The 56,898-nt window shown below is 71.5% G+C and carries 52 protein-coding genes, 1 rRNA gene and 1 pseudogene; 38 read left to right on the top strand and 16 right to left on the bottom strand.

Features of this window, described 5'->3' with window-relative positions; translation table 11 throughout:
- Positions 1-196 precede the first annotated feature (196 nt).
- The 3 genes and pseudogenes from rrf to H9Y04_RS46205 all read left to right on the top strand — a co-directional run bounded on the left by rrf (position 197) and on the right by H9Y04_RS46205 (position 2,589).
- Positions 197-313: ribosomal RNA gene (gene rrf, locus H9Y04_RS22080) — 5S ribosomal RNA — on the top strand.
- A 164-nt stretch (positions 314-477) separates the two neighbouring features.
- Positions 478-1,194: pseudogene (locus H9Y04_RS48685) on the top strand (hypothetical protein); the annotation flags it as partial.
- 510 nt (positions 1,195-1,704) lie between these two features.
- Positions 1,705-2,589: a tetratricopeptide repeat protein gene (locus H9Y04_RS46205; protein ID WP_236071276.1), complete on the top strand. Its 885-nt coding sequence runs from the start codon at positions 1,705-1,707 to the stop codon at positions 2,587-2,589.
- Positions 2,590-2,678: 89 nt separating this feature from the next.
- Here H9Y04_RS46205 and H9Y04_RS22090 read toward each other — a convergent pair whose 3' ends face one another.
- Entirely contained in the window at positions 2,679-3,965 is a 1,287-nt protein-coding gene (locus H9Y04_RS22090) for a DUF1015 family protein (protein WP_187815722.1), read from the bottom strand.
- A gap of 73 nt (positions 3,966-4,038) precedes the next feature.
- Here H9Y04_RS22090 and H9Y04_RS22095 point away from each other — a divergent pair, with 73 nt between their 5' ends.
- The gene (locus tag H9Y04_RS22095) at positions 4,039-5,067 is read left to right on the top strand and encodes an HAD hydrolase-like protein (RefSeq protein ID WP_187815723.1); all 1,029 of its coding nucleotides are present in this window, start codon (positions 4,039-4,041) and stop codon (positions 5,065-5,067) included.
- Positions 5,068-5,121: 54 nt separating this feature from the next.
- Here the strand turns inward: H9Y04_RS22095 and H9Y04_RS22100 are convergent, their stop codons facing one another.
- Genes H9Y04_RS22100 through H9Y04_RS22110 form a run of 3 tightly spaced genes read right to left on the bottom strand, consistent with a single transcriptional unit; the run spans position 5,122 to position 8,050 of the window.
- Entirely contained in the window at positions 5,122-5,919 is a 798-nt protein-coding gene (locus H9Y04_RS22100; protein WP_187815724.1) for a siderophore-interacting protein, read from the bottom strand.
- 38 nt (positions 5,920-5,957) lie between these two features.
- Entirely contained in the window at positions 5,958-7,004 is a 1,047-nt protein-coding gene (locus H9Y04_RS22105; RefSeq protein WP_187815725.1) for an ABC transporter substrate-binding protein, read from the bottom strand.
- On the bottom strand, positions 7,004-8,050 hold the full coding sequence (locus H9Y04_RS22110) for an ABC transporter substrate-binding protein (protein WP_187815726.1): 1,047 nt from the start codon (positions 8,048-8,050) through the stop codon (positions 7,004-7,006). Before H9Y04_RS22110 ends, H9Y04_RS22105 begins: the two co-directional genes overlap by 1 nt.
- A 53-nt stretch (positions 8,051-8,103) precedes the next feature.
- On the opposite strand from H9Y04_RS22110, the gene H9Y04_RS22115 reads away from it, so the two are divergent.
- From H9Y04_RS22115 to H9Y04_RS22125, 3 genes are read left to right on the top strand one after another with little or no spacing between them, the layout of a single operon-like run.
- Positions 8,104-9,159 (top strand): FecCD family ABC transporter permease, encoded by a 1,056-nt coding sequence (locus H9Y04_RS22115; RefSeq protein WP_187815727.1) that lies wholly within the window; start codon positions 8,104-8,106, stop codon positions 9,157-9,159.
- Between the two features lie 23 nt (positions 9,160-9,182).
- A complete protein-coding gene (locus tag H9Y04_RS22120; RefSeq protein ID WP_187816149.1) occupies positions 9,183-10,259 on the top strand; it encodes a FecCD family ABC transporter permease in 1,077 nt (358 codons plus the stop codon).
- 56 nt (positions 10,260-10,315) lie between these two features.
- Positions 10,316-11,176: an ABC transporter ATP-binding protein gene (locus tag H9Y04_RS22125; RefSeq protein WP_187816150.1), complete on the top strand. Its 861-nt coding sequence runs from the start codon at positions 10,316-10,318 to the stop codon at positions 11,174-11,176.
- 62 nt (positions 11,177-11,238) lie between these two features.
- On the opposite strand, the gene H9Y04_RS22130 is transcribed toward H9Y04_RS22125, so the two are convergent.
- Complete coding sequence (locus tag H9Y04_RS22130; protein WP_187815728.1) at positions 11,239-11,586, bottom strand: SCP2 sterol-binding domain-containing protein; 348 nt, start codon at positions 11,584-11,586, stop codon at positions 11,239-11,241.
- Positions 11,587-11,662: 76 nt separating this feature from the next.
- On the opposite strand from H9Y04_RS22130, the gene H9Y04_RS22135 reads away from it, so the two are divergent.
- The 3 genes from H9Y04_RS22135 to H9Y04_RS22145 are packed head-to-tail and all read left to right on the top strand — an operon-like array spanning position 11,663 to position 13,741.
- Entirely contained in the window at positions 11,663-11,989 is a 327-nt protein-coding gene (locus H9Y04_RS22135) for a hypothetical protein (RefSeq protein ID WP_236071242.1), read from the top strand.
- A gap of 7 nt (positions 11,990-11,996) precedes the next feature.
- Complete coding sequence (locus H9Y04_RS22140) at positions 11,997-12,812, top strand: TlyA family RNA methyltransferase (protein ID WP_187815729.1); 816 nt, start codon at positions 11,997-11,999, stop codon at positions 12,810-12,812.
- Positions 12,809-13,741 carry an NAD kinase gene (locus H9Y04_RS22145; RefSeq protein WP_187815730.1) on the top strand — a complete coding sequence of 311 codons (933 nt, stop codon included), beginning with the start codon at positions 12,809-12,811 and terminating at the stop codon, positions 13,739-13,741. Before H9Y04_RS22140 ends, H9Y04_RS22145 begins: the two co-directional genes overlap by 4 nt.
- A 41-nt stretch (positions 13,742-13,782) precedes the next feature.
- Here the strand turns inward: H9Y04_RS22145 and H9Y04_RS22150 are convergent, their stop codons facing one another.
- On the bottom strand, positions 13,783-15,132 hold the full coding sequence (locus tag H9Y04_RS22150; protein ID WP_187815731.1) for an FtsX-like permease family protein: 1,350 nt from the start codon (positions 15,130-15,132) through the stop codon (positions 13,783-13,785).
- A 287-nt stretch (positions 15,133-15,419) separates the two neighbouring features.
- On the opposite strand from H9Y04_RS22150, the gene recN reads away from it, so the two are divergent.
- Both recN and H9Y04_RS22160 read left to right on the top strand, forming a co-directional pair.
- Positions 15,420-17,138, top strand: coding sequence for a DNA repair protein RecN (recN, locus tag H9Y04_RS22155; protein WP_187816152.1), 1,719 nt, complete (start codon positions 15,420-15,422; stop codon positions 17,136-17,138).
- Positions 17,139-17,362: 224 nt separating this feature from the next.
- Positions 17,363-18,514, top strand: a complete 1,152-nt coding sequence (locus H9Y04_RS22160; RefSeq protein ID WP_187815732.1) for a glycosyltransferase family 4 protein — start codon at positions 17,363-17,365, stop codon at positions 18,512-18,514.
- A 178-nt stretch (positions 18,515-18,692) separates the two neighbouring features.
- Here H9Y04_RS22160 and H9Y04_RS22165 read toward each other — a convergent pair whose 3' ends face one another.
- Positions 18,693-20,363 carry a PucR family transcriptional regulator gene (locus tag H9Y04_RS22165; protein WP_187815733.1) on the bottom strand — a complete coding sequence of 557 codons (1,671 nt, stop codon included), beginning with the start codon at positions 20,361-20,363 and terminating at the stop codon, positions 18,693-18,695.
- 160 nt (positions 20,364-20,523) lie between these two features.
- Here H9Y04_RS22165 and H9Y04_RS22170 point away from each other — a divergent pair, with 160 nt between their 5' ends.
- The 4 genes from H9Y04_RS22170 to H9Y04_RS22185 are packed head-to-tail and all read left to right on the top strand — an operon-like array spanning position 20,524 to position 24,841.
- Positions 20,524-22,080, top strand: a complete 1,557-nt coding sequence (locus H9Y04_RS22170) for an APC family permease (protein WP_187815734.1) — start codon at positions 20,524-20,526, stop codon at positions 22,078-22,080.
- 35 nt (positions 22,081-22,115) lie between these two features.
- Positions 22,116-23,777 (top strand): flavin monoamine oxidase family protein, encoded by a 1,662-nt coding sequence (locus tag H9Y04_RS22175; protein WP_187815735.1) that lies wholly within the window; start codon positions 22,116-22,118, stop codon positions 23,775-23,777.
- Positions 23,778-23,805: 28 nt separating this feature from the next.
- Positions 23,806-24,351: an RNA polymerase sigma factor gene (locus H9Y04_RS22180; protein ID WP_308801066.1), complete on the top strand. Its 546-nt coding sequence runs from the start codon at positions 23,806-23,808 to the stop codon at positions 24,349-24,351.
- 28 nt (positions 24,352-24,379) lie between these two features.
- Positions 24,380-24,841, top strand: coding sequence for a hypothetical protein (locus H9Y04_RS22185; protein WP_187815736.1), 462 nt, complete (start codon positions 24,380-24,382; stop codon positions 24,839-24,841).
- Here H9Y04_RS22185 and H9Y04_RS22190 read toward each other — a convergent pair whose 3' ends face one another.
- Positions 24,842-25,699, bottom strand: a complete 858-nt coding sequence (locus H9Y04_RS22190) for an alpha/beta fold hydrolase (RefSeq protein WP_187815737.1) — start codon at positions 25,697-25,699, stop codon at positions 24,842-24,844.
- Positions 25,700-25,844: 145 nt separating this feature from the next.
- Positions 25,845-27,647 (bottom strand): glycoside hydrolase family 15 protein, encoded by a 1,803-nt coding sequence (locus H9Y04_RS22195; protein ID WP_187815738.1) that lies wholly within the window; start codon positions 27,645-27,647, stop codon positions 25,845-25,847.
- Positions 27,648-28,117: 470 nt separating this feature from the next.
- Here H9Y04_RS22195 and pyrG point away from each other — a divergent pair, with 470 nt between their 5' ends.
- From pyrG to H9Y04_RS22275, 16 genes are all read left to right on the top strand, one after another.
- Positions 28,118-29,767 carry a CTP synthase gene (pyrG, locus tag H9Y04_RS22200; RefSeq protein WP_187815739.1) on the top strand — a complete coding sequence of 550 codons (1,650 nt, stop codon included), beginning with the start codon at positions 28,118-28,120 and terminating at the stop codon, positions 29,765-29,767.
- An 88-nt stretch (positions 29,768-29,855) separates the two neighbouring features.
- Positions 29,856-30,482: an NUDIX domain-containing protein gene (locus tag H9Y04_RS22205; protein ID WP_187815740.1), complete on the top strand. Its 627-nt coding sequence runs from the start codon at positions 29,856-29,858 to the stop codon at positions 30,480-30,482.
- A gap of 182 nt (positions 30,483-30,664) precedes the next feature.
- Positions 30,665-32,695: a tetratricopeptide repeat protein gene (locus H9Y04_RS22210; RefSeq protein ID WP_438818131.1), complete on the top strand. Its 2,031-nt coding sequence runs from the start codon at positions 30,665-30,667 to the stop codon at positions 32,693-32,695.
- A gap of 236 nt (positions 32,696-32,931) precedes the next feature.
- Complete coding sequence (ald, locus tag H9Y04_RS22215; RefSeq protein ID WP_187815742.1) at positions 32,932-34,047, top strand: alanine dehydrogenase; 1,116 nt, start codon at positions 32,932-32,934, stop codon at positions 34,045-34,047.
- 401 nt (positions 34,048-34,448) lie between these two features.
- The gene (locus tag H9Y04_RS22220) at positions 34,449-35,594 is read left to right on the top strand and encodes a ParA family protein (protein WP_187815743.1); all 1,146 of its coding nucleotides are present in this window, start codon (positions 34,449-34,451) and stop codon (positions 35,592-35,594) included.
- Entirely contained in the window at positions 35,579-36,118 is a 540-nt protein-coding gene (locus H9Y04_RS22225) for a hypothetical protein (protein ID WP_187815744.1), read from the top strand. Before H9Y04_RS22220 ends, H9Y04_RS22225 begins: the two co-directional genes overlap by 16 nt.
- A 715-nt stretch (positions 36,119-36,833) precedes the next feature.
- Complete coding sequence (locus H9Y04_RS46210) at positions 36,834-38,000, top strand: segregation and condensation protein A (protein ID WP_438818138.1); 1,167 nt, start codon at positions 36,834-36,836, stop codon at positions 37,998-38,000.
- On the top strand, positions 37,997-38,644 hold the full coding sequence (scpB, locus tag H9Y04_RS22235) for an SMC-Scp complex subunit ScpB (protein ID WP_187815745.1): 648 nt from the start codon (positions 37,997-37,999) through the stop codon (positions 38,642-38,644). The genes H9Y04_RS46210 and scpB overlap by 4 nt, the downstream gene beginning before the upstream one ends.
- Entirely contained in the window at positions 38,644-39,906 is a 1,263-nt protein-coding gene (locus H9Y04_RS22240) for a pseudouridine synthase (protein WP_187815746.1), read from the top strand. The genes scpB and H9Y04_RS22240 overlap by 1 nt, the downstream gene beginning before the upstream one ends.
- Positions 39,907-40,087: 181 nt before the next feature.
- Positions 40,088-41,047 (top strand): sigma-70 family RNA polymerase sigma factor, encoded by a 960-nt coding sequence (locus H9Y04_RS22245; protein ID WP_187815747.1) that lies wholly within the window; start codon positions 40,088-40,090, stop codon positions 41,045-41,047.
- A gap of 105 nt (positions 41,048-41,152) precedes the next feature.
- Positions 41,153-42,607 (top strand): MFS transporter, encoded by a 1,455-nt coding sequence (locus H9Y04_RS22250; protein ID WP_187815748.1) that lies wholly within the window; start codon positions 41,153-41,155, stop codon positions 42,605-42,607.
- Positions 42,608-42,656: 49 nt separating this feature from the next.
- Positions 42,657-43,301 (top strand): nicotinamide riboside transporter PnuC, encoded by a 645-nt coding sequence (gene pnuC / locus H9Y04_RS22255; protein WP_187815749.1) that lies wholly within the window; start codon positions 42,657-42,659, stop codon positions 43,299-43,301.
- Positions 43,298-44,371 (top strand): AAA family ATPase, encoded by a 1,074-nt coding sequence (locus H9Y04_RS22260; protein ID WP_308801067.1) that lies wholly within the window; start codon positions 43,298-43,300, stop codon positions 44,369-44,371. The genes pnuC and H9Y04_RS22260 overlap by 4 nt, the downstream gene beginning before the upstream one ends.
- Positions 44,368-45,138, top strand: a complete 771-nt coding sequence (locus H9Y04_RS22265) for an NUDIX hydrolase (protein WP_187815750.1) — start codon at positions 44,368-44,370, stop codon at positions 45,136-45,138. The genes H9Y04_RS22260 and H9Y04_RS22265 overlap by 4 nt, the downstream gene beginning before the upstream one ends.
- Positions 45,135-46,148: an ADP-ribosylglycohydrolase family protein gene (locus tag H9Y04_RS22270; RefSeq protein ID WP_187815751.1), complete on the top strand. Its 1,014-nt coding sequence runs from the start codon at positions 45,135-45,137 to the stop codon at positions 46,146-46,148. Before H9Y04_RS22265 ends, H9Y04_RS22270 begins: the two co-directional genes overlap by 4 nt.
- The gene (locus H9Y04_RS22275) at positions 46,141-46,911 is read left to right on the top strand and encodes a nucleotidyltransferase domain-containing protein (protein WP_187815752.1); all 771 of its coding nucleotides are present in this window, start codon (positions 46,141-46,143) and stop codon (positions 46,909-46,911) included. The genes H9Y04_RS22270 and H9Y04_RS22275 overlap by 8 nt, the downstream gene beginning before the upstream one ends.
- 31 nt (positions 46,912-46,942) lie before the next feature.
- Here the strand turns inward: H9Y04_RS22275 and H9Y04_RS22280 are convergent, their stop codons facing one another.
- From H9Y04_RS22280 to H9Y04_RS22300, 5 genes are all read right to left on the bottom strand, one after another.
- Complete coding sequence (locus H9Y04_RS22280; RefSeq protein WP_187815753.1) at positions 46,943-47,530, bottom strand: GNAT family N-acetyltransferase; 588 nt, start codon at positions 47,528-47,530, stop codon at positions 46,943-46,945.
- 32 nt (positions 47,531-47,562) lie between these two features.
- Entirely contained in the window at positions 47,563-48,255 is a 693-nt protein-coding gene (locus H9Y04_RS22285; RefSeq protein WP_187815754.1) for a nucleotidyltransferase domain-containing protein, read from the bottom strand.
- 9 nt (positions 48,256-48,264) lie between these two features.
- Complete coding sequence (locus H9Y04_RS22290) at positions 48,265-48,723, bottom strand: Rieske (2Fe-2S) protein (protein ID WP_187815755.1); 459 nt, start codon at positions 48,721-48,723, stop codon at positions 48,265-48,267.
- 76 nt (positions 48,724-48,799) lie between these two features.
- The gene (locus tag H9Y04_RS22295) at positions 48,800-49,390 is read right to left on the bottom strand and encodes a DUF6529 family protein (protein ID WP_187815756.1); all 591 of its coding nucleotides are present in this window, start codon (positions 49,388-49,390) and stop codon (positions 48,800-48,802) included.
- 56 nt (positions 49,391-49,446) lie between these two features.
- Positions 49,447-50,118 carry a hypothetical protein gene (locus tag H9Y04_RS22300; protein WP_187815757.1) on the bottom strand — a complete coding sequence of 224 codons (672 nt, stop codon included), beginning with the start codon at positions 50,116-50,118 and terminating at the stop codon, positions 49,447-49,449.
- A 203-nt stretch (positions 50,119-50,321) separates the two neighbouring features.
- Between H9Y04_RS22300 and H9Y04_RS22305 the strand changes: the two genes are divergently transcribed.
- The 6 genes from H9Y04_RS22305 to der all read left to right on the top strand — a co-directional run bounded on the left by H9Y04_RS22305 (position 50,322) and on the right by der (position 55,492).
- Positions 50,322-50,744 carry a YidB family protein gene (locus H9Y04_RS22305; protein ID WP_187815758.1) on the top strand — a complete coding sequence of 141 codons (423 nt, stop codon included), beginning with the start codon at positions 50,322-50,324 and terminating at the stop codon, positions 50,742-50,744.
- A gap of 172 nt (positions 50,745-50,916) precedes the next feature.
- Entirely contained in the window at positions 50,917-51,279 is a 363-nt protein-coding gene (gene aroH / locus H9Y04_RS22310; RefSeq protein ID WP_187815759.1) for a chorismate mutase, read from the top strand.
- Positions 51,276-52,361, top strand: coding sequence for a prephenate dehydrogenase (locus H9Y04_RS22315; protein WP_187815760.1), 1,086 nt, complete (start codon positions 51,276-51,278; stop codon positions 52,359-52,361). Before aroH ends, H9Y04_RS22315 begins: the two co-directional genes overlap by 4 nt.
- Before the next feature lie 212 nt (positions 52,362-52,573).
- Positions 52,574-53,248 (top strand): (d)CMP kinase, encoded by a 675-nt coding sequence (cmk, locus tag H9Y04_RS22320; protein ID WP_187815761.1) that lies wholly within the window; start codon positions 52,574-52,576, stop codon positions 53,246-53,248.
- A gap of 65 nt (positions 53,249-53,313) precedes the next feature.
- Entirely contained in the window at positions 53,314-53,901 is a 588-nt protein-coding gene (locus H9Y04_RS22325; protein ID WP_187816156.1) for a lysophospholipid acyltransferase family protein, read from the top strand.
- 109 nt (positions 53,902-54,010) lie between these two features.
- Complete coding sequence (der, locus tag H9Y04_RS22330) at positions 54,011-55,492, top strand: ribosome biogenesis GTPase Der (protein ID WP_187815762.1); 1,482 nt, start codon at positions 54,011-54,013, stop codon at positions 55,490-55,492.
- Positions 55,493-55,600: 108 nt separating this feature from the next.
- Here der and H9Y04_RS22335 read toward each other — a convergent pair whose 3' ends face one another.
- Together H9Y04_RS22335 and H9Y04_RS22340 are read right to left on the bottom strand one after the other, a co-directional pair.
- The gene (locus H9Y04_RS22335; protein WP_187815763.1) at positions 55,601-55,867 is read right to left on the bottom strand and encodes a hypothetical protein; all 267 of its coding nucleotides are present in this window, start codon (positions 55,865-55,867) and stop codon (positions 55,601-55,603) included.
- A gap of 113 nt (positions 55,868-55,980) precedes the next feature.
- The gene (locus H9Y04_RS22340) at positions 55,981-56,748 is read right to left on the bottom strand and encodes a DUF8842 C-terminal domain-containing protein (RefSeq protein ID WP_187815764.1); all 768 of its coding nucleotides are present in this window, start codon (positions 56,746-56,748) and stop codon (positions 55,981-55,983) included.
- Between the last annotated feature and the right edge of the window lie 150 nt (positions 56,749-56,898).

Raw genomic sequence — 56,898 nt, forward strand, 5'->3', positions numbered from 1 at the left:
GAAGCCCTGTAAAGGGTGGAGCTGACCGGTACTAATAGGCCGAGGGCTTGTCCTCAGTTGCTCGCGTCCACTGTGTTAGTTCTGAAGTAACGAACAGCTGTTGCCGGCTGAACAGTTCCTCAATTGAAGAGTGTGCTTGTTCGCTGCCCTGTTCAGGCTCCGGAATTCTTGAATTCCTGGAGCCACTTGAAAGGGTTTCGGTGGTCATAGCGTGAGGGAAACGCCCGGTTACATTCCGAACCCGGAAGCTAAGCCTCACAGCGCCGATGGTACTGCAGGGGGGACCCTGTGGGAGAGTAGGACGCCGCCGAACAATTATTGGAGGACCCGTGGTCCCAGCGTTCACGCTGGGGACCACGGGTCCTTTTCTTTTTCTGCCGAAGCGCGGCCGGTTGGCGGTTGCGCAAGAATGACTTGCGGTACCTAGGACAGGAGTCACCGATGTCGAGCAACTCTCCCGAGGATCGTCCGGAGCGCGAGCCGCGTCGCCGGGACGACGACCGGGGCGGATACCGCGGCGGTCGTGATGACCGCGGCCCGCGCAGGGACAACGACCGCGGTGGTTCCGGCCGGCGTGACGACCGCCCCAGCGGTCCCCGTCGGGATGACCGCGGTGGTGACCGGGGTGGGTTCCGTCGCGATGACCGTTCCGGCGGTCCGCGCAGGGACAACGACCGCGGAGGCTTTCGCCGCGACGACCGGCCCTCGGGTGGCGGCTACGGTGGCCCCCGCCGTGACGACGACCGTGGTGGCCGTCCTTCCGGTGGCGGATTCGAGCGTCGCGACGACCGCGGCGGGCGTCCGTCCGGTGGCGGTTTCCGTCGTGACGACCGTGGTGGCCGCCCCTCGGGTGGTGGCTACGGCGGTCCGCGTCGTGATGACGACCGTGGTGGCTACCGCGGGCGTGACGACCGTTCCGGCGGTCCGCGCCGTGATGACGACCGTGGCGGGTTCCGCCGCGACAACGACCGGCGGGACGACCGCGGCCCCCGTCGCGACGACGACCGCGGTCCGCGCCGTGACGACCGCGGCGGCGACCGCGGTGGGTTCCGCCGTGACGACCGTCCCTCGTTCCGTCGCGATGACGACCGTGGCCCGCGCCGGGATGACCGTCGTGACGACCGTGGTGGCCGCCCCTCGGGTGGTGGCTACGGCGGTCCGCGTCGCGATGACGACCGTGGTGGGTACCGCGGCCGCGACGACCGCGGGGGCGATCGTGGCGGGTTTCGGCGTGACGACCGTGGCGGCCGTCCTTCCGGTGGTGGCTTCGAGCGCCGCGACGACCGCGGTGGACGCCCCGGTGGTGGCTTCGAGCGCCGTGACGACCGCGGCCCCCGTCGTGATGACGACCGCGGTGGGTACCGCGGGCGTGACGACCGGCGTGATGACCGTGGTGGCCGTCCCTCCGGTGGTGGCTACGGCGGTCCGCGCCGTGATGACGACCGTGGTGGCTACCGCGGCCGCGACGACCGCGGCGGGCGTCCCGGTGGTGGCTACGGCCGCCGCGACGACGGCGACCGCGGTGGGTACCGCGGGCGTGACGACCGCGGTGGATACCGTGGCCGCGACGACCGGGACCGCGAGCCGATCAAGCGGCTGCCGATTCCCGAGGACGTCACCGGCTACGAGGTCGACCCGGACGTACGTCAGGAACTGCAGAGTCTTCCCAAGGGGCTCGCGGACGACGTCGCCAAGAACCTGGTGATGGTCGCCAAGCTGATCGACGAGGACCCCGAGCAGGCCTACGGGTACTCGCGCGTCGCGCTGCGGCTCGCGTCCCGTGTCGCCGCCGTACGGGAAGCCGCCGGCTTCGCCGCGTACGCGAACGAGAAGTACTCCGAGGCGCTCGCCGAGTTCCGTGCCGCGCGCCGTATGACGGGCTCGGCCGAGCTGTGGCCCGTCATGGCGGACTGCGAGCGCGGTCTGGGTCGGCCCGAGAAGGCGCTCGACATGGCCGGTGAGCCCGAGGTGCAGCGGCTCGACAAGGCCGGCCAGGTCGAGATGCGTCTGGTCGCTGCCGGTGCGCGCCGCGACATGGGACAGCTCGACGCGGCCATCGTGACGCTGCAGAGCCCCGAGCTCGCCTCGAACTCCGTACAGCCCTGGACCGCGCGACTGCGCTATGCCTACGCGGACGCGCTGCTCGAGGCCGGGCGTGAGGGCGAGGCGCGTGAGTGGTTCGCCAAGACGGTCGAGGCCGACAAGGAGCACACCACGAACGCCTCCGACCGGCTCGCGGAGCTGGACGGTGTCGAGTTCGTGGACGCCTTCGACGAGGACGAGGATGTCGAGGACGGCGAGGGCGAGCAGCTCGTCGCGGAGGCTCGCATCGACGGGTCCGACGTCGAGTCCGACGAGGACGACGACGAGGACGACGAAAACGAGGACGAGGACGCGGACGTCGCGGAGGCCGAGAAGGCCGACGGCACCGAGTACTACGACCCCGATGACGAGGAGTACGAGGGCGACGACGAGGACGAGGCGGACGGCGACGTAGCCGCCAAGCCCGCGCTCGACCGGCCGCTCTTCGTGGCCCCCGAGGCCTCGGCCGACGACGAGGCGCAGGAGCCCGGGTCCGACAAGGCCTGAGGCGCCCAGGACAAGTGAAGGGGCGGGGACCGGAAACGGTCACCGCCCCTTTCGTCGTTTCCAGGGAGCGTCTGCAGAGAGCCGGACGCTCAGTGGGCGAGGCTCCGCAACACGAGCCCCGTGGCCGGCTTCGGGCCGAACGAGGTCGACTTGCGCGGCATCGTCACGCCCTCGCGCGCCAACTCCCGTACGACGTCCTCGCGTACGGGATGCATGAGGACCGCCGTACCGCCGTCGCGCTCCGCCTTGTCGACCGTCGCCGCCGTGTCGTGGATGTACGCGATGTGCGCGGGGTCGTCCGGGACCCGCCAGACATGGTCGAGGAGCGTGGCGTGCAGGACCGTCGCGTCGAGCCGGCGCCAGGCCTCGGGGCGGTCGGCGCGGACCGTGCGGGCCAGGAGCTCGGGCGAGGGGCGGTCGATCAGGTGGTACGTGCCGTCGCCGGTCAGGAGGAAGGCGTTGGACTCGGCCGCAGCGGCCGCGAGGGCCTCCATGGCGCGTGGCAGCGGGCCGTCGACCGTCCGTACGCGGAAGGAGCCCTGCACCGCGTCGAGCGCGTCCGCGAGCGGCAGCCGGTGCAGGAGGCGGTGGATGGCGCGGACGCGCAGGGGGTAGCGGGCCGTGTCCACCAGGAGCACCAGGCCGTGGTCCCAGGGCGTGCCCTGCGGGTGCTCGGCGCGCAGCCGCAGATACGTGGCCCAGCGGTGGTGGCCGTCGGCGATGAGGGCCTGCTGCCGGCTCAAGTCCTGCTGCACCTCGGCCAGTTCGGCGGGGTCGGTGACCGACCACAGGCGGTGGCTGAAGCCGTCCTCCGTGGTCGTGGAGAGCAGCGGGGGGCGCTCGGCCGTCCGCTCGATCACCGCGGTCGCGCCGATCCGGGTGCCCTCGCTGCGGTAACTGAGCAGCAGCGGCTCGAAGTTGGCGGCCGCGGCGCGCATCAGGGCCGCACGGTCGGCGACCACGTCCGGCATCACGTCCTCGTGCGGTAGCACGATGCCCTCGGAGGCCTCGGAGAGCTGCAGGGCGCCGATGAGACCGCGCTGGAGCAGGTCGCCGTTGCGCTGCTCGTAGACGTAGAGCGCCGGTTCCGGGTCCGGGGCGAGGATGCCCTCGGCCAGCCAGCGCTGCAGGGTGTCGGCGGCCTGCTGGTGGCGGTCCGCGGGCGTGGCGGTCTGCGGCAGGATCAGCCGGACGATGTTGTGGGGGTCGGCCGATTCCAGGTGGTAGAGCCCATCGGGCCGTACGACCACGTCGTACGGCGGGGACGTGACCGCGGCCAGGCTGCCGATCCGCTCGGGGTCGTAGCGCAGACCCCGAAACGGTGCCAGGTGCAGCCCCTGCGGCCCAGCGCTGCCCCTCTGACCTGTGGTGTTCATTGAGGCATCGTAGTTGTGTCCGAGCAGTGCGAGATGATCGGGGCAGATGCACCGATCGAGGAGCGATGACCCCATGGAGCACCAGACCGTCAGGACCAGCCCGGCCGGCAGCGCGCGGCCGCTGAGCGCGGCGTACGACACGGCGCTGCTCGACCTCGACGGGGTGGTGTACGCGGGCGGTGCGGCGATCACGCACGCCGTCGAGTCGCTGCTGACCGCGCGCGAAGGCGGGATGCGGCTCGCGTATGTCACCAACAATGCGCTGCGGCCGCCGGAGGTCGTGGCCGAGCACATCACGGAGCTGGGGGTGCCGACCGAGGCCTCCGAGGTGATCAACTCGGCGCAGGCGGTGGCCCGGCTGATCGCCGAGCAGCACCCGGAGGGTTCGAAGGTCCTGGTCATCGGTGGGGAAGGGCTGCGGATCGCGCTGCGCGAGCGGGGGCTCGTACCGGTGGAGTCGGCGGAGGACGAGCCGGCGGCCGTGGTGCAGGGGTACGGGGGGCCGGATCTGCAGTGGAGCCGTTTCGCGGAGGCGAGCTACGCCATCGCGCGCGGGGTGCCCTGGTATGCGTCCAACACCGATCTGACCATCCCGAGCGGGCGGGGCATCGCGCCCGGCAATGGTGCGGCCGTCGAGGTCGTACGGATCGCCACGGGTGCCGAGCCGCAGGTGGCGGGCAAGCCGCTGCCCCCGATGCACCGCGAGACGATCCTGCGCACCGGTGCCGAGCACCCGCTGGTCGTGGGCGACCGGCTCGACACGGATATCGAAGGTGCCTACAACGGGCAGGTGGACTCGCTGCTCGTCCTGACCGGTGTGACCGACGGTGCGCAGCTGCTCGCGGCGCGGCCCGAGCACCGGCCCACGTATGTCGACGCCGATCTGCGCGGGATGCTCACCGGGCAGCCCGAGGTCGTGGCCGAGGGCGACGGGTTCCGCTGCGGCGGGTGGACGGCGCGGGCGGGGGAGAGCCTCGAACTCGACGGTGAGGGCGAGCCGTTGGACGGTCTGCGGGCGCTGTGCGCCGCCGCGTGGACGCACGCGGGCGCCGGGGTGTGCGAGCTGGACTCGGGCAAGGTGCTGGCGCGGCTGGGGCTGTGAGCAGACGTCGAGAGGGTACGCCGGCTGTCCGGCGTACCCCTCGACGTCAGCGCGTCAGGCGTCCTCGCCCGAGGTCAGCAGATCGTCCTCGGTCGCGCCGCGGCGCCAGTAGCCCGTGAACTTCACGCGGGTGCGGTCGATACCGCGCTCCTGGACGAGGTGGCGGCGCAGCGCCCGTACGGTGGCGGATTCGCCGGCGATCCAGGCGTACGGGGTGCCGTCGGGCAGATCCGCCGCGCGGACCGCGTCCACCGTGTCCGAGGTGAGCCACTCGATCTTCGCGTCCGCCGCGGTGGCCAGTTCCTGGCGGTCGGCCAAGTCGCGGACCTGAAGCCACACCCGTACGGGCAGACCCGCCGGCAGGGACTCGAGGATGCCGGCGATGGCGGGCAGCGCCGACTCGTCGCCCGTGAGAAGGAGCCAGTCGGTGTCCTCGGGCGGGCGGAAGTCGTACGCGCCGTTCTCCTCGTCCACCGGGGCGAGGACCGAGACGCGGTCGCCCGGCTCCGCGCGCTGGGCCCAGCGCGAGGCCGGGGCCTCGGTGCCGTGCAGGGCGAAGTCGACGAGGAGTTCGTCCGGGGTGAGGGCGCGCGTGGTGTACGTGCGCATGACGCCGCGGACGGTGGGGTCGAGCTCGCGCCAGGCCGCGTACCAGTTGTCGCCCTGCTCCGTGGGCACGACCGGAGCGTCCTGGCCCGGGTGCGGCAGGAACAGCTTGATGCGCTGGTCCCGCCCGGCCGACGCCATCCGCCCGAGGTCCGGGCCGCCGAAGGCGACGCGGATCATCGACGGAGTGAGCTGTTCCTTGCGTACGACATGGGTGTCGAAGAACTGGTACGGGGCGTCGGACACGGGCGGGTTCCTCCGGGTGGTTCTGGCGGACGCGAAGGTCAGCCCTTGAGCTGCTTGGCGTTCTCGACGGCCTCGGCGAGCGCCTCGAGGACCGGTGCGTAACCGGCGTAGCTGTAGCGCTCCTCCATCGACCACGGGATCACCTGGCCGGCTTCGACCGCGGGCAGCCGGGTCCACGTCGGCTTCTTGGCGAGCTCGGCGGTCGGCAGGGTCTGGCTGCGGTTGTCGAGGAGGATCAGGTCCGCGTGGTACTTCTCGGTGTTCTCCCAGCTGAAGAACTCCCAGAAGCCCCACTCGTCGACCTTCTTGCCCTCGACGATCTCGACGCCGAGGTCCTTGAAGTAGTTGAGGTCGCAGTAGGAGTCGGGGACGGCCACGTAGAACTGGTCCTTGTCGGCGGTGACCGCCATGACCTTCAGGCCCTTGTTCTTCTTCGCCGCCTCGCGCAGCCGCGACTCGGCCTTGTCGAAGCGCGCCTTGGCGTCCTTGACGGCCTGGGCCTCCAGGTCGGCGCCGAGCGACTTCGCCAGTGCCGTGTAGCGCTTGAGCGGGTCGAGCAGGGTGCGGCGGGCGCCGTCGATGCCGACGGTCGGGGCGAGCGCCTCGATCTTCTTGGTGGACTCCTCGGGGACAAACCAGAGCAGCGGCGCCGGGAACATGTTGCTGATCAGCAGATCGGGCTGCAGGGACGCGTACTTCTCGACGTTGAACTGGCCCCAGTCCTCGCCGAGGCTGGTCAGCTTCGCTACGTCGAGGTCGCCGGCCTGCGGGTTGGGCTTGCCGTCGACCGGCTTGCTGGGGCCGAAGATGCCGACGCACTCGATGCCGTAGTCGTGCAGCGCGGCGGCGGTGGAGACAAAGGCGACGATCTTGTTCGGGGTGTGGTCGACCTTGGCCGTCTTGCCGCGGTCGTCCTTGAACGACCAGGGCTTGTCCTTGCCCTTGTCGGTGCTCGCGGCGGGCTTCTTGTCGTCGCCGCAGGCCGTCAGGAAGGCGCCGAGTCCGAAGGCCGCGCCCGCGGAGAGCAGGCCGCGGCGGGAGAGTCCGCCCTTGTTCAGGTGCGAGGGGCGGTTCTTGGCAGGCATCAGGCGACCTTCTTGGCGTCTTGGAGGGCGGTGGCGAGGGATTCGAGGAGCGGGGCGATACCGGCGTGGCTGAACTGCGGCTCGTTGAACCAGGCCACGGTCTGGCCGGCCTTGGCGGCCGGGAGCTTGGACCAGGTGGGCATGGACTTCATCAGGTCTTCGGGCTGCAGATTGCCGGTGCGCTTGTCGACGAGGATCAGATCGGCCTCGTACTTGCCGGCGTTCTCCCAGCTCAGCTCCTCGAAGAAGCCGGCCTGGCCGATCTTCTCCGGTGTCACGAAGTCGACGCCGAGCTCGCGGTAGTGGCGCAGGTCCGTGAAGTCCTCGGGGGTGCCGACGTACAGCTGGTCCTTGGTCGCGGAGACCGCCATGACCTTCAGCTTCTTGGCCTTCGCGGTCTTTGCGGCCTGGCGTACGGACTCGGACGCGGCCTCGAAGCGGGCCTTGGCGTCGGTGACCTTCTTGGCCTTGAGGTCCGCGCCGAGCGAGGCGGCGAGCTCGCCGAAGCGGTCGATCACGCCGGTCAGCGAGGTCATGCCGGTGAGGATGCCCACGGAGGGGGCCACGGCCGCGATCTTCTCGGCCGACTCCTCGGGTACGTACCAGAGCGTCGGCGAGACGTTCATCGTGGAGACGAGGAGGCCGGGCTCCAGGGCCGCGTACTTCTCGACGCTGAACTCGCCCCAGACGTTGCCGATGATCTCGACCTTGTCGACGTCGATCCGGCCGGCCTGCACATCGGGCTTGCCGTTCTCGAGCTTCGTGGGGCCGAACACCCCCACGCACTCGACGCCGAAGTCGTACAGGGCGGAGGCGGCGCCGATGTAGGCCACCACGTTCTTGGGGGTCCCGTCCGTCCGCACGGTCTTGCCGCGGTCGTCCTTGAAGGACCAACCGGCCTTCTTCTCCGGGGACTTGGCGTCCTTCGAGTCGCCGCATGCGGCAAGGAGCGTGCCCAGGCCGAGGGCGGCGCCGGTGGCGAGGAGGCCGCGGCGCGATATGGACGGGCGAGCGGCGGGGGAAACGCGGGTACGGGACGGCGACATTTCCTTGTGCTCTCTCGTCGAAGGCCAGTGCGAGGGTAGGCTAACCTAACTGGGTGTTGGTCGACAGTCCCCCTCAGCCCCAGACACAGCCGCCACCAGCCGATACGGTGCCGGCGCGGCGCCAGGCGATTCGCGCGGCCGGTCTGCTCGTCTCCTGCGGCGTACTGCTGCTCGTCGTCGTGGCGAGCATCGCGATAGGCGCCAAGCAGATACCCGTCGGCGACGTCTGGCACGGCCTGTTCGGCAACACGGGCACCGACAACGACGTCGTCATCCGTGACCTCCGCCTGCCGCGCACCCTGCTCGGACTGCTCGCGGGCGCGGCCCTGGGCCTCGCCGGCGCGGTGATGCAGGCACTCACGCGCAACCCGCTCGCCGACCCCGGACTGCTCGGCATCAACGCCGGAGCCTCCGCCGCCGTCGTCTCGGCGATCAGCTTCTTCGGGGTCACCTCGCTGACCGGCTACGTCTGGTTCGCCTTCGCCGGCGCTGCCGTCGTCATGGTCCTCGTGTACGTGCTCGGCGGGGTGCGCGCCGCCACCCCCGTACGGCTCGCGCTCGCCGGTACGGCGGCCACCGCCGCGCTCTACGGCTACATCAACGCCGTGCAGATCATGGACACCGCGGCCCTCGACAAGATGCGCTTCTGGACGGTCGGTTCGCTGGCCTCCGCCTCGATGGGCACGGTCGGCCAGGTGCTGCCGTTCATCGGCGTCGGCATCGTCCTCGCACTCATGGTGGCCCGGCCGCTCAACGCGATGGGCATGGGCGACGACACGGCCAAGGCGCTCGGCGCCCACGTCAACCGCACCCGCGCGATCGCGATGCTGGCCGTGACCCTGCTCTGCGGTGCGGCCACCGCGGCCTGCGGGCCCATCGTCTTCGTCGGCCTGATGGTGCCGCACATCGTGCGCAGTTTCACCGGCCCCGACCAGCGCTGGATCCTGCCGTACGCCACGGTCCTCTCGCCCGTGCTGCTGCTCGGCGCGGACGTCATCGGCCGCGTGGTCACGCGCCCGGCCGAGCTCCAGGTCGGCATCGTGACCGCGCTCATCGGCGGCCCGCTGTTCATCTTTCTCGTACGACGCCGGAGGATGGCGCAGCTGTGAAGGATTCCCTGGCGAAAGACGCCCTGGCGGAACAGGACGCGAAGAAGGACAGGTCGAGGACCGGCGCCCCGGTGCGGGCGCTGCGCACGGCCGGCGGTCTCTCCGTCCGCTTCGAACTGCGCCCGCTGATCGTGGTGGCCGCGCTGCTCGTCGTCGCGTTCGTCGCCAGTGTGGTGCTCATCGGCACCGGCGACTTCCGGATCCCCGTGCCGGATGTGCTGAACACGCTGATGGGCAACGGCACCGCCGCGCACGAGTTCATCATCAACGACCTGCGCCTGCCCCGGGTCGTCGTCGGCCTCCTGGTCGGCGCCGCGCTCGGTCTGTCCGGTGCGCTGTTCCAGTCGGTGACGCGCAACCCGCTCGGCAGCCCCGACATCATCGGCTTCGGGCAGGGCTCCACGGTGGGCGCGCTCGTCGTGATCGTCCTGTTCCAGGGCAGCGCCGAAGCCGTGGCGCTCGGATCGCTGGCCGGCGGTCTGGTCACCGGCGTGCTGATCTATCTGCTCGCCTGGAAGCGCGGTATCCACGGTTACCGGCTCGTCCTCGTCGGCATCGGCGCCGCGGCCGTGCTCACCGCGGCGAACGGCTATCTGCTCACCAAGGCGCAGATCGTGGACGCGGCCCGCGCGGTCGTGTGGATCACCGGCTCGCTGAACGGGCGCGGCTGGGAGCAGGTCGGCCCGCTGTTCTGGTTCTGCCTGATCCTGATGCCGCTCGTGCTCGCGTACGCACGTCCGCTGCGCATGCTCGAAATGGGCGACGACGTGGCGTACGCCCTGGGTGTGCGGGTGGAACGGACCCGGCTCGTCCTGATGACCGCGGCCGTGCTCCTGACCGCGGCGGCGACGGCGGCCGCCGGCCCCGTGGCCTTCGTGTCGCTCACCGCGCCGCAGCTCGCGCGGCGCCTGACCCGCTCGCCGGGACCCAACCTGATGGCCTCGATGGTCATGGGCGCCACCCTCCTGATCGCCGCCGATCTGGGCGCGCAGCGGGTGTTCGGCGCCGACCAGCTGCCCGTCGGTGTCGTGACCGGTGTGCTCGGCGGCGGATATCTGCTGTGGCTGCTCGCCGCTGAGCGGAAGGCGGGGCGGGTGTGAGCATCCTGAAGAAGACCACCGGTGCGGGCATCGGTGAGAAGACCACTGGCAAGAACGTGACGGACGCTGCCGCGCACACCACCGAGAACCAGGAGCGTGCTCCCTTGAACCGCCTGTCCGCGGACAACGTCACCCTCGGCTACGACCAGCGGGTCATCGCCGAACAGCTGTCGGTCGAGATCCCCGACCACTCCTTCACGGTGATCGTGGGCCCCAACGCCTGCGGCAAGTCCACGCTCCTGCGCGCTCTGTCGCGGATGCTGAAGCCCTCGCAGGGCCGGGTGCTGCTCGACGGGCAGACCATCCACTCGATGCCGGCCAAGAAGGTCGCCCGTACGCTCGGTCTGCTGCCGCAGTCCTCGATCGCACCCGACGGGATCACGGTCGCCGACCTCGTGGGCCGCGGCCGCTACCCGCACCAGGGCCTGCTGCGCCAGTGGTCGGCCGAGGACGAGCGGATCGTCCAGGAGTCGATGGCCTCGACCGGCGTCGCCGAACTGGGGGACCGCTACGTCGACGAGCTCTCCGGCGGTCAGCGCCAGCGCGTGTGGATCGCCATGGCCCTCGCCCAGCAGACCCCGCTGCTGCTGCTCGACGAGCCCACCACGTTCCTCGACATCCAGCACCAGATCGACGTCCTCGACCTCTGCGCCGATCTGCACGAGGAGCAGGGCCGCACCCTGGTGGCCGTCCTGCACGACCTCAACCACGCCGCCCGCTACGCCACGCACCTGATCGCGATGCGCGACGGCAAGGTGATCGCCGAGGGTGCGCCCGCCGAGATCGTGACGGCCGAGCTCGTGGAGCAGGTCTTCGGGCTGCCCTGCCAGATCATCGACGACCCGGAGACGGGGACGCCGCTGGTGGTTCCGGCGGCGCGCAAGGGCCGGGCGCGGAAAGAGGACGCGGTCGTCTGACGGGTGCTGCTCGTACGGCGAAGGCGCTTCCTGTACGGGTACGAGGCGTCGTCCCCGTACCGCTAGAGCAGCTTGCGCAGCTGGAGCAGATCGCGGAAGCCGGCCTCCAGCTTGACCCGGCCCGAGCCCCAGGCCTTCGCGAAGTTGAGGTCCCCGTCCACCATCGCGACCAGGTCGTCGCCCGTCATCGCCAGACGGATCTGCGCCTTCTCGCGCGGGGCACCCTGCTGCGTGTCCCGCACCTCGATCCGGCCGTCCTTGAGGCGGCCGGTGAAGGTGATGTCCAGGTCCTTGATGTGGCAGCTGAGGGAACGGTCGAGCGCGGCCGCGCTGCGGACGTCGCCGTCGGCTGAGGCCAGATTGTCGCTGAGTCTGTCGAGCGCGCCACGGCACTCTTCGATCGTCGCCATCGTGATCGACGGTACCGCAGGGCGCCTCGAAGCCCTTCGCGTCCCAGGTCGAGGCCCTACGCGGTAGCGTCATGGCATGAGCTACCCGATGCCGGGGCCCGCGAGCGAGGTCCCCTCGGACGACGAACAGGTCCCTTCCGTGGAGCCCGCGCCGCAGGCGCAGGCGCCCGACGCCGACGCACCCCGCCCGCTCGGGGTGCCGCGCGCCGCGACCGGGCACGCCGAGGTGGATGCCCAGCTGGAGCGTCTCGCCGATGTGGACCACCTCGCCACCGACGGACATCTCGAGGTGTACGAGGATGTGCACGCGGGGCTGCGCGACACACTGACCGCGCTCGACACCCGGCAGGGCCCGCCCGTACCCGGCGGCGTCCCGGCACGACCGTACGACCACAGGAGCTGAACCGAACGTGGCAGGAGTGGCACGCCGCCGCCTCGACGCCGAACTCGTCCGCCGCAAGCTGGCCCGCTCGCGCGAGCACGCCAGCCAGCTGATCGCCGCGGGCCGCGTCACCGTCGGCCGCAATGTCGCGACCAAGCCCGCCACCCAGGTGGAGACGGCGGCGGCCATCGTGGTCGCCGCCGACGACAGCGATCCCGAGTACGTCTCGCGCGGCGGGCACAAACTCGCGGGCGCCTTCGAGGCGTTCGTTCCGCAGGGCCTCGTCGTCAAGGGCCGCCGCGCCCTGGACGCCGGCGCGTCCACGGGCGGATTCACGGATGTGCTCCTGCGTGCCGGCGCGGCCCATGTCCTTGCGGTCGACGTCGGCTACGGGCAGCTCGCCTGGTCGCTGCAGAGCGACGCGCGCGTCACCGTCAAGGACCGTACGAACGTACGGGAGTTGACGGTCGAGGCCCTGGACGGCGAGCCGGTCGACCTCGTCGTCGGCGACCTCTCCTTCATCCCGCTCGGTCTGGTGCTGCCCGCGCTCACGCGGTGCGCGGCGCCCGGTGCCGATCTGGTCCTGATGGTCAAGCCGCAGTTCGAGGTGGGCAAGGAACGCCTCGGCAGCGGCGGAGTCGTGCGCAGCCCCGAGCTGCGCGCCGAGGCCGTACGCACGGTCGCGGGCCAGGCCTGGCAACTCGGGTACGGCGTACAGGGCGTGACGGCCAGCCCGCTGCCCGGACCGTCCGGGAACGTCGAGTACTTTCTGTGGCTCAAGGCCGGTGCGCCCGAACTGGACCCGGCCGATGTGGAGCGAGCGGTGGCGGAGGGACCGAGTTGACGAGTCAGACGGACGCCAAGTCCGGTGCGGCAGCGGGGGAGCGCACAGTTTTCCTCCTCGCCCACACCGGCCGCCCTGCCGCCATCCGCAGTGCCGAGCTCGTCGTCCAGGGGCTGCTGCGCAGCGGCCTCGGGGTGCGGGTGCTCGCGCACGAGGCCGCGGATCTGCCGCTGCCGCCCTCGGTCGAGCTGATCCCCGAGGCCACGCCCGAAGCGCTCGACGGCTGTGAGCTGCTCATCGTGCTCGGCGGCGACGGCACGCTGCTGCGCGGCGCGGAGTTCGCGCGCGCCTCCGGGGTGCCGATGCTCGGGGTCAACCTGGGCCGTGTCGGCTTCCTCGCCGAGGCCGAGCGGGACGATCTGGACAAGGTCGTCGACCGGGTGGTCACGCGCGAGTACGAGGTCGAGGAGCGCATGACGCTCGACGTCCGCGTCCGCAACAACGGCTCCGTGGTGCACGAGGACTGGGCACTGAACGAGGCCGCCGTGCAGAAGGTGTCCCCGGAGCGGATGCTCGAGGTCGTCCTGGAGATCGACGGACGGCCGGTCAGCGGCTTCGGCTGCGACGGCATCGTCTGCGCGACGCCGACCGGTTCGACGGCGTACGCGTTCTCGGCCGGCGGTCCGGTGGTCTGGCCCGAGGTCGAGGCGCTGCTGATGGTGCCGATCAGCGCGCACGCCCTGTTCGCCAAGCCGCTGGTGACCTCGCCCGATTCGGTGCTCGCGGTCGAGGTGCAGCCCCACACCCCGCAGGGTGTGCTGTGGTGCGACGGCCGCAGGACCATCGAACTGCCCGCGGGGGCACGGGTGGAGGTACGGCGCGGTGCGGTGCCCGTGCGGCTCGCCCGGCTCCACCACGCCTCGTTCACGGACCGTCTCGTCGCCAAGTTCGCCCTGCCGGTGTCGGGGTGGCGGGGAGCGCCGCACTAGAAGGGCCTGTCGCGGCGGGCGGCCCTGCGTGGCCGCCCGTCTCAGGCAGCTCTGACCACGGTGATCGCGCACCGCCGCAGCACCGCGCCCACCGGGACCATGGTCGCCCCCACCGTCAGGAGCAGGGTGCCGCCCGCCACCCCGGCCAGGAACGTCCACGGCAGATACGGCAGCGGCGAACCGAAGGCCGTGGAGAGGATCGGCGCCAGCGTGACCAGCGCGGTCACCCCGCCGAGCAGCAACGCGGTCAGGGTCACCACCGCGCCCTCCCACAGCGCCATCACGCCGATCTGGGCGCGCTGCGTGCCCACGACCCTGAGCAGCGCGAGGTCGCGGCGGCGCTCGAACGAGATCATGGCAAGGGTGTTGGCCGCGGCGATGGCGGCGAACCCCGCGTACAGCGACGTACCGATGTAGTCCAGCCAGACCTCGCTGCTGCGGCCCGCGGAGCCGGTGTGGTGCTGCGCCGTCGTATGCATCGCGATCTTCGTCAGGCCGAAGCCCACCACGAGCACGAGCGGAACGACGGCGGCGGCGAACCGCCGGGGCTGCGAGCGGACGTTGAGCATGGCGAGGCGGGCCGACGGGCCGAACCGGCCGACCACCGCGGAGACCAACCAGGCGGCGGGCCCGATGATGCGCGGCCCGAGCAGCCCCATGCCGGCGCAGAACAGCAGCAGGACGAGGAAGGCCCCCTGGCCCGCCTCCTCGGCGGGCTGCTCGGCCAGGAGCGCCGCGACCACACAGCCGCCGGCCAGCGCCACCAGGCCCAGCGGCGCGCGCAGCGGCCCCAGGCCGCGACGGCCGGACTCGGCCTCGGCCAGGGCGCTCGCGGGCCGCAGCAGCGAGAAGCGCAGGGAGCACAGGACCCCGGCCAGCGCCGAGGTCACCACCGCCACGGCCAGGCAGACGGGCAGCGCGACCCAGCTGACCGAGAACGTCACACCGGCCGGCACCAGGCCGTGCGTCACCATCGCGTCGAACCACACGCGTCCCAGGACCCCGCCGAGCCCGAAACCGGCCAGAGCGGCCGGTACGGCGGCGGCAAGGGCCTGCGCCGCCACGGCCCGGCGCACCTGCCGGGGCCGGGCGCCGACCGCCCGTACGAGAGCGAGCTCGCGGTGCTGCTGGGTGACGGCGGTGCCCATGGTCGAGGCGACCACGAAGATCGACAAATAGATGGAGCCGATGAGCATGACCGCGGCCATGTCGCCCACACCGTTCGCGGACAGGGCGTGCCGGGCCGCGGGGGACAGGGCGTCGCTGCCCGTGGCGACGAGCACCGAGGTCGCCGCGCTCACCACGCACGCGGCGAACAGCGCCGCCACTGCTGTGCCCACGAAGGCGGGGCGGTGGGCTCGGAGTGCGGCCGCAGCCAGTCCAGTTCGCATGATCACCAGGTTCGCGTGCGGCGGGACGGACGGGAATGAGGCGGGCAGCAGAGCCGGGAGGGGGTGTGCCGCAGGGGCATGCGGGGGTTTTCCTCAGGTGTGGCCTCAGGCGCGGCCCTTGCCCGCGAACCGCGCGCAATGCCCCCTGGCGAACTCTTCGCCCACCACTCCCGCGGGTGATACGTCCTTCCTGTCCGCCCTCGTCAACTGCTGCTTCGCCCCCGCAGGCCGGGGTCCGTCGCACATCGGGCCCAGGACCTCGTAAGGTCGTGTCCGTGTTGGAGGAGATGCGGATACGGTCGCTCGGAGTCATCGACGACGCGGTGGTCGAGCTGTCGCCCGGATTCACCGCGGTCACGGGTGAGACCGGAGCGGGCAAGACCATGGTCGTCACCAGTCTTGGGCTGCTGCTCGGCGGACGCGCCGATCCCGCCCTCGTACGGATCGGTGCCAAGTCCGCCGTCGTCGAGGGCCGTATCAGGGTGCCCGCCGACGCCTCGGCCGTGGTGCGCGCCGAGGAGGCCGGGGCGGAACTGGACGACGGTGCGCTGCTCATCAGCCGTACCGTTTCCGCCGAGGGCCGCTCGCGCGCCCATCTCGGCGGCCGCAGCGTGCCCGTGGGCCTGCTCGGCGAGCTCGCCGACGACCTGGTCGCCGTGCACGGGCAGACCGACCAGCAGGGCCTGCTCAAGCCGGCCCGGCAGCGGCAGGCACTCGACCGGTACGCCGGGGACGCGGTGGCCGTGCCGCTCGCCAAGTACGTGGCCGCATACAAGCGGTTCCGCGCCGTCAGCCAGGAGCTCGACGAGATCACCACGCGCGCGCGGGAGCGGGCGCAGGAAGCCGATCTGCTGCGCTTCGGACTCGACGAGATCGCCGCCGTGGAACCGCGGGCCGGCGAGGACGTGGAACTGGCCGCCGAGGCCGAACGGCTCGGTCACGCAGAGGCCCTGGCCTCCGCCGCCACCGCCGCGCACGGCGCGCTCGCGGGCAACCCCGAGGACCCCGAGGGCGTCGACGCCGGGATGCTGGTCGGCGGCGCCCAGCGTGCGCTGGATGCCGTACGGTCCCATGACCCCGCGCTCGCCGGATTGGCCGAGCGTCTCGGGGAGATCGGGATCCTGTTGTCCGACGTGGCGGGGGAGCTGGCCGGCTACGCCGACGATCTCGACGCCGATCCGCTGCGGCTCTCCGCCGTGGAGGAGCGGCGCGCGGCCCTCACCCAGCTGACGCGCAAGTATGGCGAGTCCATCGACGAGGTGCTCGCCTGGGCCGAGACCAGCGCCGCGCGTCTGACCGAACTCGACAGTGACGACGACCGGATCGGTGAGCTCACCGCCGAGCGCGACGCCCTGCACGGTGAACTGGCCGGCCTTGCCCAGGCGTTGACCGACGCGCGCGGCGAGGCCGCCGAGCGTTTCGCCGCCGCCGTCACCGCCGAGCTCGCCTCGCTCGCGATGCCGCACGCCCGCGTCACCATCGCCATCGGCCAGACCGAGGACCCCGAGGGCATCGAGGTCGGCGGCCGGCCGGTCGCCTACACCTCGACCGGTGTCGACGAGGTCGAGCTGCTGCTCGCCCCGCACCCGGGCGCACCGCCGCGGCCCATCGCCAAGGGCGCGTCCGGCGGTGAGCTGTCGCGCGTGATGCTTGCGGTCGAGGTGGTGTTCGCCGGGTCCGATCCCGTACCGACGTATCTCTTCGACGAGGTGGACGCCGGGGTCGGCGGCAAGGCGGCCGTCGAGGTCGGGCGACGGCTCGCGCGCCTCGCGCGCAACGCGCAGGTCGTGGTCGTCACGCACCTGCCGCAGGTCGCGGCCTTCGCCGACCGTCAGCTCCTGGTCGAGAAGACCAACGACGGCTCGGTGACGCGGTCCGGTGTGAAGGTGCTCGAAGGCGAGGACAGGATCCGCGAGTTGTCGCGGATGCTCGCGGGCCAGGAGGACTCCGAGACGGCCCGCGCGCACGCGGAGGAGCTGCTCGCGGCCGCCCGCGTCGAGGGCTGAGCGCCTGGTCCGCCACCCCACGCGCGCACCGGGCCGCTCACCCATGTGGGTGGTCCGCTGCGGCCCCTGGCCGCAGTCGCCACAGGTCGTACCGTCCGGCGGTGCCGGAACGTGCGTACGGACTGGCATCCTTGGCGGAGCACTTCGCGGGCCGCGCCTCGGCGCGCCCGCGCCGCCGGCGCCAACTGCCGGACCATCCACGCCGATTCGGGAGTACCGGGCGAGTGAGCCACCTGAGCAGCCAGCCGTCGCAGGGCAGGAGCCCGCTGCGCACCGTGCAAGTGCTCGGTGGCGGCAGCGCGGGCAGCTCTGTGCACGTCAGGTCGCTCGCCGGGGGACTCGTCGCACGCGGGGTGCGGGTGACGGTGTGCGCACCGCCCGAGCTGGACGAGCGGTACGGATTCACCGCGGCGGGCGCGCAGTTCGTGCCCGTGCCGCGGCGCGCCGACCCGGTCTCCGTGGCCGCGCTGCGGGCCGCCTGTGCCGACGCCGATTTGGTCCACGCCCATGGACTGCACGCCGCCGTACGGTCCTCGCTCGCGCGCGGAAAGAGCGGTACGCCCCGGCGTACGCCCTTGGTGGTGACCTGGCATACGCGGGCGTACGCGGAAGGGGCGCGCGCCCATCTGCTTCGGCTGATCGAGCGGCGGGTGGCCAGGGCCTCGGCCGTGGTGCTCGGCACCTCGTCCGATCTGGTCGACCGGGCGCGCAGCCGGGGTGCACGTGACGCGCGGCTCGCTCCCATCGCGTTCCCCGCGCCGCGCCGGCCCGTGGCGCCCGGGCACGACGATCCCGACCGGCTCAAGCACCAGGCGCGGGCCGAACTGGGCGCCGTGGAGCGCCCGTTGCTGCTCGCGGTCGGCTCCCTGGAGCCGCACCGCGGTTACGACACGCTCCTGGACGCCGCGCGGGCCTGGCTGCGCCTCGATCCGGTGCCGCTGCTCGTCGTGGCGGGCGAAGGGCCCGAACGGGGCGCGCTGCAGCGGCGGATCGACACGGAGGGACTTCCGGTACGGCTCGTCGGGCGGCGTGACGACGTACCCGAACTGCTCACCGCCGCCGATGTGGCGCTGCTGCCCAGCCGGTGGGAGTCGCGCTCCGTGCTCGCCCACGAGGCCCTGCACGCGGGCGTGCCGCTGGTCGCGACGGCCGTCGGCGGGCTGCCCGAACTGGTCGGCGACGCCGCGGAACTCGTCCCGTACGGCGATGCCCGCGCCCTGGCCCGCGCGGTCGAGGTCCTGCTCGCGAACCCCGGGCGGCGGGCGTGGCTGCGGGCGGAGGGTCTTGCGCAGGCGGCGACGTGGCCGACGGAGGACGAGACGGTGGCGCAGATCCTCAGCGTGTACGACGAGTTGACGCAGCCGTTGGTGCGGTGAGGCCTCGGTCTCGCTGTCGGGTGCGGGCCGGTGGCGCCTGCGGCGGGTCTTTCTCCCCGCCCCTTCCCGAAACCGAGGGCTTCGCCCCCGGACCCCTGTTTGCGGAGCCCCCAGGGTGGGTGGGACCGCGGGGGCTTCGCCCCCTGCACCCCCGCATCCGAGCTTCGCTCGGATCGCCTCAAACGCCGGCGGGGCTATGGTTCACCAACCGCCGAGCCCGCAGCGCCAAGCTCAACGCGAGGACCGTCTGCGGGTCGTCCAGGTCCGTGCCCAGGAGTTCGGCGATGCGGGCCAGGCGGTTGTAGAGCGTCTGGCGGTTGAGGTGCAGTTCGCGGGCCGTCTCCGCCTTGCGGCCCGCGTGCGTCAGATAGGTCTCCAGGGTCGGCAGGAGCGGCGCCTTCGAGCGGGCGTCGTGCTCCTGCAGCGGCCCGATCGCCCGCTCCACGAACGCCGCCAGGTCGGGATGCTCGCGCAGCCGCCAGAGCAGCAGCTCCGTGTCCAGGCGCCGCGCGTCGTACCAGGGCCGGTCGGACAGACCCTGCGCGGCCGTCGCCGTCTCGGCCGCGTGCCGCAGCCCCGCCGACGCCGTCACCCAGCCGCCCGCGACCCCGACCACGACCACCGGGGCGCGGCCCGCCGAGCGCATTCCGGCCCGCTCGACCCCCGCCCGCAGCGCGGCCGCGACCCGGTCGGCCACGGCCGTCCGCTCGGACTCCGTACGCAGCCCGAGCAGCAGCGGAACCCGCCCCTCCACCGGCCGTACGCCGACCAGGACCGGCACGCCCACCGCCGCGAGCTCCTCCGAGACCGCCCGCGCGAGCACCGCCCAGCCACCGCCCGGCGCAAAGGCGACCGTGTCGTCCGGCAGCCGCATCACCACCGGGAGCAGCGGTCCTTCGCCGGGCTTGAAGCCGAGCACGCGCGCCTGCCCCGGCGCGCCCTCGGCGGCGATACGGCCTTCGGCGAGATCGGTCAGGAAGTCCCCGCGTCCGCGCGCCGCGAGCTCCTCCTCCTGGCGCGCCTGCATCAGGACGACCGCCAGGATCCCGGCCGCGCGCTCGGCCGCGATCCGGTGCACCGGAAGGAGCGGCGAGCCCACCGCGAGCAGCGCGATACGGGCCCGTACGGTCCCGGCGGCGCTCCCCGCGGAGGCGCCGCCGGACCCGGGCACGTCCACGAGCACCGCGTTCGCCGGCGTCCCCGACTCCTTCGAGCGCCCCCGCAGCCCCTCCCAGACCTGCAGCGGGTCCATCCCGGCGCCGGGTGACCCCGCCCCGTACAGGAGCTGTCCGTCGGCCGTCTCCAGGAACACCGGGTTGGCCGTGAACTCCGCCAGGATCGCCAGGACCTGGGGCACCCCGCCCCCGCCGAGCAGCGCCTGCGTACAGCGCCGGTGCACCTCCTCGGCCTGCTGGAGCAGCGTGTAGTGCCCGTTGACGATCTCGGTGTGGATCTCCTCGGTGACCGTCACGAACGGCACCTCGCGATGCAGCTGGACCAGCGGGAGTCCGGCGGTGCGCGCGGTGTCCACGATCGCGGCGGGCAGCCGGGCGAAACGCGGTCCGAGTTCGACCACGAGCGCCGCGATCTGCCGCTCGGCCAGCTTGCGCACGAAGGCGCGCTGCTCGGCCGGGCGGGTGCCGAGGCCGAGGCCGGTGGTCAGGAGCAGCTCGCCGCCCTTGAGCAGCGAGGCGATATTGGGCACCTCGCCCGCGTGCACCCAGCGCACCGTGCGCTGCAGGCGCTCCGCACCGACGACGACCTCGGGCAGCCCGCTGCGCAGGCCGGGCAGTTCGAGCGCCCGCTGGACCGTGATCCCGCCGCCGTTGGCAGCCCCCTGGATGTTCATATTCCGGACGCTACCTGCGGCTGCGTTTCCGGAACATCACCGGCCGATCACAGCCGCTCGCCCCACTGCTCCGAAGTGGACAACTCGTCGCCCCCACCGGCCGATTGCGCGACTTCCTGTCCGTTGTGGCCTGCGTCACTCCGGGCCAGGCTGCGCGGACATGACAGCTTCCTCCCCGGGTACGGGCGCACCGCAGCGCGAGGTCCACCGCCTCAAGGCGAATTCCGTCGGTCTGGTCGGCGTCGTCTTCATGGCGGTCGCCACCGCCGCTCCGATCACCGCGATGACCGGAAACCTGCCCATCGCCGTCGGCTTCGGCAACGGCACCGGCGCACCCGCCGGCTATCTCTTCGCCACGCTCGTCCTGACGGTGTTCTCGGTCGGCTACGTCGCCATGGCCAAGCGCATCACCGCGGCCGGCGCCTTCTACGGCTACATCTCGCACGGCCTCGGCCGCATCGCGGGCATGGCGTCGGGCATGCTCGCGGTCCTCGCGTACGTGGTCTTCGAGGCCTCGATCGTCGGCGTGTTCTCGTACTTCACCAAGACCACCGTCGCCGACCAGCTCGGCTGGGATCTGCCCTGGATCCTGTACGCGGCCGTGATGCTCGCGGTCACCGGGATCCTGGCGCACTTCGACATCAACCTCACCGCGAAGGCGCTCGGCGTGATGCTGCTCGCCGAGATCGCCGTCCTGTTCGCCGTGGCCACGGCGGTGCTCCTGAACGGGGGCGGCCCCGACGGCATCCCGGTCGAGCCGATCAACCCGAAGAACGCCTTCACGGGCGCCTCGGCGGGACTCGGCCTGTTCTTCGCGTTCTGGTCCTGGGTCGGCTTCGAGTCGACCGCCATGTACGGCGAGGAGTCCCGCAACCCGAAGAAGGTCATCCCGCGCGCCACGCTGATCTCGGTGATCGGGGTCGGCATCTTCTACATCTACGTCTCCTGGATGACGATCGCGGGCAACGGCCTGTCCGGCTCGGTGAAGATCTCCTCCTCCGCGAGCCCGCTCGACCTGTTCTTCGCCCCGGCGAACTCCTTCATCGGCGGCTGGGCCGTGGACACCTTCCAATGGCTCCTGATCACCGGCTCGTTCGCCTGCGGCATGGCCTTCCACCAGTGCGCCTCGCGCTATCTGTACGCCATCGGCCGCGAGGGCTTCCTGCACCCCGCGCTCGGCCGTACGCACGCCAAGCACGGATCGCCGTACATCGCCTCGTACGTCCAGTCGGCCATCGCCGTCGTCCTGGTGGGCGCGTTCTGGCTCACCGACCAGGACCCGTACATCCACCTGTACACGCTGCTCGCGATCCTCGGCACGATGGCGATCCTCATCGTGCAGACCCTGTGCTCCTTCGCCGTCATCGGCTACTTCCGCAAGAACCACCCCGAGGACCGGCACTGGTTCAAGACCTTCACCGCGCCCCTGCTCGGCGGGATCGGCATGATCGCGGTCGTGGTCCTCCTTGTGATCAACATGGAGACGGCTGCGGGACTCGCCGCCGACTCCGTCTTCTTCAAGGCCATTCCCTGGGTGGTCGGCCTCGTCTTCTTCGGCGGCCTCGGGCTCGCCCTGTTCCTGAAGGCCAAGCGCCCGGACAAGTACGAGATCATCGGCCGGATCGTCCTGGAGGAGGCACAGGAGCGCGAGGACGCACCGGAGTCCGCGGTCCCGGCGCAGGCCGACGCGGCCGTCCGCACCGCCGACCACAGCTGACCGTCGCCAAGACCATCTTTGAGGGAGAGCCGTTCATGGCACGCACCAACCCGATGCACCTCCTCAAGCGCCTCGCCGCCGACCACCGCGACGCGGACCGGCTCGGTGTTCCCGTCGCCGAACTGCGCGGCCTGCGCGCCGAAGCCGCGAGGCGCCCCGGCGGCACCGGCCGCCGTGAACTGCTCAAGCGGGCGGCCGCGGTCGGTGCCGTGGCGGGCGCGGGCCTCACCGTGACCGGCGCCCAGGCGGCCGCCGCCACCACGAAGGGCAGCAGGACGGGCGCGGACGCCCGGATCGCCGTGGTCGGTGCGGGCATCGCGGGCCTGACCGCGGCCCTCACCCTCAAGGACGCGGGGCTCGACTGCACGCTGTACGAGGCGAATCCGGACCGCGTCGGCGGCCGGATATGGACCCAGCGCGACCACTGGGCGTACGGCCAGTCCTCGGAGATCGGCGGCGAGCTGATCGACACCGGGCACAAGAAGATGCTCGAACTGTGCCGCCGCTTCGGTCTCGGCGTCGAGGACTTCGCCGCGGCCGGACCGGGCGGCGCCGAGGAGATCCTCTGGTTCGACGGCACGTACTACCCGCGCGCCCAGGCCGACGAGGACTTCAAGGGCGTCTACCAGGCGCTGCGCAGCGATCTGCAGAAGGCCGGGGAGGTGATGTGGAACCAGACCACCGCGCACGGCACGCTGCTCGACAACATGAGCGTGCGCGAGTGGATCGAGTCCCGTGTCCCCGGCGGCTTCGCCTCCAAGCTCGGCCAGTTCTTCGACGTGGCGTACAACATCGAGTACGGCCTCGACACGACCGAGCAGTCCTCGCTCGCGCTCGTCCTGCTCATGGGCTACCAGCCCAATCCCGGCCACTTCAACATCTGGGGCCTGTCCGACGAGCGCTACCACGTCATCGGCGGCAACGACCAGCTCCCGCACGCGATGGGGGACGCCCTGCCCGCGGACACCCTGCGGCACGGCTGGGCCCTGAAGGCCGTACGGGCCAACGGCGACGGCACACAGACGCTGACCTTCGACGAGGGCGGGAGCACCCGCACCGTCACAGCGGACCACACGATCCTGTGCGTACCGCTGCCGATCCTCAAGCAACTCGACCTGTCCCGGGCCGGGTTCGACACCCGGATGCGCAATCTCCTGCGCGACGCCCGGATGGGCACCTGCACCAAGCTCAACATGCAGTTCACCAGCCGCCCTTGGCACGGCACCGGCCCCTGGCCCGGTGTCTCGGCGGGCGACACCTTCACGGGTGACGTGCTCCAGCAGGTCTGGGACACCACCAAGGCGCAGGCGGGCAGCGGCGGCATCCTCATCCAGTTCAACAGCGGCAGCAGGGCCGCGGCCCTCGCTCCCGGCAGCCCGTTCGCCACCGAGTCGGACGCGTACGTACGCACTCTGGCGAACAGCCGGCTCACCGGCATCGACAAGATCTTCCCCGGTACGAAGGCGGCCTGGACGGGGAAGGCCCAGCTCTCGGCCTGGCACCGCAACCCCCTTGCCCAGGGCGCCTATTCGGGCTGGCCGGTCGGCTACGTCAGCCGGTACGCGAACTACGAGGGCACCCCGCAGGGCAATGTCCACATCGCGGGCGAGCACTGCGCGTACGACTTCCAGGGCTTCATGGAAGGCGGCGCCACCGAAGGCGAGCGCGCCGCCCGGGAGGTGATCGGGAAGCTGTAGGCTCCCCGCGACGCCGGGGGAGGGACGAGTGGCCGACGGACCGGGCGGGGACAGCACCCTGTGGGAGACGACGGCCGCCCTCGTACGGGCCGCACAGCAGGGCGACGCCCTGGCGATGGACGAACTCCTGACCCAGGTCACGCCGTACGTCACCCGGCTGTGCCGCCCGATCGCCCCGTCCGACACCGCGGACGCCGTACAGGAATCGCTCATGGCCGTGTTCAAGGCGCTGCGCGGACTGCGCGATCCGGGGGCGTTCTATGGCTGGGTGCGCACCGTCACCGTGCGCGAGGCGGTGCGCGTGGCACGCCGTACCGTGGTCGAGCGCCCCGTCGAGCCCGACGAACTGGCCCGGCTCGGCGGCCTGCGGACGGACGGCGGCACCGAACTGTCGGCGGAGGTCCGCGATGTGCTCTCCCGGCTGCCCGTGCAGTACCGCGCCGTCCTGGTGCTGCGGGAGCTGGAAGGGCTCGACGAGCGCAGCGCGGCCCAGGTGCTCGGCGTCGCTCCCGGCACGGTCAAGTCCCGGCTGCACCGGGCGCGTTCGCTGTTCCGCACGTCGTGGTCGCAGTGAACCCGCTCGGCACCCGTCAGGAGGCGGCATGAGCACGGACCCGGTGACGCGGCTGCGCGTCCTCGCCGCGGGCCTCGGCGCGGGCCTGTACGCCGAGGAGCGGCTCGCCCTGCCGTACGAACAGGTGTGGGCGGTCGCCGCCGACCTGGCCGGCGAGCTGCCTCATCTCGTCCCGCTGCTGCGGGAGTTCCGGGTGCCGCCGGGGGACAGCGACCGCAAGGAGGCGGTCGCTGTGGGACCCCTGCGCACCCGGGACGCCTTCGAGGTACGGCTCGCACCGGGCTGGTGCCTGATGCAGTCCGGCCTGATCGTGGGCGGAATGGCCGCCGTACGGGAAGGGGACGGCACACGCTTCGCCGTGCTCGGCGCCACGCGTCCGTCCGCCCTGCGTCCCGTACAGCGGCTCTACGCGCCCCTGTTGGGGCGGCGGCGCGGCCGGGCCTTCCTGCGCACCGTGGAACAGCGGGCCCGCCTCAGGCCCGGCGCCTGACTACACCCTGGCGAACAGCTTCCTGGCCGCCTCGGCGACCTCCTCGGGCCGTTCCTGCGGCAGATGGTGACCGGCCCCGGGCACGATCCGCACGGTCAGATCGTCCGACCTGCTCTCCCCGCCGGCCAGCAGCGACGGAGCGATCACCGGATCCTGCGCACCGCCGAGCAGCACCGTGGGCACCCGCAGCCGGTGCTGCTTCCAGGAACCCCGCAGCAGCCCGGGCACATCACGCAGCACGTACTGCCAGAACATCGCCTGCCCGGCCTGCGCACTCACCTGCGCCGCCGCCGCGAACTCCGTGAGTTCCTCCGGCCGCCAGACCGCCGGATCGGCGACCTGCCGGCGGAGCAGAAAGCGCGTGAAGCCGGGCCAGTGCCGCAGCACGAGCCGGCCGAGCACCGGGTACTCCAGGAACGCGGTGAACCACATCCGCCACAGATTCGGCACCACGGCCCGGTGCCGCGGCCAGGGGTGCGTCATGTTGAGCGCCAGATACCCGGAGAACCGCTCGGGCGCGCGCAGGCACAGCCGGAACCCGACATGCGCTCCCCAGCTGTGCCCCACGAGCCCCACCCGTTCCAGACCGAGCGCGTCGAGCAGCGCGAGCATGTCCGCGGCCAGACCGTCCGCGTCATAACCGCGCCTCGGCCGCTCCGACCATCCGAAGCCCCGCAGATCCGGCACGATCAGCCGGTGCCCGTCCGCGAGCAGCGCGGCCACCTTGCGCCAGCCGTACCAGTGCTGCGGAAAACCGTGGAGCAGCAGAAGCGGTGCGCCCCTGCCGTACTCCGCGATATGCAGCCGCGTGCCGCGCACCTCCACCCACCGGTGCGTGGCGCCTTCGTCATCCGGCATGGGCCTGCCGGAAACCGTCGTGTCGTGCCCAGGAGCAGAAACCACGATGCGTCCCTCTCGCCTGCGCGCGGATCGCTGTCGATTCCGCGTCGGCAGGCCAGGAGGGACGCATCGCCCGAAAGGTTCCCGGCAATTGCCGAGCGTGCTAACCCCCGTACGCCCCCGAGGCCGTGAGCCGCAGCGCCGTGTCGATCAGGGGCACATGGCTGAACGCCTGCGGGAAGTTGCCCACTTGGCGCTGCAGCCGCGGATCCCACTCCTCGGCGAGCAGCCCGAGATCGTTGCGCAGCGAGAGCAGCTTCTCGAAGAGCTCACGTGCCTCGTCCACCCGCCCGATCATCGCGAGATCGTCCGCCAGCCAGAACGAACAGGCCAGGAAGGCCCCTTCGTCGCCCTCCAGACCGTCCACGCCCGCGTCGTCCCCGGAGGTCGGATAGCGGAGCACGAAGCCGTCCTCCGTGGACAGTTCGCGCTGGATCGCCTCGATCGTGCCGACCACGCGCTTGTCGTCCGGCGGCAGAAAGCCGACTTGGGGGATGAGCAGCAGGGACGCGTCCAGCTCCTTCGAGCCGTACGACTGCGTGAACGTGTTCCGCTCCGAGTCGTAGCCCTTCTCGCAGACATCGCGGTGGATGTCGTCGCGCAGCTCGCGCCACCGCTCCAGGGGCCCGTCCGCGTCCCCGGACTCGATGAGCTTGATGGTCCGGTCGACCGCGACCCAGGCCATCACCTTGGAGTGCACGAAGTGCCGCCGCGGGCCGCGCACTTCCCAGATGCCCTCGTCGGGCTGGTCCCAGTGGGTCTCCAGGTAGCGGATCAGCTTGAGCTGGAGCAGGGACGCGTAGTCGTTGCGGGCGAGCCCGGTCATGTGCGCGAGATGCAGCGCCTCGGTGACCTCGCCGTACACATCGAGCTGCAGCTGGTGCGCGGCCCCGTTGCCGACGCGTACCGGCTGGGAGTTCTCGTATCCGGGCAGCCAGTCCAACTCGCTCTCGCCGAGCTCCCGTTCACCGGCGATTCCGTACATGATCTGCAGGTTCTCCGGGTCGCCCGCCACCGCGCGAAGGAGCCACTCGCGCCAGGCGCGGGCCTCCTCGCGGTAGCCGGTGCGCAGGAGCGAGGAGAGCGTGATGGCCGCGTCGCGCAGCCAGGTGAAGCGGTAGTCCCAGTTGCGGCCGCCGCCGATGTCCTCGGGCAGCGAGGTGGTCGGCGCGGCCACGATCCCGCCGGTCGGCGCGTAGGTGAGCGCCTTCAGCGTGATCAGCGAACGGACCACGGCCTCGCGATAGGGCCCGTGATACGTGCAGTGCTCGACCCACTCGCGCCAGAACTCGCTGGTCGCCTCCAAGGCCGCCTCCGGCTCGGGCAGCGGCGGCGGCTCCTTGTGCGAGGGCTCCCAGCTGATCGTGAACGCGAGCCGGTCACCGGGTCCGACGGTGAAGTCCGAGTACGTCGTCAGGTTCTTGCCGTACGTCTCCGCCGGGGTGTCCAGCCATACGGAATCGGGCCCGGCGACCGCCACCGTGCGCCCGTCCACCTTGTGCACCCAGGGCGTGATCCGCCCGTACGAGAAGCGCATCCGCAGCGCGGAGCGCATCGGCACCCGGCCGCTGACGCCCTCGACGATCCGGATCAGCTGCGGTGCGCCGTCGCGCGGCGGCATGAAATCGGTCACGCGGACCGTGCCGCGCGGGGTGTCCCACTCGGACTCCAGGATCAGGGAGTCACCGCGGTAGCGACGCCGGTCGGCCGGCGGCGGTTTGTCGTCGGAGCCATGCGCGGGTCCCAGGCGCCAGAAGCCGTGGTCCTCGGTCCCGAGCAGGCCCGCGAAGACCGCGTGCGAGTCGAAACGGGGCAGACAGAGCCAGTCGAGCGAGCCGTCTCTGCAGACCAGCGCCGCTGTCTGCATGTCCCCGATCAGTGCGTAATCCTCGATGCGCCCGGCCACGTGCAATCTCCAGTCGAACGGCCACTTCCGCCCCCTCGGGGCGCTTGCGTTGCAGTCAAGGGTCGTTGACGAGCTCTTGGGTCCGGAAACGGGCGGGATGGTGCCTTCGCCGGCCGGCTCGCAGCGTATTCCGAGCAGGGTACGCGCACCCTAATGATCTGCACGGGGCCGTAGGCAAAGCGGTTCGGCCGAACGGGTGAGGGCTTGGTGATCTCCGCAATCCTGCGTACGGGGCGTCAACCCACGGCCACGGAACGTGCCGGTCCGGTGAGGTTCCGGGGTGGTCCCGGTGTGGCTTCGCGGGTGGCCGGAAGCAGGCTCCCCGTGTCGCTGATACCCTGGTAGCCCGTGGACCGGTGGTGGAAAAACCCCCGAACCGCAGCGACGGCACCTCCCCTCCGGACCTCCGGAGAGACCTGGAGACGCCGGTACGCACGTCACTTCGCGACCACGGGAGCCCCCTCTTGGCCATGCCGCCCAAAGCCACGACGACCAAGCACATCTTCGTCACCGGGGGTGTCGCCTCCTCCCTCGGCAAGGGCCTGACGGCCTCCAGCCTGGGTGCACTCCTCAAGGCCCGGGGCCTTCGGGTCACGATGCAGAAGCTCGACCCGTACCTCAACGTCGACCCGGGCACGATGAACCCGTTCCAGCACGGCGAGGTGTTCGTCACCAACGACGGCGCCGAGACCGACCTGGACATCGGCCACTACGAGCGCTTCCTCGACGTCGACCTCGACGGCTCGGCCAACGTCACCACCGGCCAGGTCTACTCGACGGTCATCGCCAAGGAGCGCCGCGGGGAGTACCTCGGTGACACCGTGCAGGTCATCCCGCACATCACCAACGAGATCAAGCACCGCATCCGCCGCATGGCCACCGACGACGTGGACGTCGTCATCACCGAGGTCGGCGGCACGGTCGGCGACATCGAGTCGCTTCCGTTCCTGGAGACGGTCCGCCAGGTCCGCCACGAGGTCGGCCGCGACAACGTCTTCGTCGTGCACATCTCGCTGCTTCCCTACATCGGCCCCTCCGGCGAGCTGAAGACCAAGCCGACCCAGCACAGCGTCGCCGCGCTGCGCAACATCGGTATCCAGCCGGACGCGATCGTGCTGCGCGCCGACCGCGACGTCCCGATGTCCATCAAGCGCAAGATCTCGCTGATGTGCGACGTCGACGAGGCCGCCGTGGTCGCCGCCATCGACGCCAAGTCGATCTACGACATCCCGAAGGTCCTGCACACCGAGGGCCTGGACGCGTACGTGGTCCGCAAGCTCGACCTGCCGTTCCGCGACGTCAACTGGACGCAGTGGGACGACCTGCTCGACCGCGTCCACAACCCGAACCACGAGGTCACGGTCGCGCTGGTCGGCAAGTACATCGACCTGCCCGACGCCTACCTCTCGGTCACGGAGGCGCTGCGCGCCGGCGGTTTCGCCAACAAGGCCCGCGTGAAGATCAAGTGGGTCACGTCGGACGACTGCAAGACCCCGGCCGGTGCCAAGAAGCAGCTCGGCGACGTGGACGCGATCTGCATCCCCGGCGGCTTCGGCGACCGCGGTGTGAACGGCAAGGTCGGCGCCATCACGTACGCCCGTGAGAACAAGATCCCGCTGCTCGGCCTCTGCCTCGGCCTGCAGTGCATCGTGATCGAGGCCGCACGGAACCTGGCCGACATCCCGGACGCCAACTCCACCGAGTTCGACTCGGCCACCGCGCACCCGGTCATCTCCACGATGGCCGAGCAGCTCGACATCGTGGCCGGCGAGGGCGACATGGGCGGCACCATGCGGCTCGGCATGTACCCGGCGAAGCTCGCCGAGGGCTCGATCGTGCGCGAGGTGTACGACGGCAAGGAGTACGTCGAGGAGCGACACCGCCACCGCTACGAGGTCAACAACGCCTACCGCGCGGACCTCGAGAAGAAGGCCGGCATCCTGTTCTCCGGTACGTCCCCGGACAACAAGCTTGTCGAGTACGTCGAGTACCCGCGCGAGGTCCACCCCTACCTGGTGGCCACGCAGGCCCACCCGGAGCTGCGCTCGCGCCCGACGCGTCCGCACCCGCTGTTCGCGGGCCTGGTGAAGGCCGCCGTGGAGCGCAAGACCGGTAAGTAATCTCCAGGCGATACGGTTGCCGGGGTACGCACCCTTCGGGGCGCGTACCCCGGTTTTCTGTGTTCTGGCCTGCGGGAGGACGTACGACATGTCGATCAGGGACACCGCCGAGGAATGGCAGATCACGGCCACCACGACGCCCTTCACCGGCAACAAGACCAGCGTCCGCACCGACGACGTGGTCATGCCCGACGGGACCGTCGCACGCCGTGACTACCAGGTGCACCCCGGCTCCGTGGCGGTGCTCGCGCTCGACGACCTCGGCCGCGTCCTGGTGATCCGCCAGTACCGCCACCCCGTGCGCCACAAGCTGTGGGAGATCCCGGCCGGACTGCTCGACGTCCCCGGCGAGAACCCGCTGCACGCCGCGCAGCGCGAGCTGTACGAGGAGGCGCACGTCAAGGCCGAGGACTGGCGGGTGCTCACGGACTGGTACACGTCGCCGGGCGGCAGCGACGAAGCCGTACGCGTGTTCCTCGCACGCGATCTCTCCGAGGCCGAGGGCCGGCGCTTCGCGGTGTCCGAGGAAGAGGCGGACATGGAGATCAAGCGGGTGCCCCTCGACGAGCTCGTCCGCGGTGTCCTTGCCGGTGAGCTGCACAACAGCTGCCTGGTCGTGGGCGTGCTCGCACTGGTCGCCGCACAGGCGGGCGACGGCATCGAGGCGCTGCGGCCGGCAGAGGCGCCCTGGCCGGCCCGGCCCTTCGAAGCCTGAGTCCCGGTGTGACCATCGGCTGATCCGATCGAGGGATCTGTCCGCCGCGCTCCCCGGCTTTCGTCACGATGCGTGAACTAGGCTCGCCTCGACGGAATGCGCTGGATTCGACCCCGGCGCCCGTCTCTCTTCCCCGGCCGCAGCCGCGGTCGTGGCGGCGCGGCTTGACGGGAGCATGGCCCGTGACGGATCAGGCGGTGGACACCCACACATCGGTGCGGGCCGAGGGTGAGCTCGAGCGAGGCCGTACCGCGTCCCCGGAGTTCGTCGGCCGGCAGCGGGAGTTGAAGGAGCTGCGCGCCGACATCGAGCGCACCGGGCTCGACACCCTCGCCGCGGGCAGGAAGCCGCCTCGCGCGCGCATCCTCCTGATCGCGGGCAGGCCCGGCTCGGGCCGCACCGCGCTCGCCGAGGAACTGGCAGGCCGGCTCGTCGGCCGCTACCCGGACGGGATCCTGCGCGCCGCGCTCGCCGAGCCCGACGGCACCCAGGTGCCCACCGAACGCACCGCGCGGGAGCTGCTCGGCGCGCTCGACTTCCCGACTCCGCCGGGCGCCGCCGAGGACGAGCTCGCCGAGTCGCTGCGCACCGCCCTTTCCGTACGCAGAGTGATCCTGATCCTGGACGGTGCGGCGGACGCCGAGCAGGTCGAGCCGCTGCTGCCGGACTCCTCCGACTGCCTGGTCGTCGCGACCGCCGAGGGCCCGCTCACCGGCCTCGCGGACGTGCGTCCCTGCACGCTCGGCGGTCTCGACACCAAGTCCGCTCTGGAGCTTCTGAGCGGCTACACGGGATCCGTGCGCATCACCGTCGACCCGCGGGCCGCCGAATCCCTCGCCGAGCTGTGCGCCCATCAGCCCGCGGCCCTGGTGCTCGCCGGCGGCTGGCTCGCGGCCCGGCCCAAGGCCTCCGTCGCGGAGCTCTCGAAGGCGCTGCGGCACGTTCCCGAGGACGAGACCGCCGCCACGGATCCGCTCGCGCGCGTCTTCCGCTTCGTCTACGAGTCGCTGCCCGCTCCTGCCGCCCGGATACTGCGACTGCTCTCCCTCGCGCCGGCCGGGCTCGCCGACCCGCACACCGCCTCCGCGCTCGCCGGCTGCTCGGTCTCGGCCGCGCGGACCACGCTGGAGGACTTCACCGAGCTCGGGCTGCTGCGGACCGTGGGCGGGCTGCCCGAGCAGTACGTGGTGCCGGGGTCCCTGCACCCGCTGCTCAAGGCGCTCACGGAGGCCAAGGACCGGCCCGCCGAGGTGCAGCTGGCCCGGGCCCGGATGCTGGAGCGGACCGTACGGCTGCTCCAGTCCTGCCGGGCCGTGACCGAGCCCGACGGGTCGCCCGCCCGCAGGAAGCTCGCCGGACTGCCGCGTGCGCTGCGGTTTCCGAATCCCGAGGCGGCCGCTCAGTGGCTGCGGATCCGGCAGAGTGCGCTGCTCGCGTCGGCGCGGCTCGCGGTCGCCGACGGTGAACTCGACACGCTGGCACGGCGGTTGATGGCCGCGCTGACCCGCGCGCTCGTGGCCCACCGGGGCACCGAGGCGGCCGCTCCCGAGCTGTACGGAATCCATGGTCTGGTCCTCGACGTGGCCACGCGGCGCGAGCTGCCGCGCGAGAAGGCGGCCGCGCTCCTGAACCTCGCGGACCTGGACGCGCAGACCGGCCGCACCCAGGAGGCGCTCACCCGCTATCGCGCCGCTCTCGACACCGCGCGTGCGGCCGCCGACCCGTATGCCACCGGGCGCGCCATGGAATCCATCGGCGGCGCCTATCAGGAGCTGGGGGACTGGTACCGGGCGGCCGACTGGTTCGGGCGTGCGCTGGCCCAGCGGCTCGCGCGCGACGAGCGGGCCGAGGCGGCGCGTCTGTACGGGCGGCTCGGGACCGTGCACACGTATGCGGGCCAGTACGGCGAGGCGCTGCGCAACTGGCGCTCGGCCGCGGCCGGCTACCGCAAGGAGGCCGATGTGCCTTCGTATGCAAGGGCGTTGAGCGAGATGGCCCGGGTGCAGGAGTACGCGGGACGGCCCGAGGAGTCCCTCGAGACCTGCCGGCTCGCGGTGGAGTGGGCGCGCAAGGCCGAGGACGTACGGCTGCAGGCCGCGCTCCAGGTGCGGCTCGCGGACACCCTGGACCGGCTCGGGGACAGCGCCGCGGCCGGTCTGCACCGGGCCGCCGCCGAGCGCATGCTGGGAGAAGAACTGCACGGAGCGCAGTAGGACGGGCCCCGTACGGGGCGGCAGAGGTGGTGTTGTGGGTGGCTGGAGCCGATGGCCTACGAAATCCGTAGTGCATTCAGATCAGATTGAAGCTTTCAAAGGCTAGACAGCGCGACATCCTTCATTAGACTGGCTCCGCCGCCTACTTCTGCGGCCTCTGCCCGGTGCGCTCTCTGCGTTCGGGTTTGCGTACCTATGCCCGTGATTTTCCCTGAGCCCAAGGACCGTGATCGACGATGAAGGTCGGCATCCCCCGCGAGGTCAAGAACAACGAGTTCCGGGTGGCGATCACCCCCGCCGGCGTGCACGAGCTCGTGCGCCACGGCCACCAGGTCTTCATCGAGCACGACGCCGGTGTCGGCTCCTCGATCACGAACGAGGAGTTCACCGCCGCGGGCGCGACGATCCTGCCGACCGCCGACGAGGTCTGGGCCACCGCCGACCTGCTGCTCAAGGTCAAGGAGCCGATCGCGGAGGAGTACCACCGCCTCCGCAAGGACCAGACGCTCTTCACGTACCTGCACCTGGCCGCCTCCAAGGAGTGCACCGACGCGCTCCTGGAGTCGGGCACCACGGCCATCGCGTACGAGACCGTCGAGACCGCGAACCGCGCGCTGCCGCTGCTCGCCCCGATGTCCGAGGTCGCGGGCCGTCTCGCCCCGCAGGTCGGCGCCTACCACCTGATGGCCTCGGCCGGCGGCCGCGGCGTGCTGCCGGGCGGCGTGCCGGGCACCCACCCGGGCAAGGCCGTCGTCATCGGCGGCGGTGTCTCCGGCTGGAACGCCACGCAGATCGCCGTCGGGCTCGGCTTCCACGTCACCCTGCTCGACCGTGACGTCAACAAGCTGCGCGAGGCCGACAAGATCTTCGGCACCAAGGTGCGCGCGATCATGTCCAACGCCTTCGAGCTCGAGAAGGCCGTCCTCGACGCCGACCTCGTGATCGGTGCGGTGCTCATCCCCGGCGCCAAGGCCCCGAAGCTGGTCACCAACGAGCTCGTCTCGCGGATGAAGCCCGGAAGTGTTCTTGTCGACATTGCGATCGACCAGGGCGGCTGCTTCGAGGACTCGCACCCGACCACGCACGCCGAGCCGACCTTCAAGGTCCACAACTCGGTCTTCTACTGCGTGGCCAACATGCCGGGCGCCGTCCCGAACACCTCGACGTACGCGCTGACCAACGCGACGCTGCCGTACATCATCGAACTCGCCAACCACGGCTGGGTGGAGGCGCTGCGCCGCGACCCCGCGCTCGCGCTGGGCCTCAACACCCATGAGGGACAGGTCGTTTACGGTCCCGTTGCCGAGGCGCACGGCATGGAGCACGTCGAGCTGAGCACGCTTCTCGGCTGAACCGAGCACGTTTCACGGTTGATCGGTCAACGCCCCGCGTCAACCCGACGCAAGCGGCCGGACCTTGTTCGCAAGGTCCGGCCGTCTGTGTATCCGGTCACGTTTGTGAGGGGCGATCAACTCGCCTCGAACGTAACTGTTTAACCGTTTCGCACACCCGTGAAACCAGTCGACAGGTCGCTGTGCGCCCTCCGTCCACCCTTGACAGGCGGCTGTTCCTTTGCCGACACATCGGGCCGGGTCCGGCGGATTGTGTTGCTGCGGACCGGTGACACGCCATAGAGTCGCCAACCGTCGGCATGGTGTCACGCTGACCTATCGATAAATGTTCCTGGTCACCCAAGGAGGTAAGACGACTTGTGAATGAGTCGACATTTACTCCCGGGGGTGGCCAACCAGGAATGCCTGCGCAGGAGTCGGGCCCCTCAGGGTTCGAAACTGTCGGCGCTGTCGGCTCAGTCGCCGTACGTACCTTCGCCGAGCGACAGAACACGCAGCGCCCCACGCAGACGCTGAACGCCCACCAGAGCATGGATGGCCATCAAGTGAACGCCATGGCCGGCGACCGGAGTGGTGAGACCCCGACGCACTTCGCCGACTACGACGAACTGCCCGAGGGGCACTTCTACGACCCCGACGCCGAGTACGAGCCCGACCCCGAATACGCGGCCACGCTGGCCCCGGACGCTGCCCGTCAGCGCCGGGAGCGTATCGGTCCGACGGGACGGCCGCTGCCGTACTTCCCGATCCCGGGTCCGCTGACGGACCACGGGCCCGCGAAGATCATCGCGATGTGCAACCAGAAGGGCGGCGTCGGCAAGACCACGTCGACCATCAACCTGGGTGCGGCGCTCGCGGAGTACGGACGTCGCGTGCTGCTCGTCGACTTCGACCCGCAAGGTGCGCTCTCGGTCGGTCTGGGCGTCAACCCGATGGAGCTCGACCTCACCGTCTACAACCTGCTCATGGAGCGGGGCATGGCGGCCGACGAGGTGCTCCTGAAGACCGCGGTGCCCAACATGGACCTGCTGCCGAGCAATATCGACTTGTCGGCGGCGGAGGTCCAGCTGGTCTCCGAGGTCGCCCGCGAGTCCACGCTGCAGCGCGCGCTCAAGCCGCTGATGCAGGACTACGACTACATCGTGATCGACTGTCAGCCGTCCCTCGGTCTGCTGACCGTGAACGCGCTTACTGCCGCGCACAAGGTGATCGTGCCGCTCGAGTGCGAGTTCTTCGCGCTTCGCGGTGTCGCGCTGCTCACCGAGACGATCGAGAAGGTGCAGGAACGTCTCAACCCCGACCTGGAGTTGGACGGCATCCTCGCGACGATGTACGACTCGCGCACGGTGCACAGCCGTGAGGTGCTCGCGCGCGTCGTCGAGGCCTTCGACGATCACGTCTACCACACGGTGATCGGGCGGACGGTCCGCTTCCCGGAGACCACGGTCGCCGGTGAGCCGATCACCACGTACGCCTCCAACTCCGTTGGTGCGGCCGCCTACCGTCAGCTCGCCAGGGAGGTGCTCGCCCGGTGTCACGCCGAGTGAGTCTGCCGGGGGCCGACGAACTGTTCCGTACGACCGGGGGGATGGCGCTTCAGTCGTCGACTCCGCGCAAGACGACGAACAACGGCGAGGCGCGGGTGCCCGCGCCGGCCGGTGAGAGCGACGCGGCGGCCGCGGCCTCCGGCGCCGCCCCCGACGAGGCCGAACACGCGCCTGCCGACGCGGAGTCGGGTGCGGCCTCCCGCACGCGGTCCGCGGAGGAGCCGTCCGCCGAGGACGGTCCGCGGGCCAAGGGTGCGGCCAAGTCGGACTCCTCCGCCGCGCGCAAGCGTGCGCGGGCCGCGCGGCGGCCCAGCGGACGCGAGCGGCACGACGAGAAGATCACCGTGTATGTCTCCGCCGAAGAGCTGATGGACCTCGAGCACGCGCGGCTCGTGCTGCGCGGTGAGCACGGGCTCGCGGTGGACCGCGGGCGGATCGTGCGCGAGGCCGTCGCGGTCGTGCTCGCGGACCTCGAGTCCCGGGGCGACGCGAGCATTCTGGTACGGCGGCTGCGCGGGCGGTGAGCCTCGGGGTGGGCCCCGGCCCGTGGTTGCCGCCCTCGTGGACGGCGCTCACGTCTCGCGGTTCGCGCACGCTGCGGGGTTCCGGTACGGCATCCGTGAGCGCTGGTCACCGGGGCGGTAGCCTGCGGGGTGCCCTCGCGGGCCGCCCCTGCTTCCGGCTGCACCTTGGAATCCGATGACCGACGACTCGACCACCCCGTCCTCCCGCCGCTCGCGCCGCCTGCTCGGCCGGGGGCCGGGGGCGGGTTCGGTGTCGGGGGTGGGTGCGGCTGATGTCGGGGCCGAGGCCGAGCCGGTTTCTTCCCCTGCCCCGGCCCTTCCCGAAACCGGGGGCACGCCCCCGGACCCCCGGGAGGGGGAGCTGAGCGTCGAGGGCGACGGGCTCGGGGAGACGCCGGGCGACGGCGCGGGCGGCGAGGGAGAGCCTGACGCCGAGGGCGTCGGGCCGGACACGGCACCCGGCAACGGTGCGGGCGACGAGGGGCTCGCGGATCCGGTCGTACGGGAAGCGGCCGAGGGTGCGGAAGCGGCGGCGGATCAGGGGCCGGCCGAGGTCGCGGATGTGGAGGCGGTGGCGGATCAGGCTCCGGCGGAGGTTGCGGAGGCGGTGGCGGATCAGGCTCCGGCCGAGGTTGCGCAATCGGGCTCGGTGGCCGCCGAGCCGCAGACCGCTGGAGCCGAGGCTTCGGCGCCCGTCGACGGCCCCGCCGACACCATCGCGCGCCCTGGCGACTTCCCCCGGCCTCTCGGCACGGCCGCAGCGCCCCCTGGCGATGCCGCCCCGTCGCCCGGCGCCGTCCCGGCGACTCGCGGCGCCGTCCCGGTATCGCCCGGCGATGCCCCCGTGCCTTCGGCCCACGCTCCCGTGCCTTCGGCCCACGCTCCCGTGCCCCCGGCCGACGCCCCCGTGCCCCCGGCCGACGCCCCGGTGTCCTTGGCCGACGCCCCGGTGTCCTCAGCCGACGCCCCGGTGTCCTCAGCCGACCTGCCCGCCCCCGCGGCCGACACACCCGAACCCCCCGTCGACGACGGCAAGTTCAAGGTGCGGCTCGCCAACTTCGAGGGGCCGTTCGATCTGCTCCTCCAGCTCATCGCCAAGCACAAGCTCGACGTCACCGAGGTCGCGCTGTCCAAGGTGACCGATGAGTTCATGACGTACATCCGCAGGCTCGGCAGCGACTGGGACCTGGATCAGACGACGGAGTTCCTCGTCGTCGCGGCCACGCTGCTCGACCTCAAGGCCGCCCGGCTGCTGCCCGCCGCCGAGGTCGAGGACGAGGCCGATCTGGCGCTCCTGGAGGCCCGCGACCTGCTGTTCGCGCGGCTGCTCCAGTACCGCGCGTACAAGCAGATCGCCGACATCTTCAGCGGCCGCCTCGACGACGAGTCCCGCAGATACCCCCGTACCGTCGGGCTCGAAGAGCACCACGCGGACCTGCTGCCCGAGGTCGTCATCAGCATCGGGGCCGAGGGCTTCGCCAAGCTCGCCGTGAAGGCGATGCAGCCGAAGCCGAAGCCGCAGGTGTACGTCGAGCACATCCACGCCCCGCTCGTCTCCGTGCAGGAGCAGGCGGGGATCGTGGTGGCCCGGCTGCGCGCATCGGGGACGGCGAGCTTCCGTGAGCTGATCGCCGACACCGAGGACACCCTGACCGTTGTGGCCCGCTTCCTGTCGCTTCTGGAGCTCTACCGCGAGAAGGCGGTGGCCCTGGACCAGGACGAGGCGCTCGGGGAGCTCATGGTGCGCTGGACGGGCGCCGACGGGGCCGAAGCCCTGGTCACGGACGAGTTCGACCGGCCGCCCGAGCTGCCCGACGACAAGGGCGCCAAGGGCGACAAGGACGGCAAGGGCGACAAGGCTGAGAGCAAGGAGAAGGTGTGAGCAGTACGGAGGAGGCCCCGGCCGGGCTGCTCGACGTGGCCGGGCTCGAATTGAAGCCCGCGCTCGAAGCGGTGCTCATGGTCGTCGACGAGCCCGTCACCGAGGAGCATCTCGCCAAGATCCTGGACCGGCCGCGGCGGAAGATTGCCGATGCGCTGCGGGAGCTGGCCGACGAGTACACCGTGCAGGGCCGCGGCTTCGAGCTGCGGCTGATCGCCGGGGGGTGGCGGTTCTACACCCGTCCCGAGTACGCGTCCGCCGTCGAGCGCTTCGTCCTGGACGGCCAGCAGGCCCGGCTCACCCAGGCGGCCCTGGAGACCCTCGCCGTGGTCGCGTACCGGCAACCGGTCAGCCGCAGCCGGGTCTCGGCGGTCCGCGGAGTGAACTGCGACGGCGTGATGCGGACCCTGCTGCAGCGGGGTCTGGTCGAGGAGGCGGGCGCGGAACCCGAAACAGGTGCGATCCTGTACAGGACGACGAACTACTTCCTGGAGCGGATGGGCCTGCGCGGCCTGGACGAGCTCCCGGAACTCGCGCCCTTTCTGCCCGAGGCGGAGGCGATCGAGGCCGACACCTTGGAAGGGGTCCCGTCGTTCGATCCGGATGCACCGGATTCCGAGGAAGACGACAAGACGGAAATTTGATGCGAAGCAACGGCAGGAACAGCGGAAACAACGGCGGGAGCCGTGGTGGCAACAGCGGTGGCCGTAGCAGTGGGAACAGCGGCGGCCGCGGCAACTACCGCGGAGCCGGCAACAGCCGCGACGACCGGCAGGGCGGCCCCGGCCCCCGTGGAGGTCAGGGCGGCGGACAGGGCGGTCGTGGCGGTCAGGGCGGTGGCCCCGGCGGTCGCGGTGGTCAGGGCGGTGGCCCCGGCGGTCGCGGTGGCCAGGGCGGCGCAGCGAGCGCTTCGGGCCGTCCGCGCAAGCCGCGTCCCGAGGAGCGGCGCTATGACGTCGACCCCGCGGACGGCGGCGGCGCACCCAGGCGGGGCCGCGGCGACGCCGCGCGCGGTGGCGCCAAGGGCGGTCCGCGCACCTCGCAGGGCAGCGGAGCCCGTGGCGCCAAGCGCAGCGCGCCCGCGACCTCGCGCGAGTACGAGACGCGCCAGGAGGAGCGCAACAGGGAGCGGTACGCCGGCAAGAAGGACCTGAAGCTCCCCAAGACCTTCCCGGGCGCCGAGCTGGAGGGCGAGCGGCTCCAGAAGGTCCTCGCGCGCGCCGGCTACGGCTCGCGCCGTGCCTGCGAGGAGCTGATCGAGCAGGCACGGGTCGAGGTCAACGGTGAGATCGTGCTCGAGCAGGGTCTGCGCGTGGACCCCGAGAAGGACGAGATCAAGGTCGACGGCCTGACCGTGGCCACGCAGTCGTACCAGTTCTTCGCGCTCAACAAGCCGGCCGGTGTCGTCTCCACCATGGAGGACCCCGACGGGCGTCAGTGCCTCGGCGACTACGTGACCAACCGCGAGACGCGGCTGTTCCACGTCGGCCGCCTCGACACCGAGACCGAGGGCATCATCCTGCTCACCAACCACGGCGAGCTGGCCCACCGTCTCACCCACCCGCGGTACGGCGTGAAGAAGACCTATCTCGCCGCCATCACGGGCCCGCTGCCGCGTGAGATCGGCAAGATCCTCAAGGACGGCATCCAGCTGGAGGACGGCTACGCGCGCGCCGACCACTTCCGCGTCGTGCAGCAGACCGGCAAGAACTACCTCGTCGAGGTGACCCTGCACGAGGGCCGCAAGCACATCGTGCGCCGGATGCTCGCGGAGGCCGGTTTCCCGGTCGAGAAGCTGGTCCGTACGCACTTCGGTCCGATCGGTCTGGGCGACCAGAAGTCGGGCTGGCTGCGCCGCCTCAGCAACACCGAGGTCGGGATGCTGATGCGCGAGGTCGAGCTGTAGGCCCGCTGCGTTGTCAGTGGTCGGCGATAGCCTGAGAAGGGCTTCGGCCCCCGGGCGGGAGGGGACTGTCCGGCCACGTCTTCTGTGATGGCTTGTCGGCCGGGTCCGGATTTTCTCCGGGCCCGGCCGATTCCTTTTGCCCGCGCGCCCGGTCTGCACTGGGTACGGCGAGGGGAGCGGCATGGCGGATCATGACGAGTTCGTACGGCTGGCGCAGACGTACCGGCGGGAGCTGCTCGCGCACTGCTACCGGATGCTGGGCTCGGTGGACGAGGCCGAGGACCTGGTGCAGGAGACGTATCTGCGGGCCTGGCGCTCGTACGACACGTACGAGGCGCGGGCTTCCTTGCGGACCTGGCTGTACCGGATCGCGACCAACGCCTGTCTGACGGCCATGGAGCACCGCGCACGGCGGCCGCTGCCGGCCGGGCTCGGGGCGCCCGGGGCCTCGGTCCACGAGCCCCTCGGTGTGCCGGCCACCGACATTCCCTGGCTGCAGCCGCTGCCGGATGTGCTGCTCGACCCGGCGACCGTGGTGTCCGCGCGGGGCAGTCTGCGGCTCGCGGTGGTGGCGGCGCTGCAGCATCTGCCGCCGCGCCAGCGGGCCGTCTTCATCCTGCGCGAGGTGCTCTCCTGGCGGGCGCACGAGGTGGCCGACGCGCTCGGAACCAGCACGGCCGCGGTGAAGAGCACGCTGCAGCGGGCCAGGGCACGGCTCGACGAGGTGGCGCCCGAGGAGGACCTGGTCGCCGAGCCGTCCTCGGGCGATGAACGGGCCGTGGTGGACCGCTACATGGCCGCGTTCGAGTACGCCGACGTCGACGGGCTCGCTCAACTCCTGTGCGACGACATCGAGTTGGACATGCCGCCGTATCTGGTGTGGTTCCGGGGGCGCAAGCACGTCTTCGGCTTCATGGAGTCCAAGGTGCTCGACATGTACGGGGCGATGCGGATCCACATGGTTCCCGTGGGCGCGAACGGGCAGCCCGCCGTGGCCGCGTACGAGCGCGGGCCCGACGGGGTGCGGCGGGCGCATTCCGTGCAGCTGATCACGCCGCAGGGGGACAGGATCCGGCGGATCACGGCCTTCCTGGACCCGGGTCTCTTCGCGCGGTTCGGGCTGCCCGGGGTCCTGGACTGACGGGCGGATCGGCGGGTGGACCTTCGGGCGGCCGATTCCTTTCGGGGGCGGGCCGGGTCTGCCCTTCGTGAGTGAACCGAGTACTCACGAAAGGTAGGGACGGCCATGGCCGTGACGACGAAGACTCCACCGCGCGATGTGCGCGCCTGGACGGTGGTGCTCGCGGGGATCGGCTCCCTGCTGTGCGCGCTCGATGTGGTGGTGGTCTCCACCGCGCTGCCGACGCTGCAGGCCGATCTGGGGGCGAACCTGTCGGATCTGGAGTGGACCATCAATGCGTACAACCTCGCCCTGGCCTGTCTGATCCTCACCGGGGCGGCACTCGGCGACCGGTTCGGGCGGCGGCGGATGTTCGCGGCCGGGATCGCCGTGTTCACGGCGGCGTCCGCGGCGGCCGCGCTGTCCGACGGGGTGGGGCAGCTGATCGTGGCGCGGGTGGTGCAGGGTGCGGGCGCCGCCGTGATCCTGCCGCTCACGCTGACGCTGATCACCGAGGCGTTCCCGGCCGAGAAACGGGGCGTGGCGATCGGTCTGTGGGGCGGGCTCGGCGGGCTCGGCGTGGCGTCCGGGCCGGTGCTCGGCGGGGCCGTCACCGAGGGGCTCTCCTGGGAGTGGATCTTCTGGATCAATGTGCCGCTCGGTGTGGTGATGATCCCGCTCGCCCTGCTCAAGCTGCGCGAGAGCCGTGGTCCGCGGCCCCAACTCGATCTGGTCGGACAGATGTTGGTGGCCTCGGGGCTGCTCGGTCTGACCTGGGCGCCGGCCCGGGCGCCCGTCGCGGGGTGGGGGAGTGCGGAGGTCCTGGGCGCGCTGGCCTGCGGTGTGGTGCTCCTGGCTGCCTTCCTGCGGTGGGAGGGGCGGGCGCGGTATCCGATGCTGCCGCTGCGCTATTTCCGCAACCGTGGCTTCTCCGCCGCGAACGGGGCGGTCTTCCTGCAGTTCGTCTCGCTGCTCGGCTCGCTGTTCGTGATCTCGCAGCTCTTCCAGCTGGGCCTCGGCAACTCCCCGCTCGACGCGGGCCTGCGCATCCTCGTGTGGACCGCGACCCCCCTGTTCGTCGCGCCCGTCGCGGGCGCGCTCGGCGACCGCTACGGCAACCGTCCGTTCATGATCGCCGGCATGGTGCTCCAGGCCGTCGGGCTCGGTCTGATGGCCGCGCTGACCGAGCCGGGGGTGGGGTACGGCACGCTCGTCGCGCCCCTGATCGTGGCAGGGGTCGGCATCTCCATGGTGTTCCCGACCGCGGCCAACGCCGTGACCTCCGCCGTGCCCGCGGCCGACGCGGGCGTCGCGGCCGCCGTGAACAACGCGCTGCGCGAACTCGGCGCGGTCTTCGGAGTCGCCATCGCGGCCCTGGTGTTCGCACGCAACGGGAGCTATGCGTCGCCGAGTTCCTTTTTCGACGGTGCGGTGCCCGCGCTCTGGGTGACGGCCGCGGTGGCCGCCGCGGGGGCGGGCGTGGCCGTGTTCGTGCCGGCGAAGCGGGAGGATGCGGACGCGGGTGCGCCGGCCGCGGACCCCGACCCGCAGCGACCTCGGGTCTCCGCAACCACCTTGTGATGACGCGCCCGCCTCCTTTATAGTCGCTCTGACCATAAAGGAGGCGGGCGTGAGTCTCGCAGAGCTGATCGAACCCTTGCAGCAGCCGCTGTTCACGCTGCTCGACACCCCGGTGAGCTGGACCGAGGTGCTCGGCTTCGGCAGCGGCGCGCTCTGCGTCTGGCTGGTCGCGCGCCAGCACATCGCCAACTGGCCGATCGGCATCGCGAACAACCTGTTCTTCATTCTCCTGTTCACGCAGGCGGGCCTGTACGCGGACGCCGGTCTGCAGGTGGTCTTCATCGCCCTTGCCGCGTACGGCTGGTGGACCTGGGCCCACGGGGGTGGTCCTGGCTCCTCCTCCCTGCCGGTGCGTCGTACGACCCGCACCGAATGGATATGGCTGGGCGCGGCAGGGGCGGTGGGCACCGTCGCGATCACGCTGCTGCTCGACCGCGCGACCGACTCGACGGTCCCGTTCTGGGACGCGCTGACCACGTCCCTGTCCCTGATGGCGACCTATGGGCAGTGCCGCAAGCGGCTCGAATCGTGGTGGCTGTGGATCGCGGCGGATGTGGTCTACATCCCGCTGTACGCGTACAAGGAGCTGTATCTGACCTCGCTCCTGTACGTCGGCTTCATGACGCTGTGCGTGCTCGGGCTGCGCAACTGGCGCCGTGAGGTCGTGGCCGGGGAGCGGGAGGTGCTGGTGTGAGCGGGCTGCACGGACACGGCCTGGTCCTCGGCAAGTTCTATCCGCCCCATGCCGGCCATCACCATCTCGTACGGACCGCCGCGGCGCGCTGCGAGCGGCTGACCGTGCTCGTGTGCGCGGCCTCGGTGGAGTCCGTATCCCTCGAGGACCGCGTCGCCTGGATGCGCGAGGTGCATCCGGACGTCACGGTGGTCGGAGCCGTCGACGACATCCCGGTGGATCTGCACGACCCCGAGGTGTGGGCCGCGCACATGGCGGTCTTCCGTGCGGCCGTGCCGGACGAGGTCGACGCGGTGTTCACCTCGGAGGCGTACGGGGACGAGCTGGCGCGGCGGTTCGGGGCGCGGCACGAGTGTGTCGACGTGTCGAGGTCCCGCTTTCCCGTCTCGGGGACGGCCGTGCGCAAGGATCCCGTGGGCAACTGGGAGTTCCTGGCCGGGCCCGTACGCGCCGCGCTGGCGCGCCGGGTCGTCGTGCTCGGGGCCGAGTCCACCGGGACGACCACGATGGCGCGGGCACTGACGGAGCACTACCGGGCGCGCGGTGGTGTCTGGGCCGGGACGCGCTGTGTGGACGAGTACGGACGGGACTTCAGTGAGCGGAAGCTGGCGGAGCTGTGGGCGGTGCGGCCAGGGGCGGAATGGGCCGAAGTCTCTTTCTCCTCGGCCGAGTTCCCCGTGATCGCGCGCGAGCAGCGGCGGCGCGAGGACGCGGCCGCCCGGCTCGGCTCGCCCGTGCTCTTCTGCGACACCGACGCCTTCGCGACGACGATCTGGCACGAGCGGTACATGGGCGGCCCCTACCCGGCCGCACCCGAGCCCGCAGGGCAGCACCTGTGGCTGCTCACCGACCACGAAGGGGTGGCCTTCGAGGACGACGGGCTGCGGGAGGGCGAGGAGCTGCGGCCCTGGATGACCGCACGCTTCCGTTCCGAACTCGTCCGTACCGGCCGGGACTTCCGTGTTCTGACCGGGGCACACGACGACCGCCTCGCCCGAGCCGTGGCCGCGGTGGACGAACTGCTCGGTGCCGGCTGGCACTTCACCGATCCGCTCCCGGAGAAGCGATGAACGCGACCGTGCCCGAAGGGGAGGCGACCGTGCCCGAGGGGTACGACCCTCATGCTTTTGCCCCGTTCGCCGTCACCGTCGACCTCGCCGTGTTCACCGTGCGGGACGGCGCGCTGCAGGTGCTGCTCGTCGAGCGCGGGCAGGAGCCGTACGCGGGGAGGTGGGCGCTGCCGGGCGGATTCGTCCTGCCCGTGGAGTCCGCGGAGAGCGCCGCGTGGCGTGAACTCGCCGAGGAGACAGGGATCTCGGACCTGTCCGGACTGCATCTGGAGCAGTTGCGCACCTACAGCGAACCCGATCGCGACCCCCGAATGCGCGTGGTGTCCGTGGCCTTCGCGGCGCTCGGGCCCGATCTGCCCGAGCCGCGGGGCGGCGGGGACGCGGCGCGGGCCGAGTGGCGGCCGTACGGGAGCTGCGGGGCGCTGGCCTTCGACCACGACATGATCCTCGCCGACGCGCACGACCGCATCGGCGCCAAGCTCGAATACAGCTGTCTGGCCACCTCCTTCCTGTCGGCGGAGTTCACGCTCGGCGAGCTGCAGCAGGTGTACGAGACCGTCTGGGGCACAGCGCTCGACCGGCCCAACTTCCGGCGCAAGGTCCTCGCGACCCCCGGCTTCGTGGAGCCGGTGCCCGGCGGCGCGCGGCTGACCGGCGGGCGCGGCAAACCCGCGGCGCTGTACCGGGCGGGGGACGCCACCGCCCTTCACCCACCTCTGCTGCGCCCCGCACTGCGCGGTGCCCGACCGGAAGGACGTACCTCATGAACCACCCTGTGAAGCAGGCCGCCACCGGATCGCTGATCGGGCTCGCGCTGGGGGATGCGCTGGGGTTTCCGACGGAGTTCAAGGACGTGCCGTCGATCCTCTCGGCGTACGGGCCATGGCGCTCGCTCGACCTGCCCGAGCCGGCGATCGTCACCGATGACACGCAGATGACCCTTGCCCTGGGGCGGGGGCTGCGAGCGGCGATGGGCCGGGGGGTGCTCGGGCCCAAGCGGATGGAGCACGCGGTACGGCCGGAGTTCGTGGAGTGGTACCACTCACCAGAGAACAACCGCGCGCCGGGCCGGACTTGTCTGGTGGCGTGCCGTCTGCTGGACAGCGAGCGGCCGTGGCAGCAGGCGAGCCAGATCGGCTCCAAGGGCTGTGGCGCGAACATGCGGGTGGCGCCGGTCGGGCTCGTGCCCGGGCTGAGCGAGGAACAGCGGGCGGGGGCCGCGCAGTTGCAGTCCGCGCTCACGCACGGGCATCCGACGGCGCTCGCGGCGTCCGATCTGACGGCGCGGGCCGTGTATCTCCTTGCGCAGGGCGCGGATCCGACGGCGCTGATCGGTCTGCTGCGGTCGTACGCCCTGGAGAACCGCTCCACGTATCACGCGCGGTGGCTCGGCGACTTGTGGACGTACAGCCAGGACCCGACGCCGGAGCACTTCATCGAGCGGGGCTGGGACGAGTGCCTGGCGATCCTGTCGCGGCTCGCGGAGGCGGTGGCCACGGCGAACGAGGAGACGGATCCGTGCCTGGCGACGGGGGAGGGCTGGATCGCCGAAGAGGCCTTCGCCACCGGGCTGTTGTGCTTCCTGCTCTTTCCGTCGGATCCGGTGACGGCGCTGCGGCGGGCGGCGGTGTCGTCGGGCGACTCGGACTCGCTGGCGTGCCTGGCGGGAGCGTTCGCCGGGGCGCACCTGGGGGCGTCCTGCTGGCCCGCCGAGTGGGCGGAACGGATCGAATACCGCAGCGAGCTGGTCGCGCTCGGGGCGCTGTGGGATGCGTGAGCTCGCCGCTGCCGGGGTGCCCCCGGTCGACCTCGCGCCCGTGATCGCGGAGCAGCCCGACCCGCTGCTCTTCGCCACCGTCTCCGGCGCCCACCTCTACGGATTCCCGTCACAGGACTCCGACGTCGATCTGCGCGGCGTCCATCTGCTGCCCACCGAGGCGCTGGTCGGGCTGCGCGAGCCGGAGGAGACGCGGTCGCGGATGTGGGTGCGGGACGGGGTCGAGATGGATCTCGTCACGCACGACCTGCGCAAGTTCGTACGGCTGATGCTGCGGCGCAACGGATACGTGCTGGAGCAGTTGCTGTCGCCCCTCGTGGTGCACACCGGCGCGGCGCACGCCGAACTCGCCGCCCTCGCGCCCGCGGTGCTGACCGGCAACCACGCCCACCACTACCGCGGGTTCGCGAACACGCAGACGCGGCTGTTCGAGAAGACGGGTGAGCTCAAGCCGCTGCTCTACGCGTTCCGTGTGCTGCTCACGGGGGTGCACCTCATGCGGTCGGGGCAGGTCGTCGCCGATCTGCCGACGCTGGTCGGCCTGGTGGACGCGCCCGCGTACCTGCCCGAGCTGATCGAGGCGAAGGCCTCCGCCGAGCACGGGGCCGCCGAGGTGGACCACGGGCGGGTGGTGGCCGATCTGGAGGCGTTGCACGCCGTGCTCGACGCGACGCAGGCGCACTCGTCGCTGCCGGCCGAGCCCGACCCGTCGGCGTACGACGCGCTGCACGATTTCGTCGTACGGGTGCGGCTGGGGCGCTGAGCCCCGGGAGGCAGGGCGGCGGCCACCGGGCTCAGACCTCCCGTACCCGCGCATGCAGATGCATGTCGTGGCGCCCGTCGTCGTGGACGGCAGCGCTGCGTTTGGTGCCCTCCGCGGCGTAGCCGGACTTGGTGGCGACGCGGCAGGAGGCGTGGTTGCGGGTCGAGTGGTCGAGGGCCAGGCGGTGGAACCCGGCGTACCGCAGGGCCCAGTCGGTCAGCGTCCGCACGGCGCCGGTCGCCACGCCCCTGCCGCGGGCGCCGGGCAGGACCCAGTACGCGACCTCGGCGGTGCCGTCGTCGAGGTCCCAGTCGCGCAGGGCGATCCGGCCGAGCACCTCGCCGTCCCCGCCCGCCACGGCCCAGTGCCCGCCGCGCTCGGCCGCCCAGTCCTCGCGGTAGGCGGCGAACCATGCCAGGACGTCGGCCTCGCAGGACGGGCGGCGGGTGTGCCAGCGGCGCATCTCCTCGTCCTGGTAGGCGGAGAGGAAGACCGGTGCGTCGGCCCCGCTCCAGGGGCGGAGCAACAAGCCGTCGGAGGAGCCGAGTTCGGGCTGAGGGCGGCCGCCGGCGAGCGAGCCGGAGGTGATGGTGGGCGGTGTCGACAAGGCGCGCGGCATGGCGGAAGGCCACCCGACGGCGGGGCCTCGCGTCAAGCGATCGCCGAGCGGTGGCGTACGCGGAAGAGGAAGTCCTCCACCGCCGCTGTGTCCGGATCTGCCGGCAGCGGCGACTTGGCGGCGGCCGCGGCGGCCTCGTCCGCGAGCGTGTTCATGCGGCGTTCCACCTCGGCCCAGGACACCTCGCCCCGCTTCACCGCGAGCAGGTCGTCGCGGGCCGGACCCACGTCGATGACCAGCTCGCCCGTGCGCAGCAGATCGCGGCAGGACATCAGGAGCCGGAGCAGGTGCATCGCGTGCTTCCAGCGCGGGGCGCCGTGCGTACGGACGTCCGCGTCCAGCTTCTTGCGCTGGCCGAGCGCATAGCGGGCGAAGGTGTCGTGGGCGCGCAGGGAGAGGAACGCGCCGCGCAGGGCGATCAGTTCGCGGCCCGTGTCGTTGATGCGCTCGACGAGCGGGGAGTGCAGGCACTCCAGGATGTTGGGGTTGGCGCGCAGGGCCAGTTCGCAGAAGCGCTCCAGCTCCCACGAGAACTGCTCCGGCTCGGGACCCTCGATGTGCGTCGGGGGCTTGGCGAACCGCCAGAACAGCGGGGTCGGGGCGAGGAAGACACCCCTGCGGTCGGTGTCGCTGGTCTCCGTGGCCAGGCCGAAGGCGCGTGAGCCCATCACGCAGGAGTAGACGGTGTGGTCGCGGATCAGGGCCACCTGGTCTTCGGGAAGCATGGCGCGAGGTTACGCCAGGCTGATCGAGTCCCCCTCCACATTTATCTTCCGCGCCGCCAGCGGACGCGGGGCCGGTCCGCCCTGTACGGACGCGTCGTCCAGGGCGTACTTGCTGCCGTGGCAGGCGCAGTTGATGGTGCCGTCCTCGACGTTGGCCACCGTGCAGCCCGAGTGGGTGCACACCGCCGAGAAGGCCTTGAAGTCGCCGGCGGCGGGCTGGGTCACCACGACCTTCTCGGCCTCGAAGACCTTGCCGCCGCCCACCTCGATCTCCGAGGTCTTCGCCAACTCCGCACCGCCGCCCGGCTTTTCCTCCCCGCCCGGCGACTCCTGGCCGCTCGGCTGCCCGTCGTCGGTCCCGGCCGGCGGCTCCGGCTCCGGCTGCTCGTTCCCGTACTCCTGGCAGCCCGCCACGACCGGGATCGCGAGCGCACCCGCGGCGAGGACCGTGCGTCGCCGAGTCGTCATGTCGTCTCCCCGATCCCGGACGCCAGGTCATTTCCGCTCTCGTACGTCGTCACGTCGTTGCTGCTCTCGTACGTCGTCACGTCGTCACCCCGAACGTGCGGAAGAACCACAGAGCGGAGGTCACCCACACCACCGCGAGGCCGGCGAACACCGCACCGCCGACCAGGGGGAGCAGCCAGCCCGGCAGGCGTTCGTGGCGCAGGAGCAGCATCTTGGCCGTGAACGCTCCGAAGAAGAAGCAGCCGAGCAGCGAGTGCCACATGACCCGGGTGTCGAAGGTCTGATAGCCGAGCGCGTACAGGCAGTGCACCGCCACCGGGACCGCGAGCAGGAAGGCGATACGGCCCGACCAGCGGTGCAGCCCCGGCATCCAGGGCGCGGAGCGGACGCCCGGCAGCCGCCCGTACATCGCGAGCGCGGTCACGAACTGGACCACGGCGAAGGCGAACGCCCCGGTTCCCAGCCAGGACTTGACCGCCCCCGTACTGGAGAACCCCGCCAGGTTGAAGGAGGTGCCGGCCGGATCATGGGCCTTGCCGTACACCCCGAGGCCCACCGCGACCAGCCCGGCCGCGAAGACGGGCACCAGATAGCGCGCCGGGTGCGGGCTGCCGTGGGCCGGAGGTGAGGGGAAGCCCTGTGTGACGGCGTTGGGGTCGACGCTCATGCCGTGTTCCCGCCTCTCGGAACGCGCGGATGTCGGAAGGAAGGCCGGGGAGGAGGTCAGGGAGTGACCGGTCGTGCGGTGAGGTCCTCGCCCGTCACCGAGCCCGAGGCCGGGTCGATCTCCGGGGCCGGTTCGCGGGTGCCGTCGCGTGTGAGGATGCCGACCTGGTCGCCGTTCGGCAGCACGATCCAGCCGCCGTCAAGGCGGGCGCCCCGTACGGTCTGTGTCGCCCGGTACAGGCCCGAGGGCTTCTTCGCCCGGTCGGCGGTGAAGGCGAAGGTCTTCTTGTCGACCTTTGCCGTGCCGGTCAGTTTGTCGCCTTCCGGAGCGGCTTCGAGCGTTGCGCCGTTCTTGCCGGTCAGCTTCATCGAACCGTCCCCGGCGACATCGCCCTTCAGCCAGGACTCACGGTTGCGCCCGTCGCAGAAGTACGCGACGGCCTTGCCGTCCCGTACGGTCACCGCGATCGCCGAGGAGTCGTCGTCGGTACGGCCCGCGTAGTCGGCGTCGGGAGCCTGGGTTTTCGTCGGCGTCGGCGTGGGCGTCGGCGCCTCGCTCGTGGGCGGGGCGCTGGGCCGCGGGCTCGGGCTCGCGGTCGGGTTCGGCGTCGGCGGGGCCTGGTCGCCGGCCGGTGTGGTCTTCTCGCCCGTCGTCGCATTGAGCGTCAGCAGGAGCAGCGCGAGCAGCAGCCCGCCGAGAAGGGTGAAGAGGGGTCCTGAGCGCTTCATACGAGCCTCCCCCGAGGCGCAAAAAGCTGAGCCCACCCATGCAAGCGGACCCGGTACGCCACCGTCCAGAGGGGTGCACGGTCCGGTTTGCGAAAAGTGGCAGGAGTGCGGGGATCGGGTGACATTTGACCTGTCAACGCTAGGTGGGGGCTTCGTGCGGTACGCGCGGCGGAGCCCGGCCACACCTCTGGAAAGGCGAGACCATGGCGGGTAACAGCGGACCGGACCTCGGCAGCCTCCTCGGCGGCCTGCTCGGCGGCGGACAGGGCGGCTCGGCGGGCGGCGGGGGCAATATCCTCGCGCAGCTGCTGCAGGCCTTCATGAGCGGTGGATCCGGCGGCAACAACCCGCTGTCGGGCCTGCTCGAAGGCCTCAACAAGGCCGGCCTCACCGAGCAGACCGGCTCCTGGGTCGGCACCGGCGAAAACCAGCCCGTGACCGGAGCCCAGGTCCAGGAGGCGCTGCCGACGGACACTCTGCACGAGGTCGCCGAGAAGCACGGCATCACCGAGGAGCAGGCCGCGAACGAGATCGCCGCCCAGCTGCCCCAGGTCGTCGACAAGCTGACGCCGTCCGGCCAGCTGCCCACGTCGCTCGACGAGCTGATGAAGCAGCAGAACCTCTGAGCAGCGGATCCCCGAGGCCCCGACCGGCCGACCACTTCTCCTCCCGCGCGGCGCCCGTCTCGGCAGACGGGCGCCGCGCGCTGTGTGCGCCCGCGCTGACTACGCTGTTCGGAGCACATCAGGAGCCGGCCTGCGGATCACGAGCAGGCGCACGCGGACAAGGAGCAGCACGGTGGCGGTACGAGCGGTCCGGGGCGCGGTCCAACTCGAGCGGGACGAGGCCGGGCACATGGACGAGCAGGTCGGCGCGCTGCTGACCGAGGTGCTCAACCGCAACGGGCTGTCCGCGGACGACCTGATCAGCGTCTGGTTCACGGCGACGCCCGATCTGCACAGCGACTTCCCGGCCGCCGCCGCCCGCAAGCTCGGCATCACCGACGTCCCCCTGATCTGCGCCCAGGAGCTGGACATCGCCGGCGCCATGCCCCGTGTCGTACGGGTCCTCGCGCACATCGAGTCCGACAAGCCGCGCTCCGAGATCGCCCATGTCTACCTCGGCGCCGCCGCCGCTCTGCGCAAGGACATCGCCCAGTGAGAACCGCCCTCGTCATCGGCACCGGCCTGATCGGCACCTCGGCCGCTCTCACGCTGCAGAGCCGCGGAGTCACCGTCCACCTCGCCGACCACGACCCCGAGCAGGCCCGGATGGCCGCGGCCCTCGGCGCAGGCACCGACGAGCCGCCGATCGGCACCGTCGACCTCGCGATCGTGGCCGTACCGCCGGCGCATGTGGCCGCCACCCTGGCCGACGCCATGCGGCGCGGCCTTGCCCGTGCGTACCTCGACGTCGCCAGCGTGAAGGCCGGGCCACGGCGCGAGCTGGAGGAGCTGGGGCTCGACCTCTCCACGTACATCGGTACGCATCCGATGTCGGGCAAGGAGCGCTCGGGACCGCTCGCGGCCACCGCGGACCTCTTCGAGGGCCGGCCCTGGGTGCTCACGCCGACCCGTGAGACGGACACCGAGGTCCTGAACCTCGCCCTGGAACTGGTCGCGCTGTGCCGCGCCGTCCCCGTCGTCATGGACGCCGACGCCCACGACCGCGCCGTGGCGCTCGTCTCCCATATGCCGCACCTGGTGTCCAGCATGGTCGCCGCCCGCCTGGAGAACGCCGAGGAAGCGGCCGTACGCCTCTGCGGCCAGGGCATCCGCGATGTCACGCGGATCGCCGCGTCCGATCCGCGGATGTGGATCGACATCCTGTCCGCGAACCCGGGCCCGGTCGCCGATCTGCTCGCGGACGTCGCGGCCGACCTCGACGAGACGGTGAGCGCCCTGCGGGCGCTGCAGTCCTCCGACGAGGCCAAGCGGCGGGACGGCGCCACGGGCATCGAGACGGTGCTGCGCCGCGGCAACGCGGGCCAGGTGCGCGTGCCCGGCAAGCACGGCTCGGCCCCCACCGCGTACGAGACGGTCGCGGTGCTGATCTCCGACCAGCCGGGCCAGCTCGCGCGGATCTTCGCGGACGCCGGGATGGCTGGCGTGAACATCGAGGACGTCCGCATCGAGCACGCCACGGGCCAGCAGGCCGGTGTCGTCCAGCTCTTCGTCGACCCGAAGGTGGCGCCGGCCCTGGCGGGGGCGCTGCGGGAGCGGGGCTGGGCGCTGCGGCAGTAGGCGTCCCGCCGCCTGTGGGCAGTCGTGCCGCAGGGCGGCACGGGTGGGCACGGGCACGCCGCGCGGCAGCGCACCGGCGGTGAGCACGACGGTGCACAGGCGGGGTGGGGAAGGGCCGGGAAATCGGGCCTTCCGGAGCCAGTAACCTTGTGGGCGGCGTTCTCACGCCGCACCGCAGACCCCAGCCGCTCGACGAAAGGCCCTCCAGCCCCGTGGACACCGCAGTGATCGTTGCCATCGACGGACCCTCCGGCACGGGCAAGTCGAGCACCTCGAAGGCCGTCGCCGCCCAGCTCGGCCTCAGCTACCTGGACACGGGCGCCCAGTACCGGGCGATCACCTGGTGGATGGTGCACAACGGCATCGACATCACGGACCCGGCCGCCATCGCCGCCGCCGCGGGCAAGCCGGAGATCGTCTCGGGCACCGACCCGTCGGCCCCGACCATCACGGTCGACGGCACGGACGTGGCCGGACCGATCCGTACGCAGGAAGTGACCTCCAAGGTCAGCGCGGTCAGCGCGGTCCCCGAGGTGCGCGCCCGGATCACCGAGCTGCAGCGCTCCATCGCCGCGGGCGCCGAGAAGGGCATCGTCGTCGAGGGCCGTGACATCGGCACGACCGTGCTTCCGGACGCCGACCTGAAGATCTTCCTGACCGCCTCGCCCGAGGCCCGCGCGGCCCGCCGCAGCGGTGAGCTCAAGGGCGCGGACGTCAACGCCACCCGCGAGGCCCTGCTCAAGCGGGACGCGGCCGACTCCGGCCGCAAGACCTCCCCGCTCGCCAAGGCGGACGACGCCGTCGAGGTCGACACCAGCGACCTCACGCTCCAGCAGGTCATCGAGTGTGTCGTCACCCTGGTCGAGGAGAAGCGGGCCGCGAAGTGACGAAGACGACCGCCGCCGCCTCCGAGAAGGGTGCGGAGGTCGGCCGCAGGATCGGCGTAGGGCTGATGTACGGCCTGTGGAAGCCGCGCGTCCTGGGTGCCTGGAAGGTGCCCGCCAGCGGCCCCGTGATCTTCGCCGTGAACCATGCGCACAACGTCGACGGGCCCATGGTCATGGGCACGGCGCCGCGGCCCACGCACTTCCTGATCAAGAAGGAGGCGTTCGTCGGGCCACTCGACCCGTTCCTCACCGGGATCGGCCAGGTCAAGGTGGACCGCTCGAGCGCCGACCGGACCGCGATCACCCGGGCCCTTGACGTCCTGGCCGCGGGCGGCGTCCTCGGGATCTTCCCCGAGGGCACCCGGGGCGAGGGCGACTTCGCCTCCCTGCGGGCCGGGCTCGCGTATTTCGCGGTCCGTTCCGGTGCGCCCATCGTTCCGGTGGCCGTACTGGGAAGCACCGACCGTCCCGGACGGTTGATAAAGGGGCTGCCGGCGCTCAGAAGCCGTATCGACGTGGTCTTCGGCGACCCGTTCGACGCGGGCGACGGCAGCGGACGGCGGACCCGCAAGGCCCTGGACGAGGCGACCCTGCGGATCCAGGGCCGGCTGACCGGCCACCTGGAAAACGCCAGGCGCCTCACGGGGCGCTGAGTAAGACTTGAAGCACTGCGTTGTGCCCGGTACCGGGTGTGACCGCGGTGAGTAGTGGCCCGCGCGCCTGCGTGGTCCATCGATGACGGATGACAGAGGTACGGACTTCATGAACGACCAGATCCCCGCAGAGGGCGCGCACGAGCACGAGCACGACCACGGCGCGCTCGGCGAAGCGGAGTACGCGGAGTTCATGGAGCTCGCCGCGGAAGAGGGCTTCGACCTCGAAGAGGTCGAGGGCGCGATCGAGGAGGCCGGGCACGGCCCCCTGCCCGTGGTCGCCGTCGTCGGCCGCCCGAATGTCGGCAAGTCGACCCTGGTGAACCGCATCATCGGCCGCCGCGAGGCCGTCGTCGAGGACAAGCCGGGCGTCACGCGCGACCGTGTCACCTACGAGGCCGAGTGGGCCGGCCGTCGCTTCAAGGTCGTCGACACCGGCGGCTGGGAGCAGGACGTCCTCGGCATCGACGCCTCCGTCGCCGCCCAATCCGAGTACGCCATCGAGGCCGCCGACGCCGTGATCTTCGTGGTGGACGCCACCGTCGGCGTCACCGACACCGACGCGGCCGTCGTGAAGCTGCTCCGCAAGGCCAAGAAGCCCGTCGTCCTGTGCGCCAACAAGGTCGACGGCCCGAGCGGCGAGGCCGACGCCCTCGCGCTGTGGTCCCTCGGCATCGGCGAGCCGCACCCGGTCTCCTCGCTGCACGGCCGCGGTACGGGCGACATGCTCGACGCCGTCCTCGAGGCGCTGCCGGACGCGCCGCAGCAGCTCTTCGGCGGCCCGGGCGTCGGCGGACCCCGCCGTATCGCCCTGATCGGCCGTCCGAACGTCGGCAAGTCCTCGCTCCTGAACAAGGTCGCGAAGGAAGACCGCGTCGTGGTCAACGAGCTGGCCGGCACCACCCGCGACCCGGTCGACGAGCTGATCAATCTTGGCGGCGTCACCTGGAAGTTCATCGACACGGCCGGTATCCGCAAGAAGGTCCACCTGCAGTCCGGCGCCGACTACTACGCCTCGCTGCGTACGGCCGCCGCGGTCGAGAAGGCCGAGGTCGCGGTCATCCTGATCGACGCCGCGGACTCGATCAGCGTCCAGGACCAGCGCATCGTCACGATGGCCGTGGAAGCCGGACGCGCGATCGTGATGGCGTACAACAAGTGGGACACCCTCGACGAGGAGCGCCGCTACTACCTCGAGCGCGAGATCGAGACCGAGCTCGGCCAGGTGGCCTGGGCGCCGCGTGTGAACGTCTCGGCGCGCACCGGCCGCCACATGGAGAAGCTGGTCCCGGCGATCGAGACGGCGCTCGCGGGCTGGGAGACGCGCGTGCCGACCGGCCGGCTGAACTCCTTCCTCGGCGAGCTCGTCGCCGCCCACCCGCACCCCGTGCGCGGCGGCAAGCAGCCCCGCATCCTCTTCGGCACGCAGGCCGGCACGAAGCCGCCGCGGTTCGTGCTCTTCGCCTCCGGCTTCATCGAGGCGGGCTACCGCCGCTTCATCGAGCGCCGGCTGCGCGAGGAGTTCGGCTTCGAGGGCACGCCGGTCCACATCTCGGTGCGCGTACGCGAGAAGCGCAGCAAGAAGAAGTAGCGGCCGCACCTTCGGTCGTACGAAGGCCCACCCGGTGTCTGCCGGGTGGGCCTTCGTACGTCGTATGCAGGGGGTGCGCGGGGCGCACCGAGCCGTACGGGAAGCGGCTCAGCGCTCCCGCCGCGGACCCGGTGGCAGCGCTGCCGGGAAGCCGCCCGGGCGCTGCGGCAGGTGCTGCCAGGTCGGCGGCGGTGGTTCGTGGTGGGGGTGGCGCCCCAAGGGATGCTGCATATGGCCGAAGGGGGTGAAGCCCAGGTCCTCTTCGCCGCTGTGATCTCCCGGAAGCGCCTTGAACGACCGGCGCCACTCCGCGTAGAGCTCGTCGTAGATGGGAGTCGCGGAGGGGCTCGGTGGAGCCTCTCCGGAGGGTCGCATACCGGGGATGGGATGGCGGGAGGGGTCGTAAGGCTGCACGTAGGTGCCAACGACCCCACGGCGGTTGGGATGCGGGACGGGCCCCACCGACCTTGTTCCGGCCGCCGCCGGGATCACGTACCGGCCAGCGGCATGCACGCCGTGACGAGCTGGCCGTTGGCCGCGGCCTTGTCCAGGGCGTCCCGCAGCAGGTCCTCGCGGGGCTGGCGGCCGATCGAGCCCACGGGGGCGGCGAACACCAGGACCTTGTTGGTCTTGTTGGCCGCGGCACGCCAGCCGTCGGTGACATGGAGCGGCTGATGCGCCTGCCACCACGCCACCTGGCCGCCGGTCTCGCCGGGCTGCAGGACCGCGTGCAGCTGGCCCATGGCGAGCAGCACCGACCAGCCGTTCAGGAGCGACGGCACGTCCTTGACCTGGCTGACCGGCATGAAGCCCTGCTCGATCAGGAGCGGCAGGAAGTCGTCGCCGCCGCCGGTGGCGCCGGGGCGGGCGATCGGGCCGGTCGGCTCGACGACCAGCGCGGGGTGCAGATCGCCTTCCAGGAGGACGAGTCCGCTGGTCACGCCGAGCACGGCCTGCTCGGGCTCCTCGGCGGCCGGCTCGCCGCCGGTGATCGACTGGACGGCGCCCTGGAGCTGCTCCTCGGGCACCTGGACGACCTGCGAGGGCAGGCAGGTGGCGTGGGCGAAGGCCAGGACGGCGGTCTCCTCGCCTACGAACAGCACGGTGCTGGTGCGCTCCTGCTGGCTGTCGCCCGGGGTGCGGCAGGACGTGCAGTCATAGCTGCCCGGGGAGGTGTCGCCGGTGAGCAGACGGTCGGCCTCATCGTCGCCGATCTCGGCGCGTACGTCGTCGCTGACGTCGAGCATGCGCTGCACAGGTGCTCCTCGGAAGTCGGTGCGTCGCGGTGCCGGGAGGTTCCCGGCACGGGGGACCGGTCGTTCCGGACCCCCGAAAAGCCCGAAGGCTCATGAAGAGCACAACGGGGGAACCGTGGCGCAAGTCACGCAGTCGAGCGAACGGAATCG

It is taken from the genome of Streptomyces polyasparticus, assembly GCF_014493765.1.
Lineage (GTDB): Bacteria > Actinomycetota > Actinomycetes > Streptomycetales > Streptomycetaceae > Streptomyces > Streptomyces polyasparticus.

Coding starts and splice junctions, on each gene's coding strand:
- H9Y04_RS46205 (WP_236071276.1), top strand. CDS start 1,705: ATGGTCGCCAAGCTGATCGACGAGGACCCCGAGCAGGCCTACGGGTAC.
- H9Y04_RS22090 (WP_187815722.1), bottom strand. CDS start 3,965: ATGAACACCACAGGTCAGAGGGGCAGCGCTGGGCCGCAGGGGCTGCAC.
- H9Y04_RS22095 (WP_187815723.1), top strand. CDS start 4,039: ATGGAGCACCAGACCGTCAGGACCAGCCCGGCCGGCAGCGCGCGGCCG.
- H9Y04_RS22105 (WP_187815725.1), bottom strand. CDS start 7,004: ATGCCTGCCAAGAACCGCCCCTCGCACCTGAACAAGGGCGGACTCTCC.
- H9Y04_RS22110 (WP_187815726.1), bottom strand. CDS start 8,050: ATGTCGCCGTCCCGTACCCGCGTTTCCCCCGCCGCTCGCCCGTCCATA.
- H9Y04_RS22130 (WP_187815728.1), bottom strand. CDS start 11,586: ATGGCGACGATCGAAGAGTGCCGTGGCGCGCTCGACAGACTCAGCGAC.
- H9Y04_RS22135 (WP_236071242.1), top strand. CDS start 11,663: ATGAGCTACCCGATGCCGGGGCCCGCGAGCGAGGTCCCCTCGGACGAC.
- H9Y04_RS22150 (WP_187815731.1), bottom strand. CDS start 15,132: ATGCGAACTGGACTGGCTGCGGCCGCACTCCGAGCCCACCGCCCCGCC.
- recN (WP_187816152.1), top strand. CDS start 15,420: ATGCGGATACGGTCGCTCGGAGTCATCGACGACGCGGTGGTCGAGCTG.
- H9Y04_RS22165 (WP_187815733.1), bottom strand. CDS start 20,363: ATGAACATCCAGGGGGCTGCCAACGGCGGCGGGATCACGGTCCAGCGG.
- H9Y04_RS22170 (WP_187815734.1), top strand. CDS start 20,524: ATGACAGCTTCCTCCCCGGGTACGGGCGCACCGCAGCGCGAGGTCCAC.
- H9Y04_RS22175 (WP_187815735.1), top strand. CDS start 22,116: ATGGCACGCACCAACCCGATGCACCTCCTCAAGCGCCTCGCCGCCGAC.
- H9Y04_RS22185 (WP_187815736.1), top strand. CDS start 24,380: ATGAGCACGGACCCGGTGACGCGGCTGCGCGTCCTCGCCGCGGGCCTC.
- H9Y04_RS22190 (WP_187815737.1), bottom strand. CDS start 25,699: ATGCCGGATGACGAAGGCGCCACGCACCGGTGGGTGGAGGTGCGCGGC.
- pyrG (WP_187815739.1), top strand. CDS start 28,118: ATGCCGCCCAAAGCCACGACGACCAAGCACATCTTCGTCACCGGGGGT.
- H9Y04_RS22205 (WP_187815740.1), top strand. CDS start 29,856: ATGTCGATCAGGGACACCGCCGAGGAATGGCAGATCACGGCCACCACG.
- ald (WP_187815742.1), top strand. CDS start 32,932: ATGAAGGTCGGCATCCCCCGCGAGGTCAAGAACAACGAGTTCCGGGTG.
- H9Y04_RS22220 (WP_187815743.1), top strand. CDS start 34,449: ATGCCTGCGCAGGAGTCGGGCCCCTCAGGGTTCGAAACTGTCGGCGCT.
- H9Y04_RS22240 (WP_187815746.1), top strand. CDS start 38,644: ATGCGAAGCAACGGCAGGAACAGCGGAAACAACGGCGGGAGCCGTGGT.
- H9Y04_RS22245 (WP_187815747.1), top strand. CDS start 40,088: ATGGCGGATCATGACGAGTTCGTACGGCTGGCGCAGACGTACCGGCGG.
- H9Y04_RS22250 (WP_187815748.1), top strand. CDS start 41,153: ATGGCCGTGACGACGAAGACTCCACCGCGCGATGTGCGCGCCTGGACG.
- H9Y04_RS22265 (WP_187815750.1), top strand. CDS start 44,368: ATGAACGCGACCGTGCCCGAAGGGGAGGCGACCGTGCCCGAGGGGTAC.
- H9Y04_RS22270 (WP_187815751.1), top strand. CDS start 45,135: ATGAACCACCCTGTGAAGCAGGCCGCCACCGGATCGCTGATCGGGCTC.
- H9Y04_RS22275 (WP_187815752.1), top strand. CDS start 46,141: ATGCGTGAGCTCGCCGCTGCCGGGGTGCCCCCGGTCGACCTCGCGCCC.
- H9Y04_RS22280 (WP_187815753.1), bottom strand. CDS start 47,530: ATGCCGCGCGCCTTGTCGACACCGCCCACCATCACCTCCGGCTCGCTC.
- H9Y04_RS22285 (WP_187815754.1), bottom strand. CDS start 48,255: ATGCTTCCCGAAGACCAGGTGGCCCTGATCCGCGACCACACCGTCTAC.
- H9Y04_RS22290 (WP_187815755.1), bottom strand. CDS start 48,723: ATGACGACTCGGCGACGCACGGTCCTCGCCGCGGGTGCGCTCGCGATC.
- H9Y04_RS22295 (WP_187815756.1), bottom strand. CDS start 49,390: ATGAGCGTCGACCCCAACGCCGTCACACAGGGCTTCCCCTCACCTCCG.
- H9Y04_RS22300 (WP_187815757.1), bottom strand. CDS start 50,118: ATGAAGCGCTCAGGACCCCTCTTCACCCTTCTCGGCGGGCTGCTGCTC.
- H9Y04_RS22305 (WP_187815758.1), top strand. CDS start 50,322: ATGGCGGGTAACAGCGGACCGGACCTCGGCAGCCTCCTCGGCGGCCTG.
- H9Y04_RS22325 (WP_187816156.1), top strand. CDS start 53,314: ATGTACGGCCTGTGGAAGCCGCGCGTCCTGGGTGCCTGGAAGGTGCCC.
- der (WP_187815762.1), top strand. CDS start 54,011: ATGAACGACCAGATCCCCGCAGAGGGCGCGCACGAGCACGAGCACGAC.
- H9Y04_RS22335 (WP_187815763.1), bottom strand. CDS start 55,867: ATGCGACCCTCCGGAGAGGCTCCACCGAGCCCCTCCGCGACTCCCATC.